This window comes from Marinobacterium profundum, assembly GCF_001528745.1.
Lineage (GTDB): Bacteria > Pseudomonadota > Gammaproteobacteria > Pseudomonadales > Balneatricaceae > Marinobacterium_A > Marinobacterium_A profundum.
In genome coordinates, this window is sequence record NZ_BCNS01000103.1 from 1 (window position 1) to 56,598 (window position 56,598).

54 protein-coding genes and 1 tRNA gene (1 of these 55 only partly in view) are annotated in these 56,598 nt (G+C 57.6%); 35 read left to right on the forward strand and 20 right to left on the reverse strand.

All coding sequences use genetic code 11. The features are described 5' to 3' along the window. Positions 1–50: 50 nt before the first annotated feature. Both MPRO_RS09880 and MPRO_RS09885 read right to left on the reverse strand, forming a co-directional pair. Complete coding sequence (locus MPRO_RS09880) at positions 51–1,448, reverse strand: DUF4139 domain-containing protein (protein ID WP_067291206.1); 1,398 nt, start codon at positions 1,446–1,448, stop codon at positions 51–53. Positions 1,449–1,537: 89 nt separating this feature from the next. Continuing rightward, a complete protein-coding gene (locus tag MPRO_RS09885; protein ID WP_158651781.1) occupies positions 1,538–3,526 on the reverse strand; it encodes an SUMF1/EgtB/PvdO family nonheme iron enzyme in 1,989 nt (662 codons plus the stop codon). Between the two features lie 464 nt (positions 3,527–3,990). On the opposite strand from MPRO_RS09885, the gene MPRO_RS09890 reads away from it, so the two are divergent. After that, positions 3,991–4,530, forward strand: coding sequence for a hypothetical protein (locus MPRO_RS09890; protein ID WP_158651782.1), 540 nt, complete (start codon positions 3,991–3,993; stop codon positions 4,528–4,530). A gap of 116 nt (positions 4,531–4,646) precedes the next feature. On the opposite strand, the gene kdsA is transcribed toward MPRO_RS09890, so the two are convergent. Together kdsA and MPRO_RS09900 are read right to left on the reverse strand one after the other, a co-directional pair. Continuing rightward, positions 4,647–5,495 carry a 3-deoxy-8-phosphooctulonate synthase gene (gene kdsA / locus MPRO_RS09895; RefSeq protein WP_067291215.1) on the reverse strand — a complete coding sequence of 283 codons (849 nt, stop codon included), beginning with the start codon at positions 5,493–5,495 and terminating at the stop codon, positions 4,647–4,649. Between the two features lie 124 nt (positions 5,496–5,619). Continuing rightward, positions 5,620–6,036, reverse strand: coding sequence for a hypothetical protein (locus MPRO_RS09900; RefSeq protein ID WP_067291218.1), 417 nt, complete (start codon positions 6,034–6,036; stop codon positions 5,620–5,622). A 167-nt stretch (positions 6,037–6,203) separates the two neighbouring features. Between MPRO_RS09900 and MPRO_RS09905 the strand changes: the two genes are divergently transcribed. After that, entirely contained in the window at positions 6,204–6,734 is a 531-nt protein-coding gene (locus MPRO_RS09905; protein ID WP_067291221.1) for a HugZ family pyridoxamine 5'-phosphate oxidase, read from the forward strand. Positions 6,735–7,015: 281 nt separating this feature from the next. Here MPRO_RS09905 and MPRO_RS09910 read toward each other — a convergent pair whose 3' ends face one another. From MPRO_RS09910 to MPRO_RS09920, 3 genes are all read right to left on the reverse strand, one after another. Beyond that, positions 7,016–7,942: a hypothetical protein gene (locus tag MPRO_RS09910; RefSeq protein WP_067291225.1), complete on the reverse strand. Its 927-nt coding sequence runs from the start codon at positions 7,940–7,942 to the stop codon at positions 7,016–7,018. Beyond that, positions 7,942–8,514: a LemA family protein gene (locus tag MPRO_RS09915; protein ID WP_067291228.1), complete on the reverse strand. Its 573-nt coding sequence runs from the start codon at positions 8,512–8,514 to the stop codon at positions 7,942–7,944. Before MPRO_RS09915 ends, MPRO_RS09910 begins: the two co-directional genes overlap by 1 nt. Positions 8,515–8,605: 91 nt before the next feature. After that, positions 8,606–8,815 (reverse strand): DUF2788 domain-containing protein, encoded by a 210-nt coding sequence (locus tag MPRO_RS09920; RefSeq protein WP_067291231.1) that lies wholly within the window; start codon positions 8,813–8,815, stop codon positions 8,606–8,608. Positions 8,816–9,253: 438 nt separating this feature from the next. Between MPRO_RS09920 and urtA the strand changes: the two genes are divergently transcribed. The 6 genes from urtA to MPRO_RS09950 all read left to right on the forward strand — a co-directional run bounded on the left by urtA (position 9,254) and on the right by MPRO_RS09950 (position 15,900). Then, positions 9,254–10,552, forward strand: a complete 1,299-nt coding sequence (gene urtA, locus MPRO_RS09925; RefSeq protein WP_067291234.1) for an urea ABC transporter substrate-binding protein — start codon at positions 9,254–9,256, stop codon at positions 10,550–10,552. 72 nt (positions 10,553–10,624) lie between these two features. Further along, positions 10,625–12,259: an urea ABC transporter permease subunit UrtB gene (urtB, locus tag MPRO_RS09930; protein ID WP_067291237.1), complete on the forward strand. Its 1,635-nt coding sequence runs from the start codon at positions 10,625–10,627 to the stop codon at positions 12,257–12,259. 5 nt (positions 12,260–12,264) lie between these two features. Beyond that, positions 12,265–13,353, forward strand: a complete 1,089-nt coding sequence (urtC, locus tag MPRO_RS09935) for an urea ABC transporter permease subunit UrtC (protein ID WP_067291239.1) — start codon at positions 12,265–12,267, stop codon at positions 13,351–13,353. Continuing rightward, on the forward strand, positions 13,350–14,189 hold the full coding sequence (gene urtD, locus MPRO_RS09940; protein ID WP_067291242.1) for an urea ABC transporter ATP-binding protein UrtD: 840 nt from the start codon (positions 13,350–13,352) through the stop codon (positions 14,187–14,189). The genes urtC and urtD overlap by 4 nt, the downstream gene beginning before the upstream one ends. A 129-nt stretch (positions 14,190–14,318) precedes the next feature. After that, entirely contained in the window at positions 14,319–15,014 is a 696-nt protein-coding gene (gene urtE, locus MPRO_RS09945) for an urea ABC transporter ATP-binding subunit UrtE (protein WP_067291244.1), read from the forward strand. A gap of 49 nt (positions 15,015–15,063) precedes the next feature. After that, positions 15,064–15,900 carry an urease accessory protein UreD gene (locus tag MPRO_RS09950; RefSeq protein WP_067291246.1) on the forward strand — a complete coding sequence of 279 codons (837 nt, stop codon included), beginning with the start codon at positions 15,064–15,066 and terminating at the stop codon, positions 15,898–15,900. 46 nt (positions 15,901–15,946) lie between these two features. Here the strand turns inward: MPRO_RS09950 and MPRO_RS09955 are convergent, their stop codons facing one another. Then, positions 15,947–17,035 carry a hypothetical protein gene (locus tag MPRO_RS09955; RefSeq protein WP_067291249.1) on the reverse strand — a complete coding sequence of 363 codons (1,089 nt, stop codon included), beginning with the start codon at positions 17,033–17,035 and terminating at the stop codon, positions 15,947–15,949. Positions 17,036–17,382: 347 nt separating this feature from the next. After that, complete coding sequence (trhA, locus tag MPRO_RS09960) at positions 17,383–18,039, reverse strand: PAQR family membrane homeostasis protein TrhA (protein WP_067291252.1); 657 nt, start codon at positions 18,037–18,039, stop codon at positions 17,383–17,385. A 451-nt stretch (positions 18,040–18,490) separates the two neighbouring features. Here trhA and ureA point away from each other — a divergent pair, with 451 nt between their 5' ends. The 7 genes from ureA (at position 18,491) to ureG (ending at position 23,462) form a co-directional block, all read left to right on the forward strand. Then, complete coding sequence (gene ureA, locus MPRO_RS09965; RefSeq protein ID WP_067291255.1) at positions 18,491–18,793, forward strand: urease subunit gamma; 303 nt, start codon at positions 18,491–18,493, stop codon at positions 18,791–18,793. 95 nt (positions 18,794–18,888) lie between these two features. Beyond that, a complete protein-coding gene (locus MPRO_RS09970; RefSeq protein ID WP_067291258.1) occupies positions 18,889–19,194 on the forward strand; it encodes an urease subunit beta in 306 nt (101 codons plus the stop codon). A 94-nt stretch (positions 19,195–19,288) separates the two neighbouring features. Continuing rightward, entirely contained in the window at positions 19,289–20,992 is a 1,704-nt protein-coding gene (ureC, locus tag MPRO_RS09975) for an urease subunit alpha (RefSeq protein ID WP_067291262.1), read from the forward strand. Between the two features lie 29 nt (positions 20,993–21,021). Then, entirely contained in the window at positions 21,022–21,534 is a 513-nt protein-coding gene (gene ureE, locus MPRO_RS09980) for an urease accessory protein UreE (RefSeq protein WP_067291266.1), read from the forward strand. A gap of 26 nt (positions 21,535–21,560) precedes the next feature. Then, positions 21,561–22,112 (forward strand): HupE/UreJ family protein, encoded by a 552-nt coding sequence (locus tag MPRO_RS09985; RefSeq protein ID WP_067291269.1) that lies wholly within the window; start codon positions 21,561–21,563, stop codon positions 22,110–22,112. A gap of 9 nt (positions 22,113–22,121) precedes the next feature. After that, positions 22,122–22,787, forward strand: coding sequence for an urease accessory protein UreF (locus MPRO_RS09990; protein WP_067291272.1), 666 nt, complete (start codon positions 22,122–22,124; stop codon positions 22,785–22,787). Between the two features lie 54 nt (positions 22,788–22,841). Beyond that, positions 22,842–23,462: an urease accessory protein UreG gene (gene ureG / locus MPRO_RS09995; RefSeq protein WP_067291275.1), complete on the forward strand. Its 621-nt coding sequence runs from the start codon at positions 22,842–22,844 to the stop codon at positions 23,460–23,462. 344 nt (positions 23,463–23,806) lie between these two features. Here ureG and MPRO_RS10000 read toward each other — a convergent pair whose 3' ends face one another. Further along, positions 23,807–25,996, reverse strand: a complete 2,190-nt coding sequence (locus MPRO_RS10000) for a dihydrolipoyl dehydrogenase family protein (RefSeq protein ID WP_067291279.1) — start codon at positions 25,994–25,996, stop codon at positions 23,807–23,809. 177 nt (positions 25,997–26,173) lie between these two features. On the opposite strand from MPRO_RS10000, the gene MPRO_RS10005 reads away from it, so the two are divergent. Further along, entirely contained in the window at positions 26,174–26,632 is a 459-nt protein-coding gene (locus MPRO_RS10005; protein WP_067291282.1) for a globin, read from the forward strand. A 283-nt stretch (positions 26,633–26,915) separates the two neighbouring features. On the opposite strand, the gene MPRO_RS10010 is transcribed toward MPRO_RS10005, so the two are convergent. From MPRO_RS10010 to MPRO_RS10020, 3 genes are read right to left on the reverse strand one after another with little or no spacing between them, the layout of a single operon-like run. After that, a complete protein-coding gene (locus MPRO_RS10010; protein WP_067291285.1) occupies positions 26,916–27,581 on the reverse strand; it encodes a LutC/YkgG family protein in 666 nt (221 codons plus the stop codon). Next, positions 27,578–29,023: a LutB/LldF family L-lactate oxidation iron-sulfur protein gene (locus MPRO_RS10015; protein WP_067291288.1), complete on the reverse strand. Its 1,446-nt coding sequence runs from the start codon at positions 29,021–29,023 to the stop codon at positions 27,578–27,580. Before MPRO_RS10015 ends, MPRO_RS10010 begins: the two co-directional genes overlap by 4 nt. A gap of 15 nt (positions 29,024–29,038) precedes the next feature. Further along, the gene (locus MPRO_RS10020) at positions 29,039–29,860 is read right to left on the reverse strand and encodes a (Fe-S)-binding protein (RefSeq protein WP_067291291.1); all 822 of its coding nucleotides are present in this window, start codon (positions 29,858–29,860) and stop codon (positions 29,039–29,041) included. Between the two features lie 370 nt (positions 29,861–30,230). Between MPRO_RS10020 and MPRO_RS10025 the strand changes: the two genes are divergently transcribed. From MPRO_RS10025 to MPRO_RS10045, 5 genes are all read left to right on the forward strand, one after another. Then, positions 30,231–30,932, forward strand: coding sequence for a FadR/GntR family transcriptional regulator (locus MPRO_RS10025; protein WP_067291294.1), 702 nt, complete (start codon positions 30,231–30,233; stop codon positions 30,930–30,932). A gap of 689 nt (positions 30,933–31,621) precedes the next feature. After that, positions 31,622–32,611, forward strand: coding sequence for a Bug family tripartite tricarboxylate transporter substrate binding protein (locus MPRO_RS10030; RefSeq protein ID WP_067291297.1), 990 nt, complete (start codon positions 31,622–31,624; stop codon positions 32,609–32,611). Then, positions 32,608–33,054, forward strand: a complete 447-nt coding sequence (locus MPRO_RS10035; protein WP_067291300.1) for a tripartite tricarboxylate transporter TctB family protein — start codon at positions 32,608–32,610, stop codon at positions 33,052–33,054. Before MPRO_RS10030 ends, MPRO_RS10035 begins: the two co-directional genes overlap by 4 nt. A gap of 5 nt (positions 33,055–33,059) precedes the next feature. Beyond that, a complete protein-coding gene (locus tag MPRO_RS10040) occupies positions 33,060–34,589 on the forward strand; it encodes a tripartite tricarboxylate transporter permease (RefSeq protein WP_067291303.1) in 1,530 nt (509 codons plus the stop codon). Positions 34,590–35,076: 487 nt separating this feature from the next. Further along, positions 35,077–35,598, forward strand: a complete 522-nt coding sequence (locus MPRO_RS10045) for an REP-associated tyrosine transposase (RefSeq protein ID WP_067291307.1) — start codon at positions 35,077–35,079, stop codon at positions 35,596–35,598. A gap of 334 nt (positions 35,599–35,932) precedes the next feature. Here MPRO_RS10045 and MPRO_RS10050 read toward each other — a convergent pair whose 3' ends face one another. Then, on the reverse strand, positions 35,933–36,637 hold the full coding sequence (locus MPRO_RS10050) for a response regulator (protein ID WP_067291311.1): 705 nt from the start codon (positions 36,635–36,637) through the stop codon (positions 35,933–35,935). 43 nt (positions 36,638–36,680) lie between these two features. Then, the gene (locus MPRO_RS10055; protein ID WP_067291314.1) at positions 36,681–38,264 is read right to left on the reverse strand and encodes an ATP-binding protein; all 1,584 of its coding nucleotides are present in this window, start codon (positions 38,262–38,264) and stop codon (positions 36,681–36,683) included. A 217-nt stretch (positions 38,265–38,481) separates the two neighbouring features. On the opposite strand from MPRO_RS10055, the gene thrS reads away from it, so the two are divergent. The 11 genes from thrS to MPRO_RS10110 all read left to right on the forward strand — a co-directional run bounded on the left by thrS (position 38,482) and on the right by MPRO_RS10110 (position 47,670). Then, positions 38,482–40,398, forward strand: coding sequence for a threonine--tRNA ligase (gene thrS, locus MPRO_RS10060; RefSeq protein ID WP_067291318.1), 1,917 nt, complete (start codon positions 38,482–38,484; stop codon positions 40,396–40,398). Positions 40,399–40,418: 20 nt separating this feature from the next. Continuing rightward, entirely contained in the window at positions 40,419–40,952 is a 534-nt protein-coding gene (gene infC, locus MPRO_RS10065) for a translation initiation factor IF-3 (protein WP_082708626.1), read from the forward strand. Positions 40,953–41,054: 102 nt separating this feature from the next. Continuing rightward, positions 41,055–41,249 carry a 50S ribosomal protein L35 gene (gene rpmI / locus MPRO_RS10070; protein WP_067291323.1) on the forward strand — a complete coding sequence of 65 codons (195 nt, stop codon included), beginning with the start codon at positions 41,055–41,057 and terminating at the stop codon, positions 41,247–41,249. A 49-nt stretch (positions 41,250–41,298) separates the two neighbouring features. Further along, on the forward strand, positions 41,299–41,655 hold the full coding sequence (gene rplT, locus MPRO_RS10075) for a 50S ribosomal protein L20 (RefSeq protein WP_067291326.1): 357 nt from the start codon (positions 41,299–41,301) through the stop codon (positions 41,653–41,655). Between the two features lie 85 nt (positions 41,656–41,740). Next, on the forward strand, positions 41,741–42,724 hold the full coding sequence (gene pheS, locus MPRO_RS10080) for a phenylalanine--tRNA ligase subunit alpha (RefSeq protein ID WP_067291329.1): 984 nt from the start codon (positions 41,741–41,743) through the stop codon (positions 42,722–42,724). Positions 42,725–42,820: 96 nt separating this feature from the next. Further along, the gene (gene pheT, locus MPRO_RS10085; RefSeq protein ID WP_067291333.1) at positions 42,821–45,199 is read left to right on the forward strand and encodes a phenylalanine--tRNA ligase subunit beta; all 2,379 of its coding nucleotides are present in this window, start codon (positions 42,821–42,823) and stop codon (positions 45,197–45,199) included. A 17-nt stretch (positions 45,200–45,216) separates the two neighbouring features. After that, complete coding sequence (gene ihfA, locus MPRO_RS10090) at positions 45,217–45,522, forward strand: integration host factor subunit alpha (RefSeq protein WP_067291336.1); 306 nt, start codon at positions 45,217–45,219, stop codon at positions 45,520–45,522. Continuing rightward, positions 45,500–45,859, forward strand: a complete 360-nt coding sequence (locus MPRO_RS10095) for a MerR family transcriptional regulator (protein WP_102136296.1) — start codon at positions 45,500–45,502, stop codon at positions 45,857–45,859. Before ihfA ends, MPRO_RS10095 begins: the two co-directional genes overlap by 23 nt. Positions 45,860–45,943: 84 nt before the next feature. Continuing rightward, positions 45,944–46,020, forward strand: a tRNA-Pro gene (locus MPRO_RS10100). 179 nt (positions 46,021–46,199) lie between these two features. Further along, complete coding sequence (locus tag MPRO_RS10105) at positions 46,200–47,102, forward strand: hypothetical protein (RefSeq protein ID WP_158651783.1); 903 nt, start codon at positions 46,200–46,202, stop codon at positions 47,100–47,102. A gap of 307 nt (positions 47,103–47,409) precedes the next feature. Next, on the forward strand, positions 47,410–47,670 hold the full coding sequence (locus MPRO_RS10110; RefSeq protein ID WP_067291343.1) for a hypothetical protein: 261 nt from the start codon (positions 47,410–47,412) through the stop codon (positions 47,668–47,670). A gap of 187 nt (positions 47,671–47,857) precedes the next feature. Here MPRO_RS10110 and MPRO_RS10115 read toward each other — a convergent pair whose 3' ends face one another. Together MPRO_RS10115 and MPRO_RS10120 are read right to left on the reverse strand one after the other, a co-directional pair. Next, positions 47,858–49,024 (reverse strand): TauD/TfdA family dioxygenase, encoded by a 1,167-nt coding sequence (locus tag MPRO_RS10115; protein ID WP_067291345.1) that lies wholly within the window; start codon positions 49,022–49,024, stop codon positions 47,858–47,860. A 307-nt stretch (positions 49,025–49,331) separates the two neighbouring features. After that, entirely contained in the window at positions 49,332–50,222 is an 891-nt protein-coding gene (locus MPRO_RS10120; protein WP_082708628.1) for a LysR substrate-binding domain-containing protein, read from the reverse strand. A 405-nt stretch (positions 50,223–50,627) separates the two neighbouring features. Here MPRO_RS10120 and MPRO_RS10125 point away from each other — a divergent pair, with 405 nt between their 5' ends. Together MPRO_RS10125 and MPRO_RS10130 are read left to right on the forward strand one after the other, a co-directional pair. Then, positions 50,628–52,361 carry a BCCT family transporter gene (locus MPRO_RS10125; RefSeq protein WP_067291350.1) on the forward strand — a complete coding sequence of 578 codons (1,734 nt, stop codon included), beginning with the start codon at positions 50,628–50,630 and terminating at the stop codon, positions 52,359–52,361. A gap of 110 nt (positions 52,362–52,471) precedes the next feature. Further along, complete coding sequence (locus MPRO_RS10130) at positions 52,472–53,365, forward strand: LysR family transcriptional regulator (protein WP_067291354.1); 894 nt, start codon at positions 52,472–52,474, stop codon at positions 53,363–53,365. A gap of 73 nt (positions 53,366–53,438) precedes the next feature. Here MPRO_RS10130 and MPRO_RS10135 read toward each other — a convergent pair whose 3' ends face one another. Then, positions 53,439–54,368 (reverse strand): DMT family transporter, encoded by a 930-nt coding sequence (locus tag MPRO_RS10135; RefSeq protein ID WP_067291356.1) that lies wholly within the window; start codon positions 54,366–54,368, stop codon positions 53,439–53,441. A 68-nt stretch (positions 54,369–54,436) separates the two neighbouring features. After that, entirely contained in the window at positions 54,437–55,141 is a 705-nt protein-coding gene (locus tag MPRO_RS10140) for an SDR family oxidoreductase (protein WP_067291358.1), read from the reverse strand. Between the two features lie 98 nt (positions 55,142–55,239). Here MPRO_RS10140 and MPRO_RS10145 point away from each other — a divergent pair, with 98 nt between their 5' ends. Further along, positions 55,240–56,169 (forward strand): LysR substrate-binding domain-containing protein, encoded by a 930-nt coding sequence (locus tag MPRO_RS10145; protein ID WP_082708630.1) that lies wholly within the window; start codon positions 55,240–55,242, stop codon positions 56,167–56,169. Between the two features lie 111 nt (positions 56,170–56,280). On the opposite strand, the gene MPRO_RS10150 is transcribed toward MPRO_RS10145, so the two are convergent. Then, a protein-coding gene (locus tag MPRO_RS10150; protein WP_067291362.1) for a M81 family metallopeptidase crosses the window boundary here: on the reverse strand, positions 56,281–56,598 show its end. Its footprint extends 1,191 nt past the window's final position; 318 of the gene's 1,509 nt are visible here — the last part of the coding sequence; its start codon lies beyond the right edge, outside the window; it ends in the stop codon at positions 56,281–56,283.

A 56,598-nucleotide genomic window follows, 5' to 3' on the forward strand; every position in this document is an offset into this window, starting at 1 on the left:
CCTAGCTCCTAGCTCCTAGCCCCTCGTACCTCGCCCCTAGCCCCTCGCTTTCAAGGCGTCGGGTTTTTCAGTTTGACGCGAAACCGCAGCATGGTTTTGTCTTTGGCGGGAATATCCAGCGTCCAGTGCGCACGGCCTCCAAGGCTTTCGCCCATGGCCTGGCTGGCGTGCTCCAGCGTCCAGGGCTGGGCAAAATTGACGGCCAGATTCAGCTGTTTGGCGTCGCTGCCGCTGTTGCGCACCAGTACTTCGTACTCGGCCACGTAGCTGTCGTAGTCTTTGGTGAGCAGCGTTTGCTGGCGCTCAACGCTCAGATCAAAAGCTTCGCCAAGCATCAGCTCCACTGTCTGGCCTGTGGCGGTATGATCAATCTGGCTGCCGCCGATAAACTGCAGGCGGCCGTCTTCATCGGGTGCAAAGGTGCGCACGGCACCGCCGGGAAGCGGGGTTGCATCGCCATTCTGGAAGCTGAGCCAGGTTTGCGGTGCCGAGCTATGGCGCTGGTTGTCCGGGCGTGGCATGGCGAGAAATTCGTGGCGGTATTCCCGTTTGACCGCCAGCGCGGCAGTGCTGACCAGCGGCAGCTGTTTTTGCTGCTGGTCCAACAGGCTGGTGCTGTTGGGCAAGGTATAGAGCTGGTAGTCCTCAAAGGCGGCAGGCGCTGCCCCGCCATCGGCAGCCATGGAAGCCATGGCGACATTGGCCTTGCGGTAGGACTCGGGTGCCGGCTGATTCAGGGTGCCTGCCATCAGCTGGAAGCGAGCGTTTTCAAAGTCGACGCCGCTGGAATTGTGCAGCGTAGCAAGACCTTCGAGCGACATCTGACTGCCGCCTTTATTGAGGGTCATAACATAGTCCATCTGCCAGCTCAGGCCGCCGGTGAGGTAGCTGAACGTAGCCTCGGCGGGGCTATCTGTGCCCTGGGTACGAAACTCAAGACTGGGTTTGCTGCTCAGGTGCGCGGGCAGAGACGGGAAGATAAAACGCCAGTCGGTATTTAGCGGGATACTTTCAATCTGGCTGTCACTTCGTACCAAAGCGCGATCGCCCTCGATGCTCAGCAGGGTGACTGTGGTGATGCTTTCGTCACCACTGGCGGGATTGCGCCTGGCCAGCTGCAGTTCCTGGCCCAGGTAATATTGCAGCAGGGATTGATGGGACAGCAGGTTGGTGTTCAGATTCTGCTCCAGGATCTGGCCGGCGCCCTTGATGGACAGGGTTTCGGTCTGCATTTGGCGGCTTACATCCTGAATGATAACGGCCTGGCCGGGTGCCAGAGCCGGCAGGGCTCGGCTATCGCGCACCAGCCCGAGGTTCTGGGTATAGACGGTCAGGGTCACGCCCTTCTGGGCGCTGGCATCAATGCTCAGCGGCGAGGGTGTTGCAGCGTACAGCTGAGCGCTCAGGGTCATCAACAGAGCGACAGGGGCGCTATGGCGGGCTTTCATTAAACATGCTCCATGTTATGCAGGGCAGAGGCGGGGATCTCCCGCCAATCTGAGCCTGGGTGTATTTGCTATCGCATTCTTACCTGTTATCACTGCGAGGGCAGGTCTACCGCAACCCGAAAGCCCCAGCTGGATCTCCGCCCGGCTGGCGGATTGCGGTAACGGCTGGAGGACCTTACCAGGCGACCTATATCGAACCAGGAGCCCCCGCGCATAACGCGGTAGTCACAGCCGCTTTGCTGGCGTGCAGAGCCATCGCTGGGCGCACCCTCATGGTTGTCTGCATAACAGTCCTGCACCCATTCATCGACATTGCCGTTGAGATCAAACAGTCCCCAGGGGTTGGCATCGAGGCTGCCAACCGGCGCGGGCTGTTTGCCATCCCATTCACTGCCGCACTCGTCACAGACCGCAAAACCGCGGCCAAGTTCATCCCCCCACCAATACGGACTCTGGGTGCCAGCGCGAGCCGCATATTCCCATTCGGCTTCGCTGGGCAGCCGGTAGGGCTGGCCGGTTTCGTCGGCGAGCCACTGGGCATAGGCTCGGGCATCGGACCAGCTGACATTGATCGCCGGCTGTCGACCGCGGCCCCAGCCATTGTCGTCTGGCAGATCCCGTCCGGTGGCGGCGGCAAAGAGGTCATAGTCTGCAAAAGTGACTTCGTGGCGGGCCAGGGCGACGCCGTGGCTGATGGTGACTTGGTGTACAGGCTTTTCATTGTCATCACTCTGGCGCGACTCTGAGCCCATCAAAAAATCCCCGCGGGGAAGGTGTACCATCTCAGGCCCATAGTCACCCTGTGCAAGCTCATCGAAAAAGAAGCCGCCGGGGGTTGTGCGATCACCGCGAAAGCGATCATTTGTGGGCTCGCCCGCTTGCTGCACAGTGTTATTGGCCAAGGCCGGCTGAGAGTAGGCAGGGGACTGATTCTTCAATACCTCAAGCGCTGTCGACAGCTCGGCGTTTTGTTCGGCCAGGCGCTGCAATTGCTGTTGCAGTGGATTAACCGGCGGTTGGCCAAGCCAGAGCCCGAGCCATATACCCAGCACCAGCCCGCCGGCAAAGAGCGCGCTGCCTGCGATACGGCCGGGGGTCAAAAAGCCGCTTAGGCGCTGGCGCAGCGTTTCAAAATGGCTGTTTGGTGCTGTGCTCTCGGTGCCTTGGTGCAGAGCCTTGGCTCTGTCCTGTGGTGGGGCCTCCACAGGCTGTTCCGGTGGCGTGAATAACTGCTGCACCCAGCGGGTGGCGCCCTTGGGGCGCTTGCCAGGTTCTGTGGCGAGCGCCTGCTGTAGCAATGGCCACTGGGCTGCGGTAATTTTGCCGGGCCTGGCCTGGCTTTCGATGTTAAGGGGTTCTCCGGGGGCCTGTGCCGGCAGGTTGCCGCTGAGTAGCTGCAGGCTGATCAGGGCGAGGGAGTACTGATCCGACATTATGCTTAGCCGGCTTGGAATGTCGGTTTCCGGGGCCTGGTAAGGTGCTGCCCTGTCATCCGGGTTGCCGGCGGCCTGCAGGGCTTCCTGGCAGGCGAAGCCGAGCAGCTTCACGCCGCCCTGGCGATTGATAAAAATTTGGGCCGGGCTCAGGGCGCCGTGGGGTTGTCGCAGTACCTGGTGCCCGGCGTCCAGTGCCTGCGCCAGCTGGCCAAGCAGTGCCCGCTGTTTGGCCTGGGAGAGCTTGCGCGCCTGACCGCGGCTGAACAGTTGGGCCAGGGTGAGGCCATCGACGGCTTCATGGGCGCTGAATAGCTGTCCGGTCTTATCCAGGAAGTAGCCGTAGCTCGCAAGTACATGGGGATGCTTTAGCGCCTTGCTTAATAGCATCTGCTTCTTGAAGGCGTTCACAAAGGCGCTATTGCCCAGGAGTGCAGGGGCTATTAATAGCAGGGTGACCGGGGTTTCCGGCCGGGTGCTCATATCTCGGGCCTGCCAGAGTTCGCCCAGAGGGTGGGTATCAAGCGGTGCGCCGAGCTGAAAGCGATGATGATCAGGACCCAGCGTCAGGCCTTGTGTCAGCAGTGGGTTGGTTCTGTCCAGAAGCGCCTCCGTTTCGCCATTCTGTGTCGTAGTTTGTGCCAAATACAAGCTACCCATAATAGCGCAGTTTAAGTATGCGAATTCAATAGCGGATCTGGGTGGCCGGCACGGGTATTTAGGCATTACGCCTATGCCGGTCCGGCGGCCGCTGTGGTACTGTTCCGGCTCTATAGTAGGCAAGGCATTCTGCAGACAAGGAAACCTTGCTTTGATATCGGCACATTGAGGTGCCGGTGTGTATTCAATCCGGTACCCAAGGGCTGCTATCGCAGGTTTCCTGCCGGAGTTACAGGGATGTAGCGCAATGAATCACATTTGTTTCGGCATCAGTCCGAGGCGCTCTTTGTGTACGCTGGTGTTTTGTGCAAACACACGGGTGCCTATGGGGAGGTCATGGCAAGCGTTAAGCCGCTGTGCACTCTTTATACCCCTGACCAGATCCACGACGACTTCCGGATATTCCCTCCCTGCAGCACGAGATCTGAGCCTCTGGCACAGAGGCCACCATGCGTAATTTATACATGGGCTGCATCGCTGTCGCGCTGTTTTTCTCGGGGCTGTTCTATTTTAATGTGCCCGATAACCTGGTTGGCATTTATGGGCCGTCGGAATCTTTCGATGTGCTGGGTGAGCAGCACGCTCTTGCATTGGCTGAGGCGGAGGCTCTGCAGCAGCGACTGTTACAGGATGCGCAGCTTGATCCTACCGATGAACAGGAGCCTGCGGCGGCAGGGGCTTTGCTCTATGGCTGTGACAATTACAATATTGTGCTGGGCGCTAATGGCCATTTCGCCAAGGAGTTGACCGATACGGGTGTTATCTACACTGTTTTTGCGGGGGGCAATACGACCTATGGCGTGGTGGATGTGGCTGACTCTATCATCAACTTTTTGCCGCGGGATGAATTGCCGATAGCGGTCAGGCACAGGCTGGACAGTTTTCTGCCAACGCTGGAAATGTGTCGCCTGGCGCCCAACGCCATTGCGGCGCCGAGTCCCTATCTGTTAAGTGCAGCCTTGCAGGATATATTGCAGCGCAAGCTTTAGGTTTTAAATTCACAAGACGGACAGGGCACTAATCCCTAAAACAATAAAGCGCCTCTCGGGCGCTTTATTGTTTTAGGCTGTGGCTCTCGCCCTGGTTCTCAAACCGCCCTGGCGACTCAGGCAGAGGTGTCCAGTGCTGCGAAGCTTTTGACCAATTCGTCTACTGCCTTCATCTGCGCCAGATAAGGTTCAAGCTTGGCCAGGGGCAGGGCGCAGGGGCCATCGCACATGGCTTTTTCGGGATCGGGGTGGGACTCAAGGAAAAGCCCGGCGATACCCTGGGAGAGGCCCGCGCGAGACAGCTGTGCGACCATGGCGCGGCGGCCATCGGCGGAATCGGCACGGCCACCTGGCATCTGCAGGGCGTGGGTGGCATCGAACATGACCGGGTAGCCATACTCTTTCATGATGGTAAAGCCCAGCATGTCGACCACCAGGTTGTTGTAGCCAAAGCTGCTGCCACGTTCGCACAGTATCAGCTGATCATTACCGGCTTCTTCACACTTGTGCAGAATGTGCTTCATTTCGTGGGGCGCCAGAAACTGCGCTTTCTTGATATTGATCACGGCCTGGGTTTTAGCCATGGCGCTGACGAGATCCGTCTGGCGTGACAGAAAGGCCGGCAGCTGGATAATGTCGCAGACTTCTGCCGCCGGAGCCGCCTGACCGGGCTCATGAATGTCGGTAATCAGCGGAACCTTAAAGGTGCTTTTGATTTCCTGCAGAATTTTCAGACCTTCATCCAGGCCCGGACCACGGAACGAACCCAGAGATGAGCGGTTAGCCTTGTCGAAGGACGCCTTGAATACATAGGGAATGCCGAGCTTGGTAGTGACTTCGACGTAATGCTCGGCGATTTTCATCGCCAGGTCGCGGGATTCCAGCACATTCATGCCACCGAAGAGCACCATGGGCTTGTCGTTGGCGATCTCGATTTCACCTACGCGAATGACTTTCTGCTGCATTGTTTCCTACCATAGCCGGAGTTCTTTGGAAGACGTTACTGATCCGTGTAGCCGTAACCTTTGGAGGCGAGCCTCAATAAGACGTCAGGGATCCGAGTTTGATCAGTCTGCCTGAAAGGCCCGATTATAAGTTATTCGATGGGAAAAGTGCGGCATATTTGGCGATCCATTCCAGCGCGGCTTCGTCCTCGCTCAGGCTGCGGCCCTGCTGATCCTGCACCCACTGGCGGTAACGGCGGATATGACAAACCTGCTCGAACATGCGCATGCGCTGGGCGTGCTCGTCGCTGGCGAAGCGAATATGCAGCTCATAATGGTCCTGGTGGGCACGACACCATTCAATCTTGCCTGATATGGCCGTTTCATGGGCAAAATCACCGGTGCTGATGCTGACTTGCTGCCCGCTGGCGAGCATGGCGGCCGAGCGGCACAGCAACCCAAGTGGCATGGGCAGAGGTGTGGTATCGCAAACGGATTCGACAACCTGAAGTTCGAGTGGGATCTCGTCGGGGTGGCGGATAAAACGTTGTTGGTTGCGCATAACAACCTCCGCAATCAGATGACTCAAGGCCCTTGTATCAGCACTCAGGGAGTCTGTTTTTCCCTGTGCTTGTCCAGTGGCGCCCTTGTACCTAGAGTATATCGGCCAGGGTGAAAGTAACCTGAACAGGTTTTTTTAGTAATAACTCAATAATTGCGGACGGACAGATGGACTCAGCACAACAGCAGGCGGCCGTCGAGGCGGGCTACGCGGCTCTGATCGATTCTGTGGCAACGCTGTCACTGGCTACGGTGGCGGCGGATGGTCGGGCGGACATCAGTTATGCGCCCTTTGTACGGGATGAGCGTGGGCGCTTTTGTATCTTTATCAGTGCGCTGGCGGCCCATACCGGCAATCTGCTGCGTGAGCCTGCGGCCTCGGTGATGCTGATTCAGCCGGAAGCGCAGGCGAGCAATCTGTTTGCCCGCGAGCGCCTGACGTTACGCTGTCGCGCCGAAGAAGTTCAGCGCGATCATGCCGACTACGAGCCAATACTGCAGTGCATGCAGGCGCGTTTTGGCCCGCTGATCGCTCAGTTGCGCAGCCTGGCGGATTTTCATCTGCTGGCGCTGGTGCCACTATCCGGCACTTACGTTGTGGGCTTTGGGCGCGCCTATGAGCTGGATGTGCACAGTGGCGAACTGCGTCATATAGATGCCGACCGCTTGCGCCGACGCTCAGCAGGGGAAGCGGACTAGGAGGCTGTCCGAGAATGCTGGCCGTAGCGAGAGCCGACTGATTTGCGCGTGCAAATAAAGTAACACGACCATCCTATCCACCCGGTGGACAAATAGGTTCCCTCCCTATTTGTCCGTCACGCCAGAACTCTTTAGCTTAAAAGAATGGGCGCAAGTGCATGGACTTGCTGGCCTTCTTGGGGGGGGCGAAGAGATGGCGTTCGCATTGGCCTGTGGCCAATGATGAAGCATCCCTGCTTCATGTATTAACCAGGTTAATAGTCACGCATCAAGCGGCTGCGTTAGAGCGCCTGCAGCATTTCGCCGGCGATCCAGCTGGCACCCAGCAGGGCTACGAAACAGCCGTAGGCGAACCAGCGATAGCGCTTGGCCAGCTTTTCTTCGTCGTAGGTGGATAGCAGGTAGGGCTGATCCGATTCTTCCGGGCGCATCAGTACATGCACCGTGGGCAGTTTGTGCAGTTCTTTCTGGCGCTGCATGATTTCGTTGCGGGCCTGGGTTTGCACCTGTTGCCATTCATCCGGATCCAGCTGACCGTTGCGGTTGCCGTCAAAGCGCGCCAGCAGTTGCTGAAAGTCGGCCTTCCACTGGCGGATAAGCTCGCCAACTTCCAGGCTCTGATCCAGTTGATCGCGCCCGCCCCCCAGGCTGTGGAATCGGCCCAGGGCATAAACGCTTTCGTATTCCAGTATCAGTTCTTCCAGGTAGCGATAGCGGCTGCCGCCAAAGCTGATATTAAATCGAATGCGGGGGCTGTGCTGTGGTGGCCCGCCTACAGGGCTAGGGGTGCGGCCATGCCAGCGCTTGCGCACCTGAGCCTTGACTTCGGCTCCCTCGGGATCGATCTGGCAGATACCGCTGGGATCACTGAGCTGGAACCACTCGTCCGAGGTGCCCTCGCGCTCGCACACCCAGCGGCGGTTCTTGCCGCTGCCCTTTTCCCGTTCCACCTTGTAGTGATACCAGACACATTCACGCCCGGTGAGAGGGGAGTGGAGCAGGCCGCCGGGGCTTGGCAGAGCCTGGCCCTGCAGTTCGACATACCCCTGATGTGCCGACTGCACCCGGGCGGTCGGCGTGTCTGCGATCAGGCGATAACGTTTGAGGCAGCGAAAGCCAAACCAGAAGCCGGCCAGAACCACCGCGCAGCTAATCCCAAGAGTAATCAATACTTCGTGCTGTTCCAGCGCATTTGTATCCAGCAGCATCAGCCGAAGAGCGCCTTGATGTTAACGTCGGCTTTCTGTTCGTCTTCGAATTCCAGCAGATCCGCGGCCTTGAAACCGAATTTTCCGGCAATCAGGGTATCGGGAAACTGCTCGATGCGGATGTTGTTGAGGTTTACCGATTCGTTGTAGAACTCGCGCCTGTCGGCAATGCCGCTTTCAAGGCCGGTGATGCGGCCCTGCAGGTGCTGGAAAGACTCGCTGGCTTTGAGGTCGGGGTAGGCTTCGGCGACGGCAAACAGATTGCCAAGGCCGAAGCGCATCTGTGTTTCGGCCTTGCCAACGGCTTTTATGTCCTGGGCTTCGCGCGCCTGGGCGACGGCGTTGCGGGCTTTCATCACGGCTTCCAGCGTCTGCTGTTCGTAGCCCATGTACTGTTTGCAGGTTTCGACCAGCTTGGGCAGCTCGTCATGGCGCTGCTTGAGCAGCACATCGATATTGGCCCAGGCCTTGGACACATTGTGTTTGAGGCGAACCAGATTGTTGTACAGCGAGATACCGTAGAGCACCAGTAACACGGCGGCGGCCAGCAGAATCAGAGTCATCGGATCCATGAAAGTCTTCCTAGCTTGATGAGGTGATCACTATAGCGCACCCCTTTGCCGGAATGGGCGCTGCGGCTGCTGTGAATCCGGGTGACGAGGCTTAGATGTGCCCACTGCCCATCATCTCGACGACCAGAGTCTTGACGAGAAATGCGGCCAGCCCAAGGCCGAGGGCACCAAAAAGGATGAAAGTGCCAAATTTGCCGGCGTTGGACTTCTTTGCCAGGTCATAAATGATGAAAAACACAAAGGCTGCGAACATAACCAGACCAATGTTCAACGCAAGAGATTCCATTTCAGCCAGACGCACGTACTTGCTCCTTGAGGCCAGGGCCATAATTTGGTCGCAGATTGTACAGCATGAAAGGGCGCCAGAAAACGCATCGGTAATTGCTTTTGCGCGGGGTTGGATCGCGCTGCACCAAGGCAAAGTAAAGGGCCCAAAAAGAGTGCAAGGTCAGGCCAGTTGCGGCGCACTTTTGCTGTGAAGGGGCCGAGCCCCGTTGTGGGGCCGGGTCGCAATGCAGAATGCTTCTTTGTGGTGCGGCGGCCTGTTGGGGCGAAAAAACGTGCGCGATGAGGGCGCATTGTGGCGCAGGGATGGCGCTTTTCTGGGTCTGGACAGGGCTGGTTTTCGGGCCGCCTGGCCCCGTATCTGGGCGTTATTTTAAAACTGGCACCACCTTTGCAGTAGGTCAGGTCGCATGTTTCAGACTGACACACTTTAAATGGCAAGGGGTGACTGTAGATGAAAACCAAGGCTTCCAAATCCGCTGTGATCGGGACTCTGTCCGCGCTGGCACTGGCTGTGTCCATGAATGTGGCGGTTGCAGCTGAAGACACGATCAAGGTCGGTATCCTGCATTCCCTGTCGGGCACCATGGCGATCAGCGAAACCACGCTCAAAGACACCATGTTGATGCTGATTGAAGAACAGAACAAGAAAGGCGGTCTGCTGGGTAAACAGCTCGAAGCGGTGGTGGTGGATCCCGCTTCAAACTGGCCGCTGTTCGCTGAAAAGGCCCGCGAGCTGATTTCCAAGAACGGGGTAGACGCTATCTTCGGTGCCTGGACCTCGGTATCACGCAAGTCCGTACTGCCGGTGGTGGAAGAACTCGACAGCATCATGTTTTACCCGGTGCAGTACGAAGGTGAAGAGTCCTCCAAAAACGTCTTCTACACCGGTGCTGCACCCAACCAGCAGGCCGTGCCTGCCGTGGACTACCTGATGAACGATCTGGGGGTTGAGCGCTGGGTACTGGCGGGTACCGATTATGTTTACCCGCGCACCACCAACAAGATTCTGGAAGCCTACCTCAAGGCCAAGGGCGTGGCGGCTGAAGATATCATGATCAACTACACGCCTTTCGGTCATTCCGACTGGCAGTCCATAGTGTCTGATATCAAGAAATTTGGCGCCGAAGGCAAAAAGACCGCAGTGGTATCCACCATCAATGGTGATGCCAACGTGCCGTTTTACAAGGAACTTGGCTCCCAGGGTGTTGCTGCCGGCGATATCCCGGTTGTTGCCTTCTCCGTGGGTGAGGAAGAGCTTTCGGGTATCGACACCGCGCCCCTGGTCGGCCACCTGGCGGCCTGGAACTATTTCATGAGCGTGGACAGCGAAACCAACGACAGCTTTATCGACGGCTGGCATGCCTACACCAAGGATGACAAGCGCGTCTCAAACGACCCTATGGAAGCCCACTATATCGGCTTTAACATGTGGGTTGAGGCCGTGAAGAAAGCGGGCACCACCGACCCTGCCGCGGTGCAGGAATCCATTATCGGTGTGGCCGTGCCGAACCTGACCGGTGGCTACTCCACCATGATGCCTAACCACCATATCACCAAGCCGGTAATGATTGGCGAGATTCAGGATGATGGTCAGTTCGAAGTGGTTTGGCAGACCTCGGGTACCGTGGCGGGTGATGCCTGGTCCGACTACCTGGAAGGCTCCAAGGACATCATCTCCGACTGGCGCGCACCGCTGTCTTGCGGCAACTACAACACCAAAACCGCCAAGTGCTCGGGTCAGAATTTCTGATTTGAACTGAAGTGCCGTGACGGGGCCTGGCACTAGCCTGGCCCCGCTTGATTGAACTGTTGGGAGAACAGCATGCCCATCCCCAAGTCTGTAGTCAGACTGCTACCCTTTATTGCGCTCTGGATGCTCGTGACGCTCGTGCTGACATTTTCGCTGGATGCCAAATCCGCCGAAAAGGACGGGACTTTGGCAGAAGCCAGTGCGTTGCTGGTGAAAAAATTCGACGACAAGGCCCGCGCGGTAGCGCTGCTGGTCGAATCGGCTCATCCGCGCACCGAGGAAATCCTGAGTCTGATCCAGGAAGGCGAGCTTTACTACCGCAAGGATGACGATCGGCTGTTCAAGATCCCAGTGGCCGAGACCGGGGCCCAGGCAGTCGACCTGCTGGATGCATCGGCCCTCACAATCGAGAAAACCCGCGATTTCAAGAAGGTCACGCTCAACAATCTGATGCGTGGCCAGATAGGTCTGGCACTGGCGGAGATCGGGCTCAAGTCCGAGGACCCTGCCCAGCGTGAGGCTGCAGTACGCAAGTTGCTCGGCGAGCTGAGTGATGAATCCGTCGCCGTGCTGCGCAAGCGCATAGGTGCGGAGCCGGTTGCCGCCGTGCGCGACCTGATACAGGTCGCCCTGGCGGTGAACGATTTAAGAAACGGTGATGAAGCCGCCCGCCTGCAGGCGGTTGAGCGCGTTGAAGGGTCACTGGAACCGCCGGTGCGCACGGCTCTGACCCAGGTGGCGGAGTCCGATGTCAGCCCGGTGGTCAAGCAGAAGGCACAGCTGGCACTTAACGGCATAGACGAGCAGATTCGCCTTTATGGCATGGTTGAAACCCTCTATTTCGGTATTAGCCTGGGGTCGGTACTGGTATTGGCGGGTATCGGTCTTGCCATCACCTTTGGCGTTATGGGCGTGATCAACATGGCTCATGGCGAACTGATTATGCTGGGGGCTTACACCACCTACGTCGTGCAGCAATTAATGCCCAATCATCTGGGCGCTTCTATCCTGGTGGCGATTCCGGCGGCCTTTATGGTATCGGCGCTGGTGGGTGTAGCCATCGAGCGCGGTGTTATTCGATTTCTTTACGGCCGCCCGCTGGAAACCCTGCTGGCAACCTTTGGTATCAGTCTGATTCTGCAGCAAGCCGTGCGCTCGGTGTTCTCACCGCTGAACCGTTCCGTCTCCACGCCTGAGTGGATGAGCGGCATGGTTGAGATCAATCCGGTGCTGTCCCTGACCCTGAGTCGGCTTTATATCATCCTGTTCTGCCTGCTGGTGTTTGTGGCGCTGGTGATGGTGCTCAAGCGCACACCGCTGGGTTTGCAGGTGCGTGCTGTATCGCAGAACCGTGCCATGGCGCGGGCCATGGGGGTGCGCTCCAAGTGGGTCGATGCCATGACCTTTGGTCTGGGTTCGGGCGTGGCGGGTGTCGCCGGTGTGGCACTGTCGCAGCTGACCAACGTGGGGCCCAACCTCGGCCAGGCCTATATCATCGACTCATTCATGGTGGTGGTGTTTGGCGGTGTCGGTAACCTCTGGGGCACCCTGGTGGCGGGTCTGAGCCTGGGTATTGCCAACAAGGTACTGGAGCCCTGGGCCGGTGCTGTGCTGGCGAAGATTCTGGTGCTTGTGTTCATCATTCTGTTTATACAAAAACGACCGCGTGGGCTCTTTCCGCAACGCGGCCGTGCAGCGGAGGGCTGATAGCGATGTTTATTATGAATGCTCTCAAGGGTGATCGTGGTGGCCAGATTCTGCTGGGGGTACTGCTGGTGCTGGTCATCGCGGTGCCGCTGCTGAACCTGATGGTACCGGCGGGCCATGCGTTGCATATTCCCACCTACACAGTGACGCTGATGGGCAAGTATCTGACCCTGGCGCTGCTGGCGGTGGCGGTGGATCTGGTCTGGGGCTATCTGGGGATTCTGACCCTGGGCCACGCAGCCTTCTTCGCCCTGGGTGGTTATGCCATGGGCATGTACCTGATGCGCCAGATCGGTGATAGGGGTGTTTATGGCAACCCCGACCTGCCGGACTTCATGGTGTTCCTGAGCTGGGATCAGCTGCCCTGGTTCTGGAACGGTTTTGATCAGTTCTGGTTCGCGGCCCTGATGGTGCTGCTGGTGCCGGGTCTGCTGGCCTTTGTTTTCGGTGCCCTGGCGTTCCGGTCCCGGGTGTCGGGGGTCTATCTGTCGATTATTACCCAGGCGCTGACCTACGCGCTGATGCTGGCGTTCTTTCGCAATGAAATGGGCTTTGGCGGCAACAACGGCCTGACCGACTTCAAGGAACTGCTGGGCTTTGATCTGCAGTCGGACGAGACCCGCATCGGCCTATTTGTTGCCTCCGCGGTGGCGCTGATGCTGGGATATCTGCTGTGCCGGATACTGATGAACGGTCGCCTTGGGCGTGTCTGTGTGGCGGTGCGTGATGCCGAGTCCCGTGCGCGCTTTATCGGTTACAGAGTCGAGAACGTAAAGCTCGGTGTCTTTACCGTATCCGCCATGCTGGCCGGTATTGCCGGTGCGCTCTACGTGCCTCAGGTCGGCATTATCAACCCCGGCGAGTTCTCACCGCTGAACTCCATTGAAGTGGTGGTCTGGGTGGCTGTGGGTGGCCGGGCAACCCTGTACGGCGCCGTGGTGGGCGCTCTTGTGATCAACTACGCCAAGACCTACTTCACCGCCGAGCTGCCGGAAGTCTGGCTCTTCGCCCTGGGTGGTCTGTTTGTGCTGGTTACGCTGCTGCTGCCGCGTGGCATCACCGGTCTGTTGCGTCGCAAGGAGGCCAGCGCATGAAGGTGGCTACTGTTTTTGAACAAATGCTGGACCGCGAACATGTGTACCCCTTTATGCAGGGGGCGCAGTATCGCAACATTGATGTCAGTCACAACGTGCTGCTGTATCTGGAAGGTATTTCGGTCAGCTTTGACGGCTTCAAGGCCATCAATGACCTGAACCTTTATATCAACGATGGCGAGCTGCGCTGCATTATAGGCCCCAACGGCGCCGGCAAGACCACCATGATGGACATCATCACCGGAAAAACGACGCCCGACAGCGGCTCGGCCTGGTTTGGCCAGAGTATTAATCTGCTGGAGCTGGATGAGCCTGCTATTGCCCAGGCGGGTATAGGGCGCAAGTTCCAAAAGCCCACGGTGTTCGAGTTTCTGTCAGTGGCGGAAAATCTGGAATTGTCGATGGAAGGAGACCGCGGTCTCTGGTCGATCATCAGCAGCAAGCTGACCGGTGAGCAGCGGGATCACCTCGACAAGGTGGCGGAAATGATTGGTCTGGTTGAGCAGCGCGGGCTGCGTGCCGGCAGTCTGTCCCACGGTCAGAAGCAGTGGCTTGAGATCGGCATGCTGCTTATGCAGCGACCGCGTCTGCTGCTGGTGGATGAACCCGTAGCCGGCATGACGCACCAGGAAATGGACCGCACCGCTGAGCTGCTGATCTCCCTTGCCGGTGAGCATTCGGTGGTGGTGGTGGAGCATGATATGGACTTTGTACGCAACCTGGCGGGCAAGGATCGTACCGTGACGGTGCTGCATCAGGGATCGGTACTGGCCGAAGGCACCATGGAGCAGGTACAGAATAATCGCAAGGTTGTTGAAGTTTACCTCGGGGAATAAGGCATGTTGAATGTGACAGTTCTAAACCCGCCTTACGGTGAGGTGCATCGCCTGTGGACTCTTGGCCAAACTGGGCCCGGTGCAAAGCAATCGGCTCACGTTTTTGAAGTTTACCTCGGGGATTAACGCATGCTCAAAGTTACAGGTCTTAACCAGTTTTACGGTGAAAGCCATACCCTTTGGGATGTGGAGCTGGACGTTCCCAAGGGCAAATGCACGGTACTGATGGGCCGCAATGGCGTGGGCAAGACCACACTGTTGCAATGCATCATGGGGCATCAGGCGGTCAAGAGTGGCCAGATTGAGCTGGCGGGCCAGGATCTTCTGGCGCGCTCGGTGGAGCAGCGTCCGCGTCTGGGCGTGGGCTATGTGCCCCAGGGACGGCAGATCTTTCCGCTGCTGAGCGTGGAAGAGAATCTGCAGGTGGGCTTGCCGGTTCGCAAGCGTGGCGATCGCAAGATACCGGATTACATTTTCGAGCTGTTCCCTGTGCTCAAACAGATGCTGAACCGGCGCGGCGGTGATCTGTCGGGCGGTCAGCAGCAGCAGCTGGCGATTGGTCGGGCGCTAGTGGTGGATCCGCAGCTATTGATACTGGATGAGCCTACTGAAGGCATTCAGCCGAATGTGGTGCAGGAGATCGGCGATATTATCCGTCACCTGAACCGCGAGTTCGGCCTGACTGTGTTGCTGGTGGAGCAGAAGCTGCCGTTCGCCCGCAAGGTTGCGGATCATTTCTGCATCCTTGATCGCGGCCGCAGTGTGGCAACAGGCGCCATGGACAGGCTGGACGATAGCCTGATACGCAAATACCTGACGGTGTGATCGCGGACATGCATAAAGTGAACCCAGTGGCAGGGAGAGGGAAGTGAGTATGCAGATGGCGGCACAGGCAGAGCGCGGCTGGCAGGCCCGACTGGAGCTGGGGTATGAGTCCCGCGGTGGCAAAACCCGCCTGGTGCATCGCAGTATGCATGGGCCCTTGGCGGTGCAGCGGCCTTTTTATCCCCAGGATGGGATCTGCCACAGCTACCTGCTGCATCCCCCCGGCGGGGTGGTGGGAGGTGATGAACTGGAGATCGATGTGCGGGTTGGGGATGGCGCCCATGCGCTGCTGACCACCCCTGGTGCCACCAAATTTTATCGTTGTGCAGGACTCACCGCACATCAGTGCCAGCACTTCTGGGTAGAGGATGGCGGTATTCTGGAGTGGTTGCCGCAGGAAAATATCTTCTTTCCCGGCGCATCGAGTCGTTTGCGCAGCCGTATTGATGTGGCGGCAGGCGGGCGCTTTATCGGCTGGGAATTCCAGTGTTTGGGGCGCCCCGCCAATAATGAAAATTTCAGTTTTGGCAGCGTCGACAGTCGCTGCGAACTGCGTTTTGATGGCAAGCGCGTGCTGATTGATCAGTTGCAGGTGCGGGGGCTGGATCAGTTTGGTGCCGCAGCCGGTATGCGCGGTCATTCAATGGCGGCCAGCCTCTATGCCTTGCCTGCCACCGAGGCTGCGCTGGAAAGGGTACAGTCACTGATTGACGAGCATTTTGCCAAGCATGCCATTGGAGCAACTCTGGTGGATTCGGTGCTGGCCGTGCGCATGCTGGGGCAGAATACCGAAGACATTCAGGCGGTGCTGATTCCCTTGTGGGAGCTGCTGCGCCGAGAATTGCTGGAGCTTGAACCCTGCCCGCCGCGTATCTGGTCGACCTGAACGCGACGGGTTCTCTCGCTGTTAGCGCTTCGGGTACTTAGCCTGGTTAGTTGTTACGGCCATCATGTCGCAGCAATCGGTGGTCTTCATCGCTGGGGGCCTCGCCTTCGTTGCGTCGGCGTACGGGGCCTGGGTCCTGCCGATCTGCCCGTCCTTCTGCCCTTGCTTCAGTACGGCGGGCCCTGTCGTTAGCGGGCTGTGTTTCGTTCCTTGCGGCCTGGCGCCCTTGATCCCTTCTTTCTGCGACTCTTTCGGCTTTTTTCTCTAGCTGTCTTTCTGCCTGTCTTTCAGCCTTTTTATCCATTCGGCTCTCTGCCTGTATGGCTTCGCGCCGTTCGCTGCGCGAGGTTTTGCCGTCTTGGCGCTCCTGCCGTTCCCGCTGGCGAGTCTCGTGACGCCGTAGGTCTGGATGCTCAGCGCGGCCTGAGTTGCGGTTCACTCTGTTATCAGACTGGCGGTTCTCCTGCCGACGCCTTAACTCCTGCCGACCTTGTGCCTCCTGAAACTGCGTCCGGCGTCTTTCAGTGGTGTTAGCCTCATTTATTCGCTGAAGCATCTCCGCCCGACGCCGGTCATCACCTGAGCGCTCGGCGCGCACACGCCTGTCGTCCTGGGTACTGCGTTCGAAGCGGCGTGGGTCACTCTGGGTATCGACGGATGAGTGGCGTTCTTGCCGCTCGCGACTATCGTTGCGGTCTGAGCGACGACGATCAGAGTCCCTATGGCCCCGACCGTCGTTGCGTCCATCATGCTGGCGCCAGCGATTGCCGTCACCGCGGTAATTCTGGCTGTGTTTCTGGTAGTCGCGGTAGGGATGATCGCGGTGAGCTTTCATGCGCACACGGTGATCGGGGTGCAGTTGGTAATGACGCGGCAGCGTGCGAGTACGGACCCAGCGATGCTCATGCTGATAGTAGTAATAGCCGGAGTGGATATTGAAATAGATACCCACGCTCGGATAGTAATAAAAATCATCATAGTAGCGATCGCTAATATAGCGATCGTTAAAGCCGCTGTTGCTGGAGCCGTAGTCGTAATTCCTGACCGCGCCATCGCTGTGGTAGGGCTCATAGGCGCAACCTGCCAGCACAGTAGCGGCTAACAGCGTCATTACCTTGAAAATCCTGGCCGACATGGAGCACCTCCGGTGTTATCAGTTGTGTAGGAACCTCCGTTGTTCCGGGATGCGGGCGCGTCCCTGAGCCTTGAGCAACTGTTTTGTGCAATGTTTCAGCGCCGGTCATGTATCCATGCTGCAGTGACTGCAAATGGGCGCCATGACGGGGGCGGGTTATATCCATTAAGACAGCGAACAACTGAATCAATGCTGAAAGAGTCGTTGCAGGCGTGAAATGAACATGTGGGCGCGGATTGCCGGGGCGTGAATTCCTGTGGTAGGGGTTATTGCGATGGATGCGATTGCAGCGGTAGTGATGAATGCGGTAGCGGCAGCTTGGTGCAGGCTCCTGGAATAAAGGCGTATCAGAATGCGTGCCAGAGCACGGCGAAGTAGTGGCAGGTGGTGCCGGCCATGACAAACAAATGCCAGATGAAGTGCCCGTACAGCAGGCTGGAATCGAGTACAAAAAACAGTACCCCAACCGTATATGCCAGACCACCGCCGACCAGCCAGGCGAGTCCGGTGCCTGACAGGGATTCACTCAGCGGCTCTATCATCAGCACAATCAGCCAGCCCATCAGCAGGTAGAGCCCTGTGGACAGCGCTGGGCGTGACAGCCGCTGGGTGATTTTCAGTACAACGCCTATGCCCGCCAGTAACCAGATGGTTGTCAGCAATATCCAGCCGCCGGGGCCATCCAAAACGCCCAGCATAAAGGGTGAGTAGGTGCCGGCAATCAGCAGGTAGATGGCGGAGTGCTCTATAACACGCATCAAGCGTTTGGCCCGGCCCGGGGGCAGGGCGTGGTAGAGGCTCGAACTGAGATACAGCAGCACCATGCTGAGGGCAAAGAGGCTGACGCCGATAATGATGCCGATATCGCCGCGCTCCACGGCCTGCAGGATCAACACCGGTGCTGCGACCAGGGTGGCGATGAATCCCAGGCAGTGGCTCAGGCTGTTGGCCAGTTCCTCTGTGCGGGACTGGGGTCTGCCGGGGATCTGGGGTGGGTTGCGCATGATGATTACCTACTCCCTGAGTACGCGAGAATTCCGCCGGCTGCCGAGCCTTGCCCTGCAGTTTAGTCCAGCCAGGGCTGAAGCCGCTGTATTTGGATGATGAGGTCCGTGCAGGAGCACTGTCGTTGTTGGTGCCGTTTGGCGTTCTGGGTGTTCGCAATTTACTGCTGTCATTTTGGTGCGCTGAGCGCACTTCTTTTGTGCATTCCTGTTCGTGGCGCTCTCTTATGGTGCGCATTTGTACGCCCGGATCATGTTGGGTGCCGAGTGAGAACAGTGTGCAGTCATAAATGGACGGTGAGAGTCGCGCGCTTTGGTGGCTGGCGGCTGTGATGTGCCAGATTGGTCTGGGTATTGCATTCATAATTTCACACTTTAGGCGGGTGGCTGCACCGCAAGGCTTTGCTGCGGTAAACGGTCTGCTTTCTACCAATCTTTATGGGGTTCCTGCATGGAATTGACACCACGGGAAAAAGACAAGCTGTTGCTGTTTACCGCCGGCCTGCTGGCGGAGCGTCGCAAGGCGCGGGGGCTGAAACTCAATTACCCGGAAGCGATTGCCTATATCAGTGCCGCCATTCTGGAAGGCGCCCGCGACGGCCGTACCGTAGCCGAACTGATGGACTACGGACGCACCCTGCTCAGCCTGGATGATGTCATGGATGGGATTGCCGAGATGATTCACGATGTTCAGGTCGAAGCGACCTTTCCCGATGGCACCAAGCTGGTCACGGTGCACGATCCAATTGTCTGAGGGGGCGCTATGCCAGTAAATGAAATGAAGGCACAAGGATACGGCGCTATTGGGCTCTGTGTTTGCGGCCCAGCCCTGCCACTGGAGAAAGCGTCATGATCCCGGGTGAAATGAAAGTGATGGACGGCGATATTGAGCTTAACGTGGGACGCCCCGTGGTGACGCTCAAGGTGGCCAATACCGGAGACCGCCCCATCCAGATCGGTTCCCACTACCACTTTTATGAAGTCAACGATGCACTGCAGTTCGAGCGTGAACAGGCGCGGGGCTTTCGTCTCAATATTGCCGCCGGCACCGCCGTGCGTTTTGAGCCGGGGCAGAGCCGCACCGTCGAGCTGGTGGGATATGCCGGCAATCGCAAGGTTTACGGCTTTCAGGGCAAGGTGATGGGGGACTTGTAATGGCACAAATATCAAGACAGGCCTATGCGGAGTCCGTTACGAGAGCGGCCCACGGGGGGCTTTTTGCCGCGTGTAATTCAGGGAGGTGTAACTGATGGCCAGAATTTCACGACAGGCCTATGCGGAAATGTTTGGGCCCACCACCGGAGATCGGCTGCGACTGGCGGATACCGAACTCTGGCTGGAGGTCGAGAAGGATTTCACCGTTTACGGCGATGAAGTGAAGTTCGGCGGCGGCAAGGTCATCCGTGATGGCATGGGGCAGGGACAGTTCCCCAGCAGCCAGACCATGGACCTGGTTATCACCAATGCGCTTATTCTGGATCACTGGGGTATCGTCAAGGCGGATGTGGGCATCAAGGCCGGGCGTATTGCGGCTATCGGCAAGGCGGGCAATTCCGATGTGCAGCCGGGCGTCGACATTCTGATTGGCCCTGGCACCGAGATACTCGCAGGCGAAGGCCAGATTCTTACCGCAGGCGGCATCGATTCCCATATTCACTTTATCTGCCCGCAGCAGATCGAAGAGGCGCTGTGCTCCGGCATCACCACCATGCTGGGCGGCGGTACCGGGCCTGCCACCGGCACCAATGCCACTACTTGTACGCCAGGGCCCTGGAACATGCATCGCATGCTGCAGGCCGCCGATACGCTGCCCATGAATATCGGCTTTCTCGGCAAGGGCAATGCCAGCCAGCCAGAAGCACTGCGCGAGCAGGTCGCCGCCGGTGCCATTGGCCTCAAGCTACACGAGGACTGGGGCACCACACCGGCCTCGATCAACTGCGCGCTCAGTGTGGCCGAGGAAATGGACGTGCAGGTGGCCATTCACACCGACACCCTGAACGAGTCGGGTTTTGTGGAAGAAACCCTCAAGGCCATCGGCGGGCGCACCATTCATACCTATCACACCGAGGGCGCTGGCGGCGGCCATGCACCGGATATTATCAAGGCGGCGGGCTATGCCAATGTGCTGCCCTCGTCGACCAACCCGACGCGGCCCTACACCGTCAATACGGTGGATGAGCACCTGGACATGCTGATGGTCTGCCATCACCTGGATCCGAGCATCGCCGAGGATGTGGCCTTTGCCGAGTCGCGCATCAGGCGCGAAACCATCGCTGCCGAAGACCTGCTGCACGACCTGGGTGCCTTTTCGATGATTTCATCCGACTCCCAGGCCATGGGGCGGGTGGGCGAAGTGATCACCCGCACCTGGCAGACGGCGCACAAGATGAAGGTCCAGTTTGGCAGCCTGGCAGGTGATCCGGCCGGGCACGACAACACGCGCCTCAAGCGTTATATCGCCAAGTACACCATCAATCCGGCGCTGGCTCACGGTATTGCCCATGAAGTGGGTTCTATCGAAGTCGGCAAACTGGCGGATCTGGTGCTGTGGCGGCCGGCGTTTTTTGGCACCAAACCCAGCATCATCCTCAAAGGGGGTCTGATTGCTGCGGCGCCAATGGGGGACCCGAATGCGTCTATCCCCACGCCGCAGCCGGTGCACTACAGGCCGATGTTTGGTTCCTATGGCGGCGCCTGTCAGGCGACCTCCATGCTGTTTATGTCCCAGGCCGCCATTGCCGCCGATGTGGCAGGGCAGGTGGGGCTCAAGAGCCTGATCGGTGAGGTGCGCAACTGTCGCAGCGTGACCAAAAACGACATGGTGCATAACAGCTATCAGCCGGTGATCGAGGTGGACTCGCAAACCTATCAGGTGCGCGCCGATGGTCGCTTGCTGATCTGTGAGCCGGCCGCGGTACTGCCAATGGCGCAGCGCTACTTTTTGTTCTGACGGCCAATAACAAGACACAAGGGATACCCATGATTCATCTGACCAAAGTGCTGGATTCACCCCAGCCACACAGCGCCGAGCTGCGGCTGCCCATCGACAAGCGCATCAAGAGCCGGCTGCGTGCCGAGCTTGAAGATGGTCGCGAAGTCGGGCTCTTTCTGCCCCGCGGATTGACGCTGCGCAACGGCGATCTGTTGCAGTCCGACGATGGCCTGGTGGTGCGCATAGAAGCGGCGCCGGAACCTGTTTCCACCGTGCGCAGCAATAATGCCCTGGCGCTGGCGCGGGTCTGCTATCACCTTGGCAACCGCCATGTGCCGCTGCAGGTCGAGGCTGGCTGGGTACGCTATCTGCATGATCATGTACTGGACGACATGGTGCGCGGTCTTGGATTGGAGGTGGCATTTGAGGAGGCACCTTTTGAGCCCGAAGCCGGTGCCTATCAGGGCGGATCCCATGCTGGTTCCCATGGTCATTCCCACGGCCATTCACATGCTGGTGACGGTAATGACGAGAGTGCTCATGCCGGGCACAGCCACTGAACTGTATTTTTAAAGGAGTCTTACCCATGAGAATCACGCACAAGGCAGCCGCGGCGACCCTGCTGGCACTGACATCGCCCCTGACACTGGCCCACACCGGGTCAGACATGGCGGGTTTTGCCGCCGGAATGCTGCACCCGCTGACAGGTCTTGATCATTTGGCGATGCTGCTGGGTGTCGGTGCCCTGGGGGCCAGCCAGGCGCTGCGCGCCCGTGTCGGTATGTACGGCGCCGCATTGGCTGCACTGCTGGGTGGTGCGCTGCTGGGGTTGGCCACAGGCTGGGCTTACGGTATCGAACTGATGATTGGGCTGTCGCTGTTTGTGGCGGCGGCGGGCCTGTGGTTCGGGCGTGGCAAGGCCCTGGCGCTAATGGCATCGGTCGTGCTGGTGTTGTTTCATGGTTGGGCCCACGGGCTTGAAGTGGCGCCGACGCAGATGGCGTTGTTCCTGCCAGGCATGTTGCTCACGGCCTGTGGCCTGCTGGGAGCGGGCTACGGGCTGGGTCGCTTGATGGCGCCAAAGGCGCTGGGTGCCAGCAGTGCGCTGACCGCAGTTGCGCTTGCGTTCTTTGCCTGAGTCCGGCTGATGCTGCCGGATCTGCGCCTGTATCAGCTTACCAGCCCATCGTTGCCGGTGGGCGGTTTTACCTACTCCCAGGGGCTTGAGTGGGCTATCGAACGTGGCTGGGTTACTTCAATCGAGAGCCTTGGTGACTGGCTTGAAAGTGTGCTGCACCACAGCCTGGTCACACTGGAGTTGCCGCTGCTGAGTCGGCTCCATACTGCCTTTGGGCAGCAGAATTGGGTGCAGGTGGATGACTACTGCCAGTGGTTGCTCTGTTGCAGGGAAACCCGTGAGTTGCGCCAGGAAGAGCGCCAGCGCGGTGCGGCCCTGGCAACGCTGTTGCCGAACCTGGGAATCGAAATCTTGCCGGAGATGGCTGAGTCGGTACGCAGTACCCAATTGGCGGGCTTTGCGCTGGCTGCGGTGCGCTGGGACATAGCGCCCCGAGATGCGCTGCTGGGGTTTTGCTGGAGCTGGCTTGAAGCCGGTGTCATGGCAGGGGTCAAGCTGGTGCCGCTGGGGCAGACGGCCGGTCAGCAACTGCTGCTGCGACTGTCCGAGCGCGTGCCAGCGGCACTGGAGCGAGCCCTTGGCATCGATGATGATCATATCGGCAGCTCGACACTGGCGCTGGCGATTGCCAGCAGCCGGCACGAGACGCAGTACACACGCCTGTTCAGATCCTGATTGAACGGCTCCGGTTCTGACTGGGTTCACGAATATTTGTTTTTGAGGTGAAAAATGAACGACTACAAATCTCCGTTGCGTATCGGTGTAGGCGGCCCGGTGGGCTCCGGCAAGACGGCGCTACTGGAAGTCCTGTGCAAGGCCATGCGTGATCAGTACAACATCGCGGTGGTCACCAATGATATTTACACTCAGGAAGATGCCAAGATACTCACCCAGGCTGAAGCTTTGGCGGCGGATCGCATTATCGGTGTTGAGACGGGCGGCTGCCCGCATACGGCGATCCGTGAAGATGCCTCCATGAATCTGGCGGCGGTAGAAGAGCTGGCGCGGCGCCACAAGACGCTGGATCTGGTCTTCGTTGAAAGCGGTGGTGACAACCTCAGCGCCACCTTCAGCCCGGAACTGGCCGACCTGACCATCTATGTGATTGATGTGGCGGAAGGCGAGAAGATCCCGCGCAAGGGCGGCCCTGGCATTACCCGTTCCGATTTGCTGATTATCAACAAGATCGACCTGGCGCCTTATGTCGGAGCAGACCTGAACGTGATGGATCAGGACACCAAGCGCATGCGCCCCGGCAAGCCCTATGTGTTTACCAACCTGAAGATCGGCACTGGGGTGGATGAAATCATCGCCTTTGTGATCAAGCAGGGCATGCTAGACGCCGCCTGAAGCCAGGCCAGCATAAAAAAAACGCCGGGCCAGGAGTGAATCCCTGGCCCGGCGTTTTCGTGATCAAATGAAATTTTCTAGCTTCTATTAACCCGGTGGACAAATAGGTTCCCTCCCTATTTGTCCGTCACGCCAGAAAAACTAGCGCAAGTGCATGGACTTGCTGGTTTTTCTGGCGTTCGCATTGGCCTGCGGCCAATGATGAAGCATCCCTGCTTCATGTATTAACCCGCCGGGTTAATAGCTTCTAGCTTCTAGCTTCTAGCTTCTAGCTTTTAGCCCCTAGCCCCTAGCCCCTTTCACCTTGCTCTTCCTCGTACCTCGTACCTCGCCCCTCGCACCTTTCACCGCGACGCGGGCTTCTGGCTTGCCGTTAGCTGTGAGTTCGCAGGCGCCTGGCTACCGCGCATCCAGCGGTGATAGCGGCCGACCCACTGCAGCAGTTTGTGTGGGGTATGGGCGCGTTTCCATTCGCCGGCGGCGTACTTGTTGGCCTCACTCATGGTGGGGTAGATGTGGATGGTGCCCAGAATTTTGTTCAGCCCCAGCCCCTGTTTCATGGCTTGTACGTATTCGGCGATCAGCTCGCCGGCATGGATACCGACAATGGTTACGCCCAGAATGCGATCCTTGCCGGGTACCGTAAGTACCTTGACGAAACCCGCTTCCTCTCTTTCGGTGATAGCCCGATCCAGCTCCTTCATATGGAAGGTGGTGACTTCATAGGCCACCTGCTGCTCCTGTGCTTCCCGTTCATTAAGTCCCACGCGTGCCACTTCAGGGGCGGTGAAGGTACACCAGGGAATGACGCGGTTATCGACTCGAAAGCTGCGAAAACGGCCGAAGAGGGCGTTTACCGCGGCGTACCAGGCCTGGTGTGCGGCGGTGTGGGTAAATTGGTAGCCGCCGGTGACATCGCCCACACCGTAGATATTCGGAATGTTGCTGCGCAGGTAATCATCCACCTGCAGGGCGCCACGCTTGTCGAGTTGCACGCCGATTTCTTCCAGCCCAAGGCCTTTGGCATTGGGAGTGCGGCCGAGCGCCACTAGCAGGGTGTCGAATTGGATACTGACATCCTTGCCGTCGTGTTCGCAGATCAGGTGTTGCTTGCCGTCAATGGATTCGAAGCGGCGCATATCGTGACGGGCCAGTACCTGGATACCATCTTTGGCAAAGCTGCGGCTGACCACTTCCACGGCGTCGGCGTCTTCGCGCGGCATCAGACGTTCACCGCGCAGTACCTGGGTGACGTTGGCACCAAGGCGGGCAAAGGCCTGGCTCAGCTCGCAGCCAATAGGGCCGCCGCCCAGCACCAGCAGGCGGCCAGGGTGTGCGCGCAGCTCCCAAATGGTATCAGATGTGTAATAGGGGATATCTTCAAGTCCCGGAACCTCGGGCACCAGCGGGCGGGCGCCGGTGGCAATAACGATGTTGCGCGTGGTCAGGCGCTCGCCATTGACTTCTACCTCGTAGGGCGAGATGACTTTGGCTGTACCGCTGATACACTCGACGCCAAGGCCGCTGTAGCGTTCAACCGAGTCGTGGGGTTCTACCTTGCGGATAATATCCTGTACGGATTCGAGCACACGCTCGAAGTCCACCTCGGGGGCAACGGCCTCAATACCAACATCGCCCGCTTCGCGCATATCATGTACTCGCTGGGCCGAGCGGATCAGCGCCTTGCTGGGTACGCAGCCGGTATTCAGGCAGTCGCCGCCCATGCGGTGTTTCTCAATCAGTGCCACCCGCGCCTTGACCGCCGCCCCAATGTAGGTGCTCACCAGGCCGCCAGCGCCGGCGCCTATGGCTACCAGGTTGTAGTCATAGTGGGCGGGTTTTTCGAAGTGGCTCAGGGCGCGACGCTGTTTGACGATATCGATTAGCTTGCGTGCCAGCAGCGGGAAGATTCCCAGCAATACAAAGGAGGTGAGGATCGCTGGCGACAGTATGCCGGACAGGCTTTCGAGCTGGCCCAGCTGAGTACCGGCATTGACGAACACGGCGGTGCCGGCAAGCATGCCGACCTGGCTGATCCAGTAGAAGGTACGGGCCTTGATGGGCGTCAGCCCCATCAGCAGGTTTATCATGAAGAACGGGAACAGTGGCACCAGGCGCAGGGTAAAGAGGTAAAAGGGGCCATCGCGTTCAACACCACGGTTGAAGGCGCCCAGCTGATTGCCAAAGCGGCTCTGCACCGCATCCTGGAACAGGTAGCGGGACACCAGAAACGCCAGGGTGGCGCCAATGCTGCTGGCGAAAGATACCAGTATCAGGCCGGTTGCAAGACCAAAGAGAGCACCGGCGGCCAGGGTCATAATGACGGCGCCCGGCAGCGACAGGGCTGCGACCAGGACGTAGAGCCCAAAGAAAATCCCCAGCGTCTGCAGCGGGTTCTCCTGGTAGTAGATGTTGAAGCTGGCCTGGCGCGACTTGAGCTCAGCCAGACTCAGGTATTGCTGCAGGTCTAGGGCGAAGAAGAGCGCGATAAGCGCTGCAACGACCAGAATGATAATCAGTTTGGTATTTTTCATGACGTGCGCCGTCCTCGTGCAACAGTCCGTTCAGTATGGGGACCCATTGTCCAGAGTAAACTGAACTCAGTGTGAATACTGGCATTGCTGACAATGAGCCGTGCCCTTGATACAGGGCAAGGTCGGCAAAAAGTATCGGGTTTATACTCATGGGCACCGTTAACGATTGGACTGGCGATGAACACAGAGCAGCTGTTTGATCAGAGTCTGGCGCGGGTGCTGGCCTGCCAGCGCGGCGGACGGGCGTTTTTCGAAGCTTTCTACGATGCCTTTGTTGCGGCCTCGCCCGAGGTGGCGCAGAAATTTTGCAACACCGACATGGCGCGGCAACAGGCAATGTTGAGCAAGTCCTTCTATCACCTGCTGAGCTTTTATGCCTCCAGCAATGCCGATTACTACCTCGACCGGGTGGCCATCAGCCACAACAGCCGTCACTACGCTATAGGTCCTGAACTCTATGATCTGTGGCTGGAAACCCTGATCGCCACCCTGTGGCGCTTTGACTCCGGCTGTGATGATGCCACTGAACTGGCCTGGCGCCTGGTGATGGCGCCCGGCATTGTGTATATGAAGTTCCATTACGAACGAACAGGCATTGTCGGCCTGGATAGCGGTACGGTTTCGGGTGATGCCTGAGGCCTTAGTCGCTGCTGAAACTTAGCAGCAGGAGGCGCGCCCCGCGCCGAACGTCGAGCGTCGAATGCCCCGCGACCAATGGTTGGGCCTGGAGAACCTTGCCATCGCCCTCAAAAGCTTTGCAACTCGTAGCCTGGAATGAGCGCAGCGAATTCCGGGTACAACGGCACCCTTTCAGCTTGCCCCTCGCCCCTCGCCCCTCGCCCCTAGCCCCTTTATTCTCGCACCTCGCACCTCGCACCTCGCACCTCGCTCCTTTCACCTAGCCGCTGCTCCTATTCATTCACTCTTTAATCAGCAATATCACCAGGGTACGCGGGCCGTGGGCACCCATCTGCAGTTTTTGTTCGATATCGGCGCTGCGCGAGGGGCCTGTAATCAGGTTGACGGTACGGGGTATTTGGCCTGCGGTGGCGCTGCGCAAGCGCTTCCAGGCCTCTTCGTAGACCCCGACGATGTGTGATTCATGCAGGATCACCAGATGATTATCCGGCAGGAAATTCAGTGTGGTCGGGCTGCTGGAACCTGAATGCAGCATCAGCGTGCCGGTTTCGGCGATGCCGGCAAAGCTACCGGTAAGGCTCGCCATGTCCCCGGCCTGGGCTACGCGCTCAATTCGATTGATAGTGCCCAGCGCTGACCAGTCGAGCGCCTGCAGTGCTGGGTCACTGGCACACACTAGCTCGGATATCTGCTGCGCTGCCAGCCAGTCGGCGATGGCCGCCGGGGCCTGCTCGATACTGTCCAGCTCAATCAGTTCGGCGGCGGCGTCCAGCGCCATGGTCTTGAACAGCGCGACCTGCTCAGGCCGGGGCAGCTGGGCCCTTTGCGGGATCAGGTTGTCGGCCCGCGCTTCGATGCGTGCCAACGCTGCGGCGCGCTGCTCCGGGGAGGCTTCGCCACGGCCGAGGCCCCGGCGGATATTGTTCATAATCTCGGCCCGGCTCATGATTGCTGCTCCTGTGGCGATTGCTGCTGTTTTTGTTGTACCTGTTGTTTGGCCTGCCACTGCTGCATAAAGGTTTTGCCGCTGGGGGCGGGCATGTCGCGACCGTCGGTCCAGCCGGCACCCAGTGGCAGTCGGTGGATCAGGCCTTTCTTGCCGCCCAGCAGGCGCAGTGCCAGGTTGGAACCCTGGCTCAGCAGGCGGTACAGCCTGGGTCTTTTTGCAAAGAAGGCCCAGCCGCCGATGCCATAGCGCACGGCTTTGGGGCTCAGGTGGCGTTCGAATTCCTTCTCGCGCCAGTGACGCATAAGCTTTGGCAGTGGAATGCGCACAGGGCAAACGGATTCGCACTTGCCGCAGAAGGTGGAGGCGTTGGGCAGCAGTGCGGCCTTATCGATGCCGATCATCTGGGGGGTGAGGACTGAGCCCATGGGGCCAGGATAGACCCAGCCATAGCTGTGGCCGCCCACTGCGCCGTAGACCGGGCAATGGTTCATGCAGGCCGAGCAGCGGATGCAGCGCAGCATCTCCTGAAGTTCGCCGCCCAGCATGTCGCTGCGACCATTGTCGACCAGCACAACGTGAAAGTTTTCCGGCCCGTCCTGGTCATCGCTGCGCTTTGGTCCACTGGACAGGGTGTTGTAAACGGTAAATTCCTGACCGGTGGCCGAGCGGGCCAGCAGACGCAGAAATAGCGTCATGTCTTCCAGTGTGGGCACGACCTTTTCGATGGATGTGACCACTATATGGGTTTTCGGCAGTGTCTGGGTCAGGTCGCCATTACCTTCATTGGTGACGATCAGGGTTGAGCCGGTTTCGGCCACGAGGAAGTTGGCGCCGGTAATACCTACATCGGCCGCGACGAACTGCTCGCGCAGCACTTCCCGCGCTTCCTGCATCAGCACGGCCGGGTCACTGGATTTGGGCCTGTGGTGGTGCTGGTGGAAGGCTTCGGACACGTCTTCCAGATTCAGGTGTATGGCCGGAGCTATGATGTGGCTGGGGTGGTCACCGCGCAGTTGCAGTATGTATTCACCCAGGTCCGTTTCTACCGGCGTTACGCCGTTCTTTTCCAGGTAGTCGTTGAGGTTGATCTCCTCCGACACCATGGACTTGCCCTTGGTGACCGTTTTGGCGTCTACCTGTTGGCAGATATCGAGAATGGTTTTGCAGGCGTCGTCGCTGCTGCGACACCAATGCACATGGCCGCCCTGTTGCAGCACCTTGCTCTCGAACTGCTCCAGGTATATATCGAGGTTTTCGAGGATATGGTTTTTCAGATCGCGGGCTTCATCGCGCAGCGCATCGAACTCCGGCAGTCGGGCGACGGCCTGGGCGCGCTTGACTGGAAATCCGGCCTTGAGGTTGCCAAGGGCTTTTTGCAGGCTGGCATCCTTTAGGGCAATGCGGGCACTTTGCTTGAAAGCGGGGCTGGTAATTTGCATGGTCGGGGCTCCGCGTCAAAGTTGCTTGGCAAGGTCATAGGGGGATGCAGCTGCCGTGGCGGGCCTTCGCACTTCGGATTCGCCGATGGCGGCCAGATCGTTCTGGCCTGCGAGAATTTCAACTACGTGGCGGGTCTGGATTTCGTGACCCTGACGCTTGAGTTTGCCGGCCATGTTCAGCAGACAGCCGAGGTCCCCACCCACCAAAGTACCTGCGCCGCTGGCGGCGGTATTGGCAGTCTTGTTTTCCACCATGCGGTTGGAAATGTCCGGGTATTTCACGCAGAAGGTGCCGCCAAAGCCGCAGCAGGTTTCGGACTCGTCCATTTCGCTGAGCTGCAGCCCGGCCACCTGGCTGAGCAGGGCTCGTGGCTGGGTCTTGATGCCCAGTTCGCGCAGGCCGGCGCAGGAATCGTGATAGCTGATACTGCCGTCGAATTCGCTCTGGATGCCGCGAAACTGCAGTACATCCACCAGAAAGCTGGTGATCTCGAAGGCGCGGGCTTTCAGATCCTGGGCTCTTGCGTGCCAGGGATCGGTAGCCTCGAACAGTTCGGGGTAATGGTGCAGCATGCCGATACACGAGCCCGAGGGGCCGACCACATATTCATAACCATCGAAGGCTTCAATGGTTTGGCGGGCAATGTCCTGAGTGCTGGCACGGTCACCGGAGTTAAACGCGGGCTGACCACAGCAGGTCTGGCGTTCGGGTACTTCGACGCTGCAACCGGCCTGTTGCAGCAGGCTGATGCTGGCAAAACCTATTTCGGGTCTGAACATGTCGACCAGGCAGGTGACGAACAGGGCGACCTGGGGCGAGCGCTCGGCATTGGGCATGGATTTACCTGTTGTTTTTTATACGCGGTGGCGGGGTTGTTCCCCGCAAGCTGGATCAACAATAGAAGCCGGTGGCGAAAAAGGAAATGCTACAGTGTTCACTGGTCTGACCAAGTCTTAAGGGGCTAGGGGCTAGGGGCTAGGGGCTAGGGGCTAGGAGGTGCGAGGTGCGAGGAGTGAGGAGTGAGGAGTGAGGAGTGAGGAGTGAGGAGTGAGGAGTGAGGAGTGAGGAGTGAGGAGTGAGGAGCGAGGTGCGAGGTGCGAGGTGCGAGGTGCGAGGTGCAAGAAGATAGGTGCGAGGGGCAAGAAGATAGGAGCGAGGTGTTAGGGGCTAGAAGAAAGGGGCGAGGTGCGAGAGGCGAGGTGAAAGATGAAAGATGAAACGGACAAGGCGCAGCTTTTGGTGACGCAGCTCAGCCAGGGCATCGTTGAGGGTCGCTTCCTGCCGGGCGAGCTGCTGCCTTCGCAGCGCAGCCTGGCGCAGGGCTGTGGCGTTTCCCGCGCCACGGTGCGTGAAGCCATTACTCAGCTGGAACTCGGAGGCCTGATTCAAACCCGTCAGGGCGATGGCAGTCGCTGCCAGAACCTGTTGGAGCCGCACTTTGAAATGCCCGCCGGTGGCACGGGGGATAACCTGGCCTTTCAACTGCAGGTGTTGGAAATGCGCGCAGCGCTTGAGGGTGAGGCGGCCTATAACTGTGCCCGGCGTGCCAGCGACGACGAACTGGCAGGCATAGCGCGGGAATACGAGCGTATGGTGCAGCGAAGTGAGGGCCAGAGCACCCTGGCCAAGGCCAAGGCGGATTTGAAATTCCACATGATGATTGCGCAATCGAGCCACAACCTGCTGCTTATTTCTTTCAGTCAGCTGTTCTACAGTCGCTATTTCAATGCCATTTACGGTGTGCTTGACCGTACTCTCAAGCGTTATGGCCGTTACCCTGATGGTATTCGGGCGCAGCACGCCGGAATTCATCAGGCGCTCATGACACGTGACGCCGAGCAGGCCAGGCGCCTGGCCACCGAACACATTCTGTTTACGCATCGGTTGCTCGAAGATAGCGACTCTTAACTAGAGCACTTTCACGAAACACTTATCTGTCGCTCGAGGTTGCTTTGAGTGCTTCCTGACTTCGAGGTGGCCGGATATGGGTCGAGGTAAGATGAAAGGGCTCTAGTTGCCAACGAAACATCAGAGCGGTTCTTGTTCCCCCTTATGAAGCCGGCGAGCACTGAGGTCATTCGGCGATCAGGCCCGAAGGGGCGCAACAGGGACTGATGCGCTTGCGATGAGGTACATGGATGTACCGTCAGCGCAGCCCGCTGAATGATCTCAGAGCGCAGCGGAAAGGCCTCATCGGGGGCTGTTGTGCTTTCTTTGGTTACTTTCTTTGCACGAGCAAAAAAAGTAACGCGCCAGCAGGCGCAATAACAACCATCAAACCGCTCCGATACCCCAGCCTGCACAGGCTCCAACACGGCCATCTTAATCTCGTCTCAACTACCGCAATGGGCCGATGTAAGATGAAAATGCTCTAGTGGATATGTGCCGTGAACTTTATGACCAGAATGCCCGCAAAGGTTTGAAAACCCAGTATCTCCGCAAACTGGCCACTTTAGAGGTGCTCGCCTAGTCTGCATCTGCCCCTGTATGGATGGCGCTGCAGTTTTACTCAGCCCAGCAACAGCAGGCGCAGAATTCACAACACAGCGGTGCCGCCTGGTACGGCTGATTACAAAAAGAAAGACGGAGAGTGCTGAATGAAATTCCCTGTAGCCAAAACACTGCTCGCGACAGCGACCCTCACGCTGGCCGCCCAGGCTAGCGCGTTTGAACAATCCCGTACTGCAGAATGTATAGCTCCGGCCAACCCCGGCGGCGGCTGGGACTTTACCTGCCGCAGCGTAGGCAAGGTACTGACCGATCTGGGTTACATCACTGGCAATGTTCAGACCGTTAACATGCCGGGTGCCGGTGGTGGTGTTGCTTTCGCCCATACCATTTCCAAGCGTGGTGACGACAGCGCGCTGATCGTTGCAGCCAGCACCGCGACTACTACCCGTCTGGCCCAGGGTCAGTTTGTTGGCATGGATCAGGAAATGGTTCGCTGGGTCGGTGCCCTGGGTGCTGACTACGGTGTTATCGCCGTATCCAAGGACTCTCCGTTCCAGTCGCTGAATGACATGATGGATGCGCTCAAGGCAGATCCGAACTCGGTCAAGTTTGGCGGCGGTAGTGCAGCCGGCGGCTGGGATCACCTCAAGGTGCTGATTGCTGGCCGTTCCGCCGGTATCGAGAAAGCCAACCTGCCCAAGGTTAAATACCTGGCCTTTAACGGTGGTGCCGAGGCTATTACCCAGGTTGTGGGTGGCCATCTGGATGCCTTCACCGGTGATATCTCCGAAGCCCAGGGCTTTATGGCATCTGGCGACCTAAAGGTTCTGGCTGTTCTGTCTGAAGAGCGTCTGCCAGCACCGCTGGATAACATTCCGACAGCGCGTGAGCAGAATGTCGATGCTGTAGCGCCTAACTGGCGTGGATTCTACGTACCCAAGGATGTTTCCGACGAAGCTTACCAGTGGTGGGTTGATACCGTAGACAGCGTTTACAGCAGTGACAACTGGCAGGATGTGATGCAGAAAAATGGCCTGATGCCATTCCACAAGACCGGTGCCGAATTCAGCACCTTTGTGAAAGGCCAGGTCGACAGCATCAAAGAAATTTCCACTGAGATCGGACTGATTAAATGATAGGGGATCGAATCCTCGGTGTAGTTCTGCTCCTCCTGGCCGTAGTTTACGGCTGGGAGGCCGCCATGTTTCCAGAGCCCTTTGGTGGATCCGAGGCTGTCGGGCCGGAAACATTCCCGCTAATACTGGCGGTGATACTGGGGTTGAGCAGCATCTATCTGCTGGTGCGCCCAGATGAAGACGAAGAATGGCCGCATATGAAAATGCTGGCTGAACTCGGCTTTGTACTGATGGTACTGGCGGTCTTCACCCTGATGTTGCAGCCGGTGGGCTTTATCCCTGCCACTACCCTGATGGTCAGCGTGCTGTGCTGGCGCATGGGCGCCAAGCCGTTGCCTTCCGTATTTACCGGTGTCGGCAGCGCTGTTGTGGTGTACGTGCTGTTCAACTTCCTGCTGGAGCTGCACTTGCCGGCCGGACTCTTGAAGCTGAGCGGGGGCTGATCTAAATGGAAACATTGAATTTTCTGCTGCAGGGGTTTGCCGTCGCACTGACGCCGGAAAACCTGATGTTCGCAGCCATAGGCGCCATTCTTGGCACCGTGATAGGTGCGCTGCCGGGCCTGGGTCCTGCCAATGGCGTTGCCATTCTGATTCCGCTGGCCTTTAGCCTTGGGCTACCAGCGAGCTCCGCCCTGATTCTGCTGACGTCTGTGTATGCGGGGGCCATGTATGGCGGCCGTATCTCTAGTATTCTGCTGAATATTCCGGGTGACGAACCCGCGATGATGACCTGTCTTGACGGCTACCCCATGGCCCTCAAAGGCCGGGCGGCCGAAGCGCTGGCGATCTCGGCGATTGCTTCTTTTATTGGCAGTCTGCTGGCGACCATCGGGCTGGTAATTCTGGCACCTATACTGGCGAAGTTTGCGCTGCGTTTCGGCCCTGCTGAGTACTTTGCGCTTTTTACCCTGGCGTTTGCGACCCTGGGTGGTATTACCGGCAAGAACCAGGTTAAAACCGTCGTGGCGGCCTGTCTGGGTCTGATGATTGCCACCGTGGGGGTTGATATCACCACCGGTAATCAGCGTTATACCTACGACATTCTGGAGCTGTACGAAGGGGTGGATTTCATCATCGCCATCGTCGGTCTCTTTGCCATTAGTGAACTGCTGTTTTTTATTGAAATGCACGCTGGCGAAGGCTTCAAGAAGGTCTCCCTGAACAAGCTCAATCTGAGCATGAAAGACATTATTCAGGTACTGCCGACCAGCCTGCGCGGCTCTGTGCTGGGCTTTATCGCCGGTGTTCTGCCGGGTGCCGGCGCATCCCTGGGCAGCTTCCTCAGCTATACGATGGAAAAGAAAGTCGTCGGCAAGAGTGGTTATTTCGGTGAAGGTGATCCACGCGGTGTGGCGGCGCCAGAAGCCGGCAACAACGCAGCGGCCAATGGTGCTCTGGTGCCGATGCTGACCCTGGGCGTGCCGGGCAGTGGTACCACTGCGGTGCTGCTGGCCATGCTGATCTCGCTGAATATTCAGCCTGGCCCTATGCTGTTCACTCAGAACGCAGAGTTGGTATGGGGCGTGATCGCGGCGCTGTTTGTCGGCAACCTGATCCTGCTGCTGCTGAACATCCCGATGATCGGTATTTTCGTCAAGCTGCTGAGCATTCCACCCAAGTATCTGATGCCGGTAGTGACCCTGGTGGCGTCGGTGGGCATCTTTGCCATCAGCAACAGCCCGCTGGATCTGTATTTCATGATTGGGTTTGGTCTGCTGGGCTACCTGCTGCGCAAGCTGCATATCCCGCTGGTGCCGGTCATCCTTGGTATGCTGCTGGGCCCTGAAATGGAAAAGAGCCTGCGTCACGCTCTGACTATTTCGGACGGTGACTGGAGCATCCTCTGGAGCAGTGGCCTGTCGGTAGGTATCTGGGCGGTAGCGATTACCGGTCTGGTGCTGCCGTACCTGATTGGCCCTGTCCTGCGTCGCCGCATGGCGGCCGCCCAGGACAAGGATCACAGCATCGTAGACTGATCTGTAGGTTGACCGGTTGCGGTGCCCAGCCCTGGAGGTTGGGTTCCGTCAATCGAAACTCCACCCCGGCAGGAAGGGCCTTCCTGCCAGTGTGTTTCCACCGCCTTCGGGCGGTTTTTTTGTACATGGATGTACGGTATCGGGGCGGAGCCGGTTGGAATGCAGGTTGGGTGCAGGCCCGAAGGGCCGTAACCCAACAATGGTCGTAGCCCAGCAATCTGCCTCCGGCGGTTGATGGGTTTCGCTGCGCTGCACCGCATCCTACTTGGTGAAAGTGATGTCCGGGAAACGCCGAACGTGCCGGTTGGAATGTAGGTTGGGTGCAGGCCCGAAGGGCCGTAACCCAACAATCTGCCATCCGCCGGTTGATGGGTTTCGCTTCGCTGCACCACATCCTACGGGGACGTGGAGCAAGCGCCCCCTCTGTACCTTCGGTACGTCTATGCTGAAACGACGATAAGGTTCTGTGGATTCAAGGATCGACACTATGGAATACCGGCGAATAAGGAAACCCGGTGGAACCTATTTTTTCACGGTGGTGCTGGCTGATCGCTCCTCGATGCTGCTGGTAGATAATATTGAGCACCTGCGTCAGGCTTTTCGGCAGGTCAGGGGTGAAATGCCGTTCAGGCTGGAAGCGGCTGTGGTTTTACCTGAACATCTGCATTGTATTTGGACACTACCCGAAGGTGATGTCGACTATCCGCGCCGATGGCAGCGGATCAAGGCTAGTTTTTCGCGCCAGCTGCCCAAGGTGGCTCCAGGATCTGCCAGCCAGGTTGCGAAGCATGAGCGGGGCATATGGCAGCGGCGTTATTGGGAGCATCTGATCCGCGATGAGCATGATTTTCACCGGCATCTCGATTATATCCATTACAACCCGGTCAAGCATGGGCTGGTTGCGAGGCCTTGTGACTGGCCGTACTCGAGCTTTCATCGGTTTGTAAAACGGGGGTATTACACCGCTGACTGGGGCGATGAACCTGAAGCCGTCAATGCCGGTGAGTAGTGGTGCAAATGAAGGGTTTCGCTTCGCTACACCGCATCCTACTTGGTGAAAAGTGACCGGTGGCCGGAGGATATCCGGTTGGAGTGTAGGTTGGGTGCAGGCCCGAAGGGGCGTAACCCAACAATGGTTGTAGCCCGGCACCGAATTCGCCGGTGATTGATGGGTTTCGCTTCGCTGCACCACATCCTACTTGGTGAAAGTGACCGGTGACCGGATGATATCAGTTGGAATGTAGGTTGGGTGCAGCCCCGAAGGGGCGTAGCCCAACGATGGACGTAACCCAACGATGGTTGCACCGCCAGTTGATGGGTTTCGCTTCGCTGCACCGCACATCCTAGGTTGTCGTGCGGGGCAGGCGGTAGCGCCGTTCGGGGCGTCCGACGCTGCCGTAGGCGACATCGGCGGTGAGTTCCTGGGTGCCAACCAGGTATTCGAGATAACGCCGTGCTGTGGTGCGGCTGGAGCCTATGCTATCGCCCACCTGTTCGGCGCTCAGGGCCAGGCTTTCATCACTGCGAAACACCTTGCGGATTTTCTCCAGCGTCAGCATGTCGATGCCCTTGGGCAGGGATGTCGCCGTGGCTTTGGGGGCGGATGCGCCGGTGCGGGGCAGCAGACCGTCGACTTCCTGCTGCGACAGGCTTTGCAGCTGCAACAGGCGTTCGCGGTGCTGACGGTAGTTGCTCAGTGCCTGTTGCAGGCGGTCGAACACCAGCGGCTTGAGGATATAGTCGAACACACCCCAGCGCAGCGCCTCGGTAAGGGTTTCAACTTCCTTGGCGGCGGTGACCATGACCACATCGGTGGCGCTGTTTTCGGTACGCAGGCGCCGCAGCAACCCCAGGCCACTGCCATCGGGAAACTGTATATCAAGCAGCAGCAGGTCGGGGCGCATCACTTCCACCAGATCCGCCGCATCCTGGGTGCTATGGGCGATGCCGCGTACCTCGAAGCCCTCGATACGCTCAACAAATCGACGTTGAATCTCTGCAATTTGCGGGTCATCTTCGGCGATGACGACGCTAATTTTCTCAGTCATGCATAACGTCCTGTAGAGCCTGATTGTTCTTGTTGTATGGGGGTCATACTGCGGCCTCCTTGGGAATGTAGGCGGTAAAACGTGCACCGCCGCCTGTGGCTTCAGATACGGTGATCTCGCCGCCGAGCTGGGTTAGTGTCTGGCGTACCAGGTGCAGGCCTATGCCGCGATCGCCGGACTTGCCGCTCACGCCGCGCTGAAAGATACGTTCGCGCTCGGCTGGCGGAACGCCGACGCCCTCGTCTTCGACTTCAAATATCAAATCCGATCCCAGGTCTGTCATCGACAGCTGCACCTGCTTGCCCTGGGCGGCCAGGGTCGCCTCGAAGGCGTTGTCCAGCAGGTTGCCGAGCAGGGTGACAATGCTCTCGGGGGCAACATGGGAGGGCAGGGCGCCCATATGGCTGTCGGGGTCGATCAGCAGTTGCAGGCCCAGTTCGTGGGCGCGATTGTACTTGCCCAGCAGGCAGCCGGACAGTACCGGCTCGGTTACCGAGGCGACCAGCCAGCGCAGCAGTTCCTGGTGTTCACGGGTTTCCTGGCCAATGATGTCCAGCGCCTGGTCACTGGCGCCAAGCTGAATCAGACCGGCGATGGTGTGCAGCTTGTTGGCATATTCGTGGGCCTGGCTGCGCAGGGTCTCGGCGTATTGCTGAATCTGGGTGAGCTGGCGGCTGACCTGATCCAGTTCGTCCTTGCGCCTGAAACTGGCTACGCCGCCGATGAGTTTCTGACCGTCGCGAATCGGAATGCGGTTAACAATCAGGGTCTGACCTCGAAGAATCAGTTCACGGTCGAATTCTGGCTCCCCACTGGCGAGCAGGTCAGGCAGGCGGCTGTCGGGCAGTACTTCCTGAATCGGTCGGCCGATCAGGGACACCGTATCCGACAGGCCCAGGGTTGATGCGGCCGCCTTGTTGACGGTACTGATCAGGCCCTCGGTATTCACCGCTATGATGCCTTCGCGCACCGACTCCAGGGTCGCGTTGCGTTCTTCAAACAGGCGTGCAATCTGGTGTGGTTCGAGCCCGAAGATGGCGGCCCTGAAGCGGCTGGAAATCCATACGGCCAGCAGCACGGACAGCGCCAGCAGCGCCAGGGTGACGCCGATCACGATGCGCTGATAGCGGTGAATTACGTTGTCCAGGCTGATGGTGAGATAGCCCACAGACACCACACCGAGGATATCGCCTTCCTCTGAAAAAATCGGCGCCTTGCCGCGCACTGAGGGCCCAAGACTGCCGATCGCCTTTGATATGTAGCTCTGGCCCTGCTCCAGTGCGCGCTCATTGTCACCGCCCACCATCGGCAGGCCTATGCGCTCCGGCAGCGGGTGCGCCAGGCGCAGACCCTGCTCGTCGCCGACCGCAATAAAGCTCGCATCTGTGGCCTCGCGCAGTTCCTCGGCCAGCGTCTGCATGCGCACGCTGTCATGTGCAAGGGCGGCCTCGCGAACCGCTGGTGTCTGGGCAATCATGGAGGCCAGCTGCAGCGCCCGCAGGCCGATCTGTTCCTCCAGTGAGGTCGCCAGGTAGCGCAGCGCAAAGCCGCCGAGCAATCCGGCCTGCAACAGCACCAGCAGACACATCATGAGCATCAGCCGGGTGCTTATCTTGAATTTGGTCATGGTGCTTCCGGGGTCGGGTGTTGCTGTTTTTATTGTGAGCCCAGCGGCTTATCCGCCAGTGTAACGTGAATTGGCGGTAGTCGCTGCGATTGCGTTGGAGTATAATTTCACCCCCTTATATGCTGTGCGTCGTCTGTGCAGCTTTATTTTCACGACATTTTTTGATCACTTAAGTGGCCTGTCGTAAGGGTCACCACTGAGCCAACTAGGGACTTTCATGCCTGTTATTACACTCCCGGATGCTAGCCAGCGCAGCTTTGAAACCGCGGTTACCGTACATGACGTTGCGGCGTCTATCGGTGCCGGTCTTGCCAAGGCCGCTCTTGCCGGCAAGGTTAACGGTACGCTGGTGGATACCAGCTATTTGATCAGCGAAGACGCTGAGCTGGCAATCATCACGGCGCGCGATGAAGAAGGCGTGGATATTATCCGCCATTCTTGCGCGCACTTGATGGCCATGGCGGTGCAGCAGCTGTTCCCGGGTGCCCAGGTGACCATTGGTCCTGTGATCGACAACGGCTTTTATTACGACTTCGCCTACGAGCGGCCCTTTACACCGGACGATCTGACGCTGATCGAAAAGCGCATGCAGCAGCTGTCCAAAGAGAACCTGGCGGTAAGTCGTTCTCTGATGGGGCGTGAAGAAGCCGTCGCCATGTTTGAAAAAATGGGCGAGAAGTACAAGGTGCAGATTATCGAGGCCATTCCCGGCGACGAAGATCTGTCCTTCTACGGTCATGGCGACTTTCTCGACCTGTGCCGTGGCCCGCACGTACCTGCTACAGGCCATATCAAGGCATTCAAGCTGATGAAAGTCGCAGGTGCCTTCTGGCGCGGCGACTCGAACAACGAAATGCTGCAGCGCATTTACGGTACGGCATGGGGCGACAAGAAAGAGCTCAAGGAATACCTGCACCGCCTCGAAGAAGCGGAGAAGCGTGATCACCGCAAACTCGGCAAGCAGCTGGACCTGTTCCACCTGCAGGAAGAAGCGCCGGGCATGGTGTTCTGGCATCCGCCGGGCTGGATTCTGTATCAGGAAATCGAGCAGTACATGCGCGCCAAGCAGCGCAAGCATGGCTACCAGGAAATCAAGACACCGCAGGTGGTGGAACGCTCCCTGTGGGAGAAGTCCGGTCACTGGGACAAGTTTTCCGAGCAGATGTTTACCACGCACTCGGAACACCGCGACTTTGCCATCAAGCCCATGAACTGCCCCTGCCACGTGCAGATATTCAATCAGGGTTTGCGTTCGTACCGCGAAATGCCGTTGCGTCTGGCCGAGTTCGGTGCCTGTCACCGCAATGAGCCCTCTGGCGCGCTGCACGGCATCATGCGTGTGCGTGGCTTTGTGCAGGACGACGCGCACATCTTCTGTGCCGAGGCAGACATTCAGAGCGAAGTGGCGAGCTTTATCGACTTCCTGCACGAAGTCTACGCCGACTTTGGCTTTACCGAGGTTATTTACAAGCTGTCGACCCGGCCTGAAAAGCGTGTCGGTTCAGACGAAAGCTGGGACAAGGCGGAGAAATCCCTGGCCGAAGCACTGGACGCAGCAGGCCTCGATTGGCAGGAATTGCCGGGCGAAGGTGCCTTCTACGGACCCAAGATTGAATTTTCTTTGAAAGATTGTCTCGGTCGTGTCTGGCAGTGCGGTACTATACAGGTCGATTTCTCGATGCCGGGCCGTTTAGGTGCCCAGTTCGTGAACGAAACAGGTGAGCGAGAGACACCGGTCATGCTACACCGTGCTATCCTCGGTTCGTTCGAGCGATTTATCGGCATACTGATCGAAAACTATGCCGGCGCATTGCCGGCCTGGTTAGCACCACAGCAGGTTGCGGTACTTAACATTACCGACAAGCAGGCTGAATATAGTAAAAAAGTGGCGCAACTTCTTGAAGATAAGGGCTTCCGAGCACAAGCGGACTTGAGAAACGAGAAGATCGGCTTTAAAATCCGCGAGCGCACATTGCAGAAGGTTCCATATCTTCTGGTAGTGGGCGATAAGGAAGTAGAATCAGGTTCCCTGGCAGTGCGAACTCGCTCGGGCGAGGACCTGGGTACCTTGTCAATCGAAGAGTTCGTAACCCTCCTGTCACAAGACGTGACTCGGAAGGGACGCCAGCATTAATCTGAGCAGGAGATAGTACCATCAGGCGCGATAACAGACGCGGCGAGAAACGCCCAGCTATCAACGACAATATTCGAGCTAACGAGTGTCGGCTGATTGGCCCAGACGGTAGCCAGATTGGAATAGTAACGATTAAGGAAGCTCTTGAGGCATCTCAAGAAGCGGGCCTTGACCTCGTACAGATCGCGGACTCCGACCCCATCGTTTGTAAAGTGATGGATTACGGCAAGCATCAGTACGAAGCGAAGAAGCAGCAGAACCTGGCCAAGAAAAAGCAGGTTCAGATGCAGGTCAAGGAAGTGAAATTCCGTCCTGGGACGGAAGAGGGGGATTACCAGGTAAAACTGCGCAACCTGGTACGTTTCCTAGAAGCCGGAGACAAGGCGAAAGTGACCTTGAGATTTCGTGGTCGCGAGATGGCTCATCAGGAACTGGGCATGCAGCTGATGTTACGGGTCGAAAAAGACCTGGAAGAGCTGGGTGTCGTTGAACAGCGTCCTAAGATGGAAGGCCGTCAGATGACCATGGTCATTGCTCCGAAGAAGAAAAAGTAGTCTGAACGATGCAGCGCCCGTGATTGCTTCTGTATGGAAGTGGTTACGGGTAGTGCGGTTGTTCAGGTGAACACAACTTAACAATGCGTGGGGATTTTGGAAATGCCTAAGATCAAGTCAAACCGTGGCGCTGCCAAGCGCTTCAAGAAAACTGCCAATGGCTTCAAGCACAAGCAGTCCTTCAGAAGTCACATTCTGACCAAGAAAAGCACCAAGCGTAAGCGTCAGCTGCGTCCAATGCTGCAGGTTCATGCAGCGGACAAGGCACTCGTTAAGCGCATGTTGCCGTACATCTAAGTCTTTTTTTAGACTCTTGGTATTAACAGAATTTTAGGAAGGTATTGCAATGGCTCGTGTAAAACGTGGTGTGCAAGCACGTCGTCGTCACAAGAAGATATTGAAGCAGGCAAAGGGTTACTACGGAGCTCGTAGCCGTGTATTCCGTGTTGCCAAACAGGCTGTCATCAAGGCAGGTCAGTACGCGTACCGCGACCGTCGTCAACGTAAGCGTCAGTTCCGCGCTCTGTGGATTGCCCGTATCAACGCGGCAGCCCGCATCAACGGCGTTTCTTACAGCCGTCTGATCGCCGGTCTGAAAAAAGCTAGCATCGAAATCGACCGTAAGGTCCTGGCTGATCTGGCTGTACACGAGCAGGGCGCGTTTACTGCTATCGTCGAAAAAGCGAAAGCTGCTCTGGCGTAAGGCAAACCCGCCTCTTGTAGGTAATTGATCGAATCGAATAGGGGAAGGGTGCAAGCTCTTCCCCTATTTTCTTTTGGAGCCGGTAATGGAAAACATTGAGCCCCTGTTGGCACAGGGCATTGCTGCTGTAGAGCAGGCAGCGAGTACTCAGGATCTGGATCAGGTCCGTGTTCAGTATCTCGGTAAGAAAGGTCATCTTACTCAGCTGCTGAAAGGGCTGGGGCAGTTGTCCGCAGAGGAGCGTCCGCAGGCGGGTGCACTCATTAACGAAGCCAAGCAGGCGTTGCAGGATGTTCTGAACGCACGCAAGGATTCGCTCGAAGGCGCGGCGCTGAATGCCAGGCTGGCGGCCGAAACCATAGACGTGACCCTTCCCGGTCGCGGTCAGGAGCTCGGCGGTTTGCACCCGGTCACCAAGACCCTGGAGCGCATTGAGGCCTTCTTCGCCAATATCGGTTACAGCGTGGCCGAAGGGCCTGAAATCGAAGATGACTATCACAACTTCGAAGCGCTCAACATTCCGGCGCATCACCCCGCGCGGGCGATGCACGATACCTTTTATTTCGACGCCCACACCCTGCTGCGTACCCATACGTCGCCGGTGCAGATTCGTACCCTGGAAGAACAAAAGCCGCCGGTACGCATCATCTGCCCTGGGCGCGTCTATCGCTGCGATTACGACCAGACCCATTCACCGATGTTTCATCAGGTTGAAGGTCTGCTGGTCGACAAGAACATCAGCTTTGCTGACCTCAAGGGCACCCTGGAGCAGTTCCTGCGCGAATTCTTCGAAGAAGACGTCAAGGTGCGTTTCCGCCCGTCCTACTTCCCCTTCACCGAGCCCTCGATCGAAGTTGATATCGATCGCGGCGACGGCAAATGGCTTGAAGTACTCGGCTGCGGCATGGTGCATCCCAAGGTGTTCGCATCCGTGGGCATAGATCCGGAAGAATACACCGGCTTCGCCTTTGGCATGGGCGTCGAGCGCCTGGCCATGCTGCGCTATGGCGTGAATGACCTGCGCCTTTTCTTCGAAAACGATCTGCGTTTCCTCGGCCAGTTTAACTAGCGCGCTGCCCGGTTTGGCTGCGGCTGGGCCTGGCGGGGTGTGCGAGCGCGCTCGCGGTGTGGAAGCGATATTTAACAGATTTGGCAGGACAGCAGAATGAAATTCAGTGAACAGTGGTTGCGTGAACTGGTTAACCCGGCGATCGACACCGACACCCTGGTGGCGCAGATCACCATGGCGGGGCTTGAAGTTGACGAAGTTGTGCCGGTTGCTGGCGCTTTCTCCGGCGTTATTGTGGGCGAGATCCTGAGCGCGGAGCCTCACCCCAATGCCGACAAGTTGCAGGTGTGCGTCGTTTCCGACGGCCACGAGCAGATTCAGGTTGTGTGCGGTGCGCCTAATGCCCGCGCAGGGCTCAAGACCTCTTTCGCCAAGGTGGGTGCGGTTCTGCCCGGCGACTTCAAGATCAAGAAGGCCAAGCTGCGCCAGGTCGAGTCCTTCGGCATGCTGTGCGCCGAAGACGAGCTGGGTCTGTCGCAGGATCACGGCGGTATCATGGAGCTGGCGGCCGATGCGCCAGTGGGCCACTGTCTGCGTGATTACCTGGGCCTGAACGACAAGATTATCGATGTTGATCTGACCCCCAATCGCGGCGATTGCCTGAGCATCACCGGCCTTGCCCGTGAAGTCGGCGTGCTGAACAAGGTGGCGGTGAAGTTCGTTGAGCCCGCCCCGGTTGAACCCGTTATCAAGGATGCGTTCGCCGTTGTGCTGGAAGCCAAGGCTGCCTGCCCGCGTTACGTCGGTCGTGTGATCCGTCGCATCAACCCGCAGGCCGTAACGCCGCTGTGGATGGTCGAGAAGCTGCGCCGCGCCGGTGTCCGTTCCATAGATCCGGTGGTGGATGTCACCAACTATGTGCTGCAGGAACTCGGCCAGCCGATGCACGCCTTTGATCTGGCCAGGCTCAGCGGCAGCATTCTGGTGCGCGAAGCGCAAGACGGCGAAAAGCTGACCCTGCTGGATGGCCAGGATATTGAGCTCAAGGCCGGCACCCTGCTGATTACCGACGAGAAAGGCCCGCTGGCCATGGCCGGTATCATGGGTGGCCAGAGCAGCAGTGTTACCAGCGAAACCCGCGATATCTTCCTTGAAAGCGCCTTCTTTGCGCCCCTGGCCATCGCTGGCCGTGCGCGCTCCTACGGCCTGCACACCGACTCCTCACACCGCTTCGAGCGTGGCGTGGACTGGCGTCTGCAGCGCAAGGCGATCGAACGCGCCACCGAGCTGCTGCTGGAAATCGTTGGCGGTGAGCCGGGCCCGGTTACCGAAGTCAAAAGCGAAGAAAACCTGCCGGAAGTCGCACGTATTCGTCTGCGTCATGCACGGGTTAATCAGCTGCTGGCATTCGACATGCCCGCCGCCGAGATCGAAGAAATTCTTACCCGTCTGGGGCTGCAGCTGAACGCGAGCGAGGCCGGTGTCTGGGATGTGTCTGTGCCTTCTTACCGCTTTGATATCGAGATCGAAGTCGATCTGATTGAAGAGCTGGCCCGCGTCTATGGTTACAACAACCTGCCGGTGAAAACGCCGATGGCGGCACTGCCGATCAAGCCGATCGTCGAGTCCCGCGTTGAAACCCGCGTTATGCGCCGTACCCTGGTCGCGCTGGGTTATCAGGAAGCGATCACCTACAGCTTCATCGAAGCCGGGCTGCAAAAACAGTTTGACGATCAGTACGACGCCATCGCTCTGGCTAACCCGATTTCGGCTGAAATGGCGGTGATGCGCACCAGCCTGTGGCCGGGTTTGGCCAAGGCCCTGCAGTACAATCAGAACCGTCAGCAGGATCGTGTACGCCTGTTCGAGAGCGGTCAGCGCTTCCTGCCCCAGGGCGGGGAGCTGGTACAGGAAAACGTGATTGCCGGTGTAATTGCCGGTAGCCGCGAGCCCGAAGGCTGGACCGGCAAGGCGCAGAAGGTCGATTTCTATGACCTCAAGGGCCATGTTGAATCCCTGCTGGCTCTCGGTGGCGCTGCGCAGCAATACAGCTTCGCGTCCGCCAGTCATGTGGCGCTGCACCCGGGTCAAAGCGCAGCTATCCTGCGTGATGGCGAGGTTGTAGGTTTCATGGGTGCGCTGCATCCCAACCTGATCAAGTCACTGGATCTGGACGGCCCCGTCTACCTGTTCGAGCTCAAGCTCGAAATACTGGCCGATGGTCGCCTGCCTCGCTTCAGTGAATTGTCAAAATTCCCCGAGTCGCGGCGCGATCTGGCGCTGATCGTTGATGAAAAAACCGCCTTTGATGCACTGCGTAAAGTGGCGCTCAAAGAGGGTGGCGACTACCTTAAAGAGGTCACACTGTTCGACGTTTATCAGGGCCAAGGTATTGAAGCAGGACGAAAAAGTCTGGCCATCGGCTTGACCTGGCAGCATCCATCACGCACTCTTAATGATGAAGAGATTAACGGAACTATCCAGGCTGTAGTCGGTGCGTTGAAATCCGGGTTCGGCGCAACATTGCGAGAGTAATGACAGGGGTGAAAGGCATGGGCTCTTTGACAAAAGCTGAAATGGCAGAGCGTTTGAACGAAGAGCTCGGTCTTAACAAGCGTGAAGCCAAGGAAATGGTCGAATCCTTCTTTGACGAGATTCGTGCCAGCTTGTCGTCAAATGAGCAGGTGAAGTTGTCGGGCTTCGGCAACTTCGACCTTCGTGACAAGCGACAGCGCCCAGGCCGCAACCCCAAAACCGGTGAAGAGGTCCCCATCTGTGCACGGCGGGTGGTGACCTTTCGTCCGGGTCAGAAACTCAAGGATCGAGTAGATACTTATGCCGACAGCCGGTCTGAGTAATCCCCGGCTGGAGCCTATCCCCAATAAGCGTTATTTCACCATCGGCGAGGTAGCAAAGCTCTGCGACCTCAAGACCCATGTCTTGCGTTACTGGGAACAGGAATTCGACCAGATCAGCCCGGTCAAGCGCAGTAACCGCCGCTATTACCAGCGTCAGGATGTACTGGTAATCCGCCAGATACGCAGCCTGCTGCACGAACAGGGCTACACCATCAGTGGTGCCCGTCAGTGGCTTTCCGGTGAGCAGGCAGGGGATGATGCCGCCCGCTACAAGCAGCTGGTGCGCCAGACCATTACCGAACTTGAAGAATTGCTCAGTACGCTTAAAAGTTTTTAAGAAAAAACTTCACAGTATCAAAACCTTAGGGTATATTACCCACCACTTGAAACGCAGCAGCAATTGCCGCAGTTCAGGTACAGTCGGGGCGTAGCGCAGCCTGGTAGCGCACTTGCATGGGGTGCAAGGGGTCGAAGGTTCAAATCCTTTCGTCCCGACCAATATTCAAAAGTCAGAGGCCGGTTTGCGAAAGCATCCGGCCTTTGTTGTATCTGGGTTTTGGGGTTTCCAATTGATATTGACTAGCGATACTGTCTCAATAGAGAATTGTACGGTAATTGAGGTAATCTCCTTAAAGGGGTGAGATACATTGGATTGGCTTTATACCACAGAGAAGTTAGTGGCAATTGCCAGCAGTATTGTCGTTATTGTTGGCGTAGTTATCGCGTGGAGTAAACAAGTCCAAAAGCCGGAAAAAGAAGATGCATCTTCTGATATCCTCGCTGAACGCTTTATTGCTCTATTTGAAGCCCATGGCGTTCACCGGAATCAAATTCCCGGCTTCTTCGGAAAAGGGATAAGCTTGGCGGACGTCAGCAGCCCAGAAAGCCTACTGAGTAAGCTATCACCGGAACTGCTTTCGGACGCAGCTGAGCTTTTCGCTGTAAACCTTGAGTGGCTGCAAGGATCTATCGACTCCCCCTATCCAACACATCAATTTTATAAGCAACCAGATGAGTTCGAGCGCTTTATTGATGAGCTAATCTCTCGCGGAAACTCGTTAGATGGGTATGTATTCAATGCCATACTCCCCGGTCATGTGCCTGATGAGTACGATGCGGCTATTGTTCTCACCGAGGAGATTGGGCATGTAAACGATCGCCCTGTTTTCAGGGTTCACATCTGTAATGGCTGGGTATTCCGCTACTGGAAATGCCGTGGTTATTTGGCCGCTTGCATTGCGACAGCGTGGCGCAAGGGCGTTCGCCTCATCGGCAAGCAGGTTACCTCTGATTGGTTGGTCAAGTTTGGCGGCGGCAACGAGCTTATCGAATATGACTACGATGTTGGTTACCTAAACTATCCCGCATGTTCAACGTGGTATGCAGATGAGCTTGTAGAGTGTCCTGAAAAATTTCTATATGGGGTCGATCCTGAGCAGAACAAGTTTGGTTTGCAGGCGGCTCTTGGGCTCTGGTTAGAGCTGGATAATGAGGGTTATATGCAGATGTATGCCGATGGTACACATACAGCTGTAAGAGCAGGTTATACGAAAGCACTATCCGACCTGTATGGGCCCTAGATATCAAAAGGGCCCTCGGTGCTTTGATTTAAATGAAACTGATCAGACGTCAACTACCCTGACACCGGGGGATAGTATGCGGACCAGGCATCGCTGATATCTTCGCATCACAGCAGATTGCGCCGGAATACTGAAAGAAACAAAGGCCGGTAGGATATTTCTGTCGGCCTTTGTTGCATGCGGTTTTTGGCGGGTTTTTGGCGGGTTTTAGCGGTTTTTGTCCGCCTTGCTTGGAGGAAGCTATCCGGCAATACCGCACCCACTGCAGGTACAATGATGCTTCGCCATCAGTTCACAGGAAATTGAAATGACACAGGATACATCGTCGAAGTCATGGGCCGTCACAGGTAGCGTTGGCTGGCATAACAGCCAGGCATCAAGCTACTGGGATCGTATGCTGTCTATCGAAGAGGTTGCCTGTGTCCTGGGTGTCAGGATCACCGACTTGAAACATGCGGTGCAGCATAACCTGCCGCTGAAGGGGAAGAATCCGCCGGCCCTGAATCGTGTGACGAACGGGCGAATGTACTTTGAAGGGCACGCGGTTAAGGCCTATATCGATAGTTGATCAGGAATATGTATTAGCAGACCGCCAAACGGCGGACTGAAGTGTATTCCTCGCTCAACATGACGGATCAGCTCGCAGTGAGTGGCGGCAACTTCACAGAGCCACCCTAAGGCTGCCGCCAACAGCCTCAGGGTGTTTCGTTCGCTTGGTAAATGTCAAAAAATTGAAAATCGAAAGTCTTCTGTTTTCAGCTGCCCTGCCCCTGAGTGCGGCGCAGTACGCGCAGGCGGCTTCTGAACTCGGTGCGGTCGACGTAGGTGCCGCGCAGGTGGCGCAGGCCGGTGCTTGGATCGAACTGGCGGCGGCCGTGCAATACGCGGCGGTTGTCGAACACGACCATATCACCTCCGCCCAGGCGCAGCTGGATCATGTAGCGGGGATCGCGCAGCTGGCGCATGAGCAGGCGGTAGGCCAGGTAGTACTGGTGCATTACGTCTTCTGGCAGATCGAAGATATCCGCCAGGTGTGCGTTGTACTTGAGCTCGGTTACTTCACCCAGATAGTTCAGGCTTATGACGGGCCTGTGCTCGCGGATATCGTAGTCATCATCGTGAAAGCGGAAGGGGATCTGCTGGTTTGCCAGCAGTTCGAAGGCCTCAGGCGCGTTTTCACGAATATCTTCAAGTACACGGAAACCATCGACGAAAATTGATTCTCCGCCGCTGCTCTCGTTGTTCAGGCAGTGCAGAAACTGGTAGCCCGGTGGAGTTTCGTGGTTGGGCAGGTCTGTGTGCAGCGGCAGCGCGTCGGCGGTGTAGGCCTGGTTGCTGGGTTTGGGCACCGAGCGGACGTCGAAGGTGAGGCCGAAATTGGTGCGCCTGAGGTAGCCAATGCGTTCTGCGGTCTTGACCACGGCTTCGTTCGTCGACGGCATATTGCGTACCAGTGCCAGGCCGTAGCGGGCCAGGTCTTCCATCCATGTCAGTAATGCGGCGTCGCTGTGCATTATGGCTTCATGGTCACCCTGGGGGATAACGTCGACAAAGTGTTTGTCCCAGCTTTCGACACGGCCCGAACGATCCTGTGCGAAGTCTTCAGAATAGGCATACTGGCGCAACCAGTTGAAGGCGTAGGTGCTGCGGTGTTCTCCTTCGGACCAGTCGATATGCAGCTTGTCACCGTCGATGCTGACCGCGGTGGGCCTTATATCATCGCTGACACTCAGCAGGTCGAATGTGCGCTCTTCGGTAATGGCGTGAAATGCACTGGAGCAGTTGTCGCGCAACCACAGGTAATGGTACTTGGAGCCTTTGCCGTCGGACCAGGTGATATGCAGTACCCGCTCGTCCAGGTAATGGTCCTGAATACCGATGCTGTCAGAGGGTGCCGGTACTTCCACTACTGCTGTTGTCATGACGTCGATCTCGTTTGAACTGAAATTTACTGGCTACAGGGTTTGTGTGTGATGCTTGCAACTATTCAGATAACCGCAGTTATCTGTCTTTTGACTTAGACGCCTCGACCTTCCCGATCAGGCCTTGGGGGCCGCGCGATGGAGGTCTGCGTGCAGCCTGTTGGCGAGGGAGGCAGGCGATAAGGCTATGTTACTGAAGCGCTGAATGAACGAATAGCGATTTATAACTGTCATATTAATCGCAAAAAGTGATTGAATTGGCAGTGCTTCTCTTGCGCAAAAACTCGTGGCGCCAATGAAATCTGGCTCAACTGCGTTCTTGCAGGGGGGCGAGTTCGTCCATCATCCAGTCTATAAATGCTTTGGCCGCGCTGGACAGGGGGCGTCCTTCTGGGTAGGTCAGGTGATAGTTTTCCACAGTGTCTATCCAGATATCGAAGGGCGCGTGCAGTTTGTCCCGCAGGCTGGTGGTGCTGATCAGATCCTCGTATCCTAAAAATACGCCCAGACCAGACTGCGCCATATTTATCGCTATGGCGACGCTATCTACTCTGTGTTTGAGCGCGGCTGAGTCATCCACACCGACTTTAAGGAACCAGTCTGTCCACCCCTGGTGATTGCCGAGTATATCGATCAGCGGTAACGACAGCAGATCCATCGGATCATGTACCAGCTTGGAGAGTGAGGCGGCGCAATATGGCTTGAGGCGAGGTGTCAGCAGTGGTCTGCTAGCCTGCCCGGGCCAGCTGCCTCGGCCATGCCTGATGGAAAGGTCGACTGGCTCCTTGTCAAAGTCCTGATCCCAGTTTGAATGTCGGATCTCCAGCCTGAGCCCTGGATAGCGGCTACAGAAATTATTCAGCCTGGGGGCCAGCCAACCCAAACCAAACGCCATGTTGACTTCAATAACGAGCTCGCCGCTGGAAACCGGAGAAAAAATATCGGCCGTACTGCGTCTAAGGCCGTTAATTGCACTCTGCACGACGGGCAGATAGGACATGCCTTTATTGGTGAGGGATACGCGCCTGTGCTTGCGGTTGAACAAGGGTTCGCCCAGATGATCCTCCAGCAGGCGGATCTGCTGGCTGACGGCTGACTGGGTCATGTTGATTTCCCGCGCAGCTGCACTGAAATTGAGCAGCCGTGCCGCAACTTCGAACGTTTTGAGCCAATTCAATGGAGGTAGGCCTGATTTCATCTTATCTATAAGCTCAGCTTATTATTATTGCCTGAATAAGTTGTTAGAATAACTTTTCATGACAATCTAGCATAGGTTTCCGATGAGATTGGGGCCAATAATGCACTCAGGGCTGGGGCACCGATTCAGAGAATGCGAGGGTGCGACGAGTCGCCGAATTCGGGGTTAGAGCGCGCGCTCAGCTGGCCGGTACTGCATACACGAAGTATTAGTGCTTAAAAGTGGGGAGCTTAATTATTGGGCGGTTCCATAACGACAGACCCAATACGAGCGACAAAATGCATGCCTGTGTATCTGTGCCCGGTACTTTGGGTTCAAGGGTTTGTGGCGTGATTTACAGGCAGCCAGACGACGAAGCAACCTGTCCGCCAGGTTCATAAAGCAATTCATAATGGAGGTGAGGGTATGCTGAGAGCCGATCAGTTAGACGCTCTTATAGAGCAGCGTGGGGTGTTAAAGGGGTTGAACTCGACGCTCGGAATAACGGCGATCGTTATGGTCGTGTTCTTTATTTTGTATGCGGTGCTGTTGGGCAAAACAGCCAGTGATCAGTTTCTGGGTCTCAAATCATGGATTGAGAGCACGCTGGGCTGGTATTACGTGCTGGTGATGTTCTCGACCTTCGTGGTGTGCATGTATGTCATGTGCTCCAGGGTTGGCAAGATCCGCCTAGGCCGTGATGATGACCGGCCGGAATTCAGCAATTTTGCGTGGTTTTCAATGCTTTTTGGCTGTGGAACCGGGGCCGGAATGCTGTTCTTCTCTATGTCCGAGCCGATGATACATTTTGCCAGCGGCTGGAGTGGCGGTAACCCATTCCTCAGTGCAGACGTCAAAGCTGCGGTCGCGGTCTTCTTCGAAGCCAAACAGCTGGCGCTGAATAATGGCCTGCTGCCGGGAGACGCAGGTTTTCCTGTGCCTAGCAGTCAGGTTGCAGAGGCCGCGGCAGGCGGGCTCAAACTAACCATTTTCCATTGGGGCACCGTCGCCTGGGCCATGTACGGCATCGTCGGTCTCTCGCTGGCGTATTTTTCGTTCCGCAAAGGTCTGCCGCTCTCGATGCGTTCAGCCCTCTATCCGCTGATTGGCAACAAGATCTATGGTCCTATTGGGCACACGGTCGATATCCTGACCGTATTTGGTACCATTTTCGGGATAGCGACAACACTTGGGCTTGGGGTCGAGCAGATAGGCTCTGGCCTGATTTCGCTGGGCTTGCTGGAAGAAAAATCCCAGACTGTCACAGTCGTCTCCATTGTGCTGATCAGTGCTATCGCTACGGCATCGGCCACCAGTGGTGTCGCCCGCGGCATCAAGGTGCTGTCGACTTTCAACACCTGGGTTTGCATTGCCATACTGGCGTATTTCCTGTTGGCCAGTAATACCAACTATATGATCTCAAGCACGGTCACGGCCTTGGGCGATTACGTTTCAGATGCCGTGTCCATGTCCCTCTGGACGGCGCGCAGCCCTGAAGAGCGGGTTTGGCAAGGTGGCTGGACGATATTCTACTGGGGCTGGTGGATCGCCTGGGCTGGATTCGTCGGCATGTTTATCGCCCGGATTTCCCGTGGCAGAACGATCCGTGAGTTCATGATGGGTGTGATGATTATACCTTCCCTGGTGGCGCTGCTCTGGTTTGGCGTTATTGGGTCGGCTGGCATTTATGAATCCATTTATGGCGCCGATATGCAGATATATAATGCCGCCGTGAACAACTGGGACTATGCGGGCACCATATTCCGCTCCTTTGATGTGTTGACGCCAGGCCCTATTGCAACCATCGCCAAGGTTGCGGCATTGATTGTGGTGGTGATTTTCTTTGTGACCTCCGCGGATTCCGGCACTCTGGTGTTGGGGCGTCTGCTGGCCTTTGGTCAGCGGCCTCCGATCCAGCAACGGATTATCTGGGGCATGGTGCTGGGCGCAGTGACTCTGGTGGTACTGCTGCTGGGTGGAGACCAGGCGCTGAAGTCCCTGCAGGCTGCTTCGATTGCGGGCGCTTTGCCGTTCAGCTTCGTGTTGATCGCGATGATGATTGGCTTGCTAAAATCCCTGCGCAAAGACGGGGAAAGCGTGATTGATAATGAGGAGCAGGTTAAGAAACTCATCGAGCGGGAGATGCGCGACCTTTCGTAGCGGTGTAGTGCCAGCTTGATCTGAGGAAAGGCCTCTGCAGGAATTGTAGAGGCCTTTTTGCTATTGGGTGCTCGATGATGGGTGTCACTCGAGCACAACCGGAGATATAGATGAATATTGCCCAGATTGAAACATTTCTCGATGTGGCCAACAGTCAGAATTTTAACCGTACAGCGGAAAATTTGTCAGTCACCCAGTCCGCCGTGAGTACACGCATAAAAGCACTGGAAGAGACTCTGGGTGTCACGCTTTTTACGCGCGGGCGGTTCGGCGCAGAACTGACCAGCTCGGGTGCAAAATTCCGCCAATATGCGCTGCAAATCAGCGAGGTCTGGCGCCAGGCAAGGCAAGAGCTGTCATTGCCCCGTGGTTACGAGGGCGTGCTGCGGATGGGAACCCAGTTCAGTATCTGGGAAAAATTCGTCAACAGCTGGATCATCTGGATGAGCGAACGCTATCCCAACATAGCTCTGCATGTTGAGTCTGACTACTCCATCTCGATGATGGAGCAAATCGTGCAAAGGGAGTTGGATATCGCTGTGATGTACCAGCCCCGGATATTGCTGGATATCGAGATTACCAAATTGTTCGATGATGTCTTTGTGCTTATTTCGACCGAAGCCTGTGACTTGGCGGGGCTTGATCGGGACAAGTACGTCTATATCGACTGGTGCCTTGGATTTCGTCATGCCCATGCTCAGGCGATCCCCGAGCTAAAGGCACGCAGGGTGACCATGGGCCTGGGTACCATGGCTATCGATTATCTCAATACCAAGGGCGGATCGGCCTACCTGCCGGCCTGGCGTGCCCGCAAGCTGATCGACGACGGGGGCTTTTTTCGTGTGGCAGGCGCGCCCGAAATTCTGCAGCCTGTTTATGCCGTCTATCGCAAGGATGCATCCAGAAACGAGAGTTACGAAGGTGCCATTGAGAGCCTGCGCGCCTTTGCCCCCAGTTATAGCGAAATGATGGCGTCATGTCTGTCGGCACCCGCTGTTGTGTGAACCTGGTTGAGGCACGCCCTTATGAGGCGGTATATCGGGGTTTGCTGGTATACCGCGGATATCCACTACGGCATCAGATACCTTTCAGGTAGGTGCCGGCCTGTTTCAGCAGGCCATAGCCACTCACCAGCACAATACCGCACATGACCAACAAGGCGCCGAACAGGAAACCGGGCTCCAGGGGTTCGCTGAGCAGCCAGGCGCCCAGCACAACACCGAACAGCGGCGTGAGGAACGAAAAGGTCCCAAGACGCGAGGCCAGGTAGTTGCGCAACAGCCAGAACCAGACCAGGAAACTGGCAAAAGACACTATCACCGACTGGAACGCCAGGCTTGCCCAAAGCGCGGGCGTCGGGTTGACGCTAATCTGTCCCTGAGCCAGGGCAAATACCAGCAGCACGACAAAGGCAATCGACAGCTGATAGAGCAGGGTCTGGGTGGCCGGCAGCTGCGAGAGGCTGGTGCTTCTGATCAATACGGTTGTTGTGCCCCAGGCCGCACCCGCCATAAGTGCCAGGGCATCGCCCCAGAGCATGGATAGCAGGTCTGCGTTGTTGTTCGAATCCCGTCCCAGAAACGCCACCGCAATGCCGCCAAATGCCAGCAGGATACCGAACCACTGCAGGGGCGCTAGGCGTTCTGATGCAACCTTCCAGTGCAGCCCCAGGGCTGCAAATATAGGTGCGCTGTACATGAAGGTAATCACATGGGAGGCGCTGGTGTGGCGCAGGCTTTCCCCCATCAACAGATACTCGGTGGCAAACAGGGCGCCAATAAGGAGGCCGGGCTTCCAGCTGCCATCGGCAAAGTGCAGGCGCTCACCGCGGGCCTGCATAAACAGCCAGACCAGCAGGGCGCTGATACCGGAGCGCAACGCTATCTGCAGCACCGGCGACATGTCCTCGGCCGTGGCCTTGAGGGTGATTTGCTGCAGGCTCATGATCAGGCAGAACATGAGCATCAGGCTGGTGGCTTTGGTATCAAGCGGCTGTCGAGCGTCCAAGGGTGGCTCCCGGTTATGTATCCATATAAAGAGAAAGGCGATGGTCGCGTCTGCGTTTTACCACGGCTTTAAACCGAGCGGGTAATACCGCCGTCGACGCGCAGGTTCTGGCCGGTGATATAGCCACCGCCATCGGAGGCGAGAAAGCCGATAACATCGGCGATTTCCTCTACCTTGCCGTAACGCTGCATCGGTATGCGGTCACGGAACTCCGCTTTTTCGGGCAGGCTGTCGATAAAGCCCGGCAGTACATTGTTCATGCGGATGTTGTTGGCGGCGTACTTGTCGGAAAACAGCTTGGTGAAGGCCGCCAGGCCCGCCCGGAACACGCCCGAGGTCGGGAAAACCGCGTCCGGCTCAAAGGCGGCGAAGGTCGAGATATTGATAATAACGCCAGCGCCCTGTTCAAGCATGAATGGGGTTACCAGTCGGGTGGGGCGCACGGCACTGAGAAAATAGACGTCCATGCCGCTGTGCCAGTCGTCATCGCTGAGTTCGAGTACCGGCCCCCGCGGGCCGTGACCGGCGCTGTTAACCAGTACATCAATGCGGCCCCATGTGGCGATGACCTTGTCGATGAGCCGTTGCAGGTCGTCGTTGCACAGGTTGGATCCGGTTACACCTATGCCGCCCAGTTCTTCGGCCAGGGCCTCACCCTTGCCAGACGATGAAAGAATGGCGACGCGAAAACCCTCTGCTGCCAGTTTGCGTGCTGCCGCTGCGCCCATGCCACTTCCGCCTGCTGTTACAATGGCTACTTTCTGGTGTGACATCTTGATCTCCCGTGTTTGTTTCTGTTGCCTATCAAGCCTGACTTGCGGAAGATCGACCAATCATGATTGAGCAACAAAGACAGTAGGAAAACTACAGGATGAGAAGATGGGGAGCCGGTCGTGGACTCTTGCCAACACTGAATCATCTGATCGCGCTTGAAGCAACCGCGCGCCTTGGCAGCTTTCGTGCCGCCGCCGAGGAAATGTCGCTAACCCAGGGGGCAGTGGCGCAGCAGGTGCGGGCGCTGGAAAAGGAATTTGACTGTCCGCTGTTTGATCGCTTGCCCCGCGGGCTGAGCGCAAACCGGCAGGGCCGCGAATATATCACCCGGCTGCGTCTGGCGCTGGGCATTATCGACGAGGCCACGCGGGAGCTATTGCATCGGGATACGCCGGACGAGGCTGGGCGGCTGATTGTCAGCACCACATCGACCTTCGCCAGTCGCTGGCTGATTCCGCGTTTGCCGGAGTTCTCCCGCGCCAACCCGGATATCGCCGTGATGATTGACGCCTGCGATACTGCCCGGCCACTCAGTGGCAAGGGCTGCGTTGATATGGCGATTCGCTGGGGCGCTCCGCCTTTTGCCGAAAGCCATGCCCGCTTCCTGCTACCGGCCAGTTCCATTCCTGTCTGTGCCCCGGCTCTGCTGAGCAACAGCAAGGCACTGAGCCCTGACAATCTGGATGAGTTGCCACTGATCTCAGACAGTCACAAGAACTGGCAGCGCTGGTTCGAGTCCTGCGGGCGGCCGGGCGTGAAAATATCGGGCCCGGTATTCTCCCAGACGAGTCATGCGATAGAGGCGGCGGAGCAGGGGATGGGGGTTGCGCTGGTGCCCTGGCTGTTTGTTGAGGCGGCATTGCATGCGGGCACTCTGGTGCATGCGCTCAATAATCAGTTGCAACTCGATACAGATGCGGGCTTCTACATTATGACTGCGCAGCCGAGTGGGCCCGAGTCAGCCTGCGGCCGTGTGATTGACTGGCTGCTGGCCCAGGGAAGGGCAATTGAGCCTGCGGGCCCTTAATTTGGGAGAGAAGGGGTGTAGTTGTGTGGGCAGGCTGGCCTTATTCTCGGGAGGGGTATTCGCATTGGACCTCCTGTGCCAAGGAAGGCCCAATGATGAAGCATCCCTTCTTTAAATAGTGATCGGACGAGTCGATAGCTCCATATCCTTGTCGAGCGGAAAAATGGGTCGCGGTACGTTGCGATAGGGCAGCAGGTCATAGCGGGGGGTGCAGAGGGCGCCGCTGTCGCACACGATGACGTGTCCGGCAATGGGTTCGAATGCGGCGCGAAAGTGCTGCATCGACTTCAATGCGACGACGTTTTTGTGCTGCGGGTCTATGCCGAAGGCTTTGAATTGCTGCAGATCGAGTATCTGCCGGGCGATGCTGACCACCAGTATCTCGATACCGGCTACCCGCAGCACAGCACTGGGGCCGAAACTGCCGTG

Bases quoted from the DNA above. Each gene is read 5' to 3' on its own strand.
- MPRO_RS09880 (WP_067291206.1), bottom strand. From the start codon at position 1,448: ATGAAAGCCCGCCATAGCGCCCCTGTCGCTCTGTTGATGACCCTGAGC.
- MPRO_RS09890 (WP_158651782.1), top strand. From the start codon at position 3,991: ATGCGTAATTTATACATGGGCTGCATCGCTGTCGCGCTGTTTTTCTCG.
- kdsA (WP_067291215.1), bottom strand. From the start codon at position 5,495: ATGCAGCAGAAAGTCATTCGCGTAGGTGAAATCGAGATCGCCAACGAC.
- MPRO_RS09900 (WP_067291218.1), bottom strand. From the start codon at position 6,036: ATGCGCAACCAACAACGTTTTATCCGCCACCCCGACGAGATCCCACTC.
- MPRO_RS09905 (WP_067291221.1), top strand. From the start codon at position 6,204: ATGGACTCAGCACAACAGCAGGCGGCCGTCGAGGCGGGCTACGCGGCT.
- MPRO_RS09910 (WP_067291225.1), bottom strand. From the start codon at position 7,942: ATGCTGCTGGATACAAATGCGCTGGAACAGCACGAAGTATTGATTACT.
- MPRO_RS09915 (WP_067291228.1), bottom strand. From the start codon at position 8,514: ATGGATCCGATGACTCTGATTCTGCTGGCCGCCGCCGTGTTACTGGTG.
- urtA (WP_067291234.1), top strand. From the start codon at position 9,254: ATGAAAACCAAGGCTTCCAAATCCGCTGTGATCGGGACTCTGTCCGCG.
- urtB (WP_067291237.1), top strand. From the start codon at position 10,625: ATGCCCATCCCCAAGTCTGTAGTCAGACTGCTACCCTTTATTGCGCTC.
- urtC (WP_067291239.1), top strand. From the start codon at position 12,265: ATGTTTATTATGAATGCTCTCAAGGGTGATCGTGGTGGCCAGATTCTG.
- urtD (WP_067291242.1), top strand. From the start codon at position 13,350: ATGAAGGTGGCTACTGTTTTTGAACAAATGCTGGACCGCGAACATGTG.
- urtE (WP_067291244.1), top strand. From the start codon at position 14,319: ATGCTCAAAGTTACAGGTCTTAACCAGTTTTACGGTGAAAGCCATACC.
- MPRO_RS09950 (WP_067291246.1), top strand. From the start codon at position 15,064: ATGCAGATGGCGGCACAGGCAGAGCGCGGCTGGCAGGCCCGACTGGAG.
- MPRO_RS09955 (WP_067291249.1), bottom strand. From the start codon at position 17,035: ATGTCGGCCAGGATTTTCAAGGTAATGACGCTGTTAGCCGCTACTGTG.
- trhA (WP_067291252.1), bottom strand. From the start codon at position 18,039: ATGCGCAACCCACCCCAGATCCCCGGCAGACCCCAGTCCCGCACAGAG.
- ureA (WP_067291255.1), top strand. From the start codon at position 18,491: ATGGAATTGACACCACGGGAAAAAGACAAGCTGTTGCTGTTTACCGCC.
- MPRO_RS09970 (WP_067291258.1), top strand. From the start codon at position 18,889: ATGATCCCGGGTGAAATGAAAGTGATGGACGGCGATATTGAGCTTAAC.
- ureC (WP_067291262.1), top strand. From the start codon at position 19,289: ATGGCCAGAATTTCACGACAGGCCTATGCGGAAATGTTTGGGCCCACC.
- ureE (WP_067291266.1), top strand. From the start codon at position 21,022: ATGATTCATCTGACCAAAGTGCTGGATTCACCCCAGCCACACAGCGCC.
- MPRO_RS09985 (WP_067291269.1), top strand. From the start codon at position 21,561: ATGAGAATCACGCACAAGGCAGCCGCGGCGACCCTGCTGGCACTGACA.
- MPRO_RS09990 (WP_067291272.1), top strand. From the start codon at position 22,122: ATGCTGCCGGATCTGCGCCTGTATCAGCTTACCAGCCCATCGTTGCCG.
- ureG (WP_067291275.1), top strand. From the start codon at position 22,842: ATGAACGACTACAAATCTCCGTTGCGTATCGGTGTAGGCGGCCCGGTG.
- MPRO_RS10000 (WP_067291279.1), bottom strand. From the start codon at position 25,996: ATGAAAAATACCAAACTGATTATCATTCTGGTCGTTGCAGCGCTTATC.
- MPRO_RS10005 (WP_067291282.1), top strand. From the start codon at position 26,174: ATGAACACAGAGCAGCTGTTTGATCAGAGTCTGGCGCGGGTGCTGGCC.
- MPRO_RS10010 (WP_067291285.1), bottom strand. From the start codon at position 27,581: ATGAGCCGGGCCGAGATTATGAACAATATCCGCCGGGGCCTCGGCCGT.
- MPRO_RS10015 (WP_067291288.1), bottom strand. From the start codon at position 29,023: ATGCAAATTACCAGCCCCGCTTTCAAGCAAAGTGCCCGCATTGCCCTA.
- MPRO_RS10020 (WP_067291291.1), bottom strand. From the start codon at position 29,860: ATGCCCAATGCCGAGCGCTCGCCCCAGGTCGCCCTGTTCGTCACCTGC.
- MPRO_RS10025 (WP_067291294.1), top strand. From the start codon at position 30,231: ATGAAAGATGAAACGGACAAGGCGCAGCTTTTGGTGACGCAGCTCAGC.
- MPRO_RS10030 (WP_067291297.1), top strand. From the start codon at position 31,622: ATGAAATTCCCTGTAGCCAAAACACTGCTCGCGACAGCGACCCTCACG.
- MPRO_RS10035 (WP_067291300.1), top strand. From the start codon at position 32,608: ATGATAGGGGATCGAATCCTCGGTGTAGTTCTGCTCCTCCTGGCCGTA.
- MPRO_RS10040 (WP_067291303.1), top strand. From the start codon at position 33,060: ATGGAAACATTGAATTTTCTGCTGCAGGGGTTTGCCGTCGCACTGACG.
- MPRO_RS10045 (WP_067291307.1), top strand. From the start codon at position 35,077: ATGGAATACCGGCGAATAAGGAAACCCGGTGGAACCTATTTTTTCACG.
- MPRO_RS10050 (WP_067291311.1), bottom strand. From the start codon at position 36,637: ATGACTGAGAAAATTAGCGTCGTCATCGCCGAAGATGACCCGCAAATT.
- MPRO_RS10055 (WP_067291314.1), bottom strand. From the start codon at position 38,264: ATGACCAAATTCAAGATAAGCACCCGGCTGATGCTCATGATGTGTCTG.
- thrS (WP_067291318.1), top strand. From the start codon at position 38,482: ATGCCTGTTATTACACTCCCGGATGCTAGCCAGCGCAGCTTTGAAACC.
- rpmI (WP_067291323.1), top strand. From the start codon at position 41,055: ATGCCTAAGATCAAGTCAAACCGTGGCGCTGCCAAGCGCTTCAAGAAA.
- rplT (WP_067291326.1), top strand. From the start codon at position 41,299: ATGGCTCGTGTAAAACGTGGTGTGCAAGCACGTCGTCGTCACAAGAAG.
- pheS (WP_067291329.1), top strand. From the start codon at position 41,741: ATGGAAAACATTGAGCCCCTGTTGGCACAGGGCATTGCTGCTGTAGAG.
- pheT (WP_067291333.1), top strand. From the start codon at position 42,821: ATGAAATTCAGTGAACAGTGGTTGCGTGAACTGGTTAACCCGGCGATC.
- ihfA (WP_067291336.1), top strand. From the start codon at position 45,217: ATGGGCTCTTTGACAAAAGCTGAAATGGCAGAGCGTTTGAACGAAGAG.
- MPRO_RS10095 (WP_102136296.1), top strand. From the start codon at position 45,500: ATGCCGACAGCCGGTCTGAGTAATCCCCGGCTGGAGCCTATCCCCAAT.
- MPRO_RS10110 (WP_067291343.1), top strand. From the start codon at position 47,410: ATGACACAGGATACATCGTCGAAGTCATGGGCCGTCACAGGTAGCGTT.
- MPRO_RS10115 (WP_067291345.1), bottom strand. From the start codon at position 49,024: ATGACAACAGCAGTAGTGGAAGTACCGGCACCCTCTGACAGCATCGGT.
- MPRO_RS10120 (WP_082708628.1), bottom strand. From the start codon at position 50,222: ATGAAATCAGGCCTACCTCCATTGAATTGGCTCAAAACGTTCGAAGTT.
- MPRO_RS10125 (WP_067291350.1), top strand. From the start codon at position 50,628: ATGCTGAGAGCCGATCAGTTAGACGCTCTTATAGAGCAGCGTGGGGTG.
- MPRO_RS10130 (WP_067291354.1), top strand. From the start codon at position 52,472: ATGAATATTGCCCAGATTGAAACATTTCTCGATGTGGCCAACAGTCAG.
- MPRO_RS10140 (WP_067291358.1), bottom strand. From the start codon at position 55,141: ATGTCACACCAGAAAGTAGCCATTGTAACAGCAGGCGGAAGTGGCATG.
- MPRO_RS10145 (WP_082708630.1), top strand. From the start codon at position 55,240: ATGAGAAGATGGGGAGCCGGTCGTGGACTCTTGCCAACACTGAATCAT.